39 protein-coding genes (1 of these 39 cut by a window edge) are annotated in these 49,515 nt (G+C 68.4%); 23 read left to right on the forward strand and 16 right to left on the reverse strand.

Annotation, left to right across the window (positions count from 1 at the left end; translation table 11 throughout):
• The 5 genes from C4B30_RS25060 to C4B30_RS25080 form a co-directional block, all read left to right on the forward strand.
• Positions 1–1,392, forward strand: the 3' portion of a protein-coding gene (locus C4B30_RS25060; RefSeq protein WP_089500531.1) for an ATP-binding protein. 375 nt of this gene lie to the left of the window's left edge; the window shows 1,392 of its 1,767 coding nt (coding positions 376–1,767); its start codon lies off the left edge, out of view; it ends in the stop codon at positions 1,390–1,392.
• Between the two features lie 160 nt (positions 1,393–1,552).
• On the forward strand, positions 1,553–2,032 hold the full coding sequence (locus C4B30_RS25065; RefSeq protein WP_089500532.1) for a YciI family protein: 480 nt from the start codon (positions 1,553–1,555) through the stop codon (positions 2,030–2,032).
• A gap of 55 nt (positions 2,033–2,087) precedes the next feature.
• On the forward strand, positions 2,088–2,894 hold the full coding sequence (locus C4B30_RS25070) for a DinB family protein (protein ID WP_089500533.1): 807 nt from the start codon (positions 2,088–2,090) through the stop codon (positions 2,892–2,894).
• The gene (locus C4B30_RS25075) at positions 2,891–3,631 is read left to right on the forward strand and encodes an alpha/beta fold hydrolase (protein WP_089500534.1); all 741 of its coding nucleotides are present in this window, start codon (positions 2,891–2,893) and stop codon (positions 3,629–3,631) included. Before C4B30_RS25070 ends, C4B30_RS25075 begins: the two co-directional genes overlap by 4 nt.
• Positions 3,632–3,739: 108 nt before the next feature.
• A complete protein-coding gene (locus C4B30_RS25080; protein WP_179235077.1) occupies positions 3,740–4,615 on the forward strand; it encodes an alpha/beta hydrolase in 876 nt (291 codons plus the stop codon).
• Between the two features lie 159 nt (positions 4,616–4,774).
• On the opposite strand, the gene C4B30_RS25085 is transcribed toward C4B30_RS25080, so the two are convergent.
• The gene (locus C4B30_RS25085; protein ID WP_027781357.1) at positions 4,775–5,005 is read right to left on the reverse strand and encodes a hypothetical protein; all 231 of its coding nucleotides are present in this window, start codon (positions 5,003–5,005) and stop codon (positions 4,775–4,777) included.
• A 208-nt stretch (positions 5,006–5,213) separates the two neighbouring features.
• Entirely contained in the window at positions 5,214–6,113 is a 900-nt protein-coding gene (locus tag C4B30_RS25090; protein WP_089500536.1) for a hypothetical protein, read from the reverse strand.
• Positions 6,114–6,190: 77 nt separating this feature from the next.
• Between C4B30_RS25090 and C4B30_RS25095 the strand changes: the two genes are divergently transcribed.
• Positions 6,191–6,529, forward strand: coding sequence for a helix-turn-helix domain-containing protein (locus C4B30_RS25095; protein ID WP_012339501.1), 339 nt, complete (start codon positions 6,191–6,193; stop codon positions 6,527–6,529).
• An 18-nt stretch (positions 6,530–6,547) separates the two neighbouring features.
• Here the strand turns inward: C4B30_RS25095 and C4B30_RS36105 are convergent, their stop codons facing one another.
• Entirely contained in the window at positions 6,548–7,054 is a 507-nt protein-coding gene (locus tag C4B30_RS36105; protein WP_227789705.1) for an energy transducer TonB, read from the reverse strand.
• Here C4B30_RS36105 and C4B30_RS35410 point away from each other — a divergent pair.
• Positions 6,996–7,145 carry a hypothetical protein gene (locus tag C4B30_RS35410; protein WP_158683528.1) on the forward strand — a complete coding sequence of 50 codons (150 nt, stop codon included), beginning with the start codon at positions 6,996–6,998 and terminating at the stop codon, positions 7,143–7,145. The two genes, C4B30_RS36105 and C4B30_RS35410, sit on opposite strands and share 59 nt — an antisense overlap.
• Positions 7,146–7,465: 320 nt before the next feature.
• On the opposite strand, the gene pqqE is transcribed toward C4B30_RS35410, so the two are convergent.
• The 6 genes from pqqE to C4B30_RS25135 form a co-directional block, all read right to left on the reverse strand.
• Positions 7,466–8,605, reverse strand: coding sequence for a pyrroloquinoline quinone biosynthesis protein PqqE (pqqE, locus tag C4B30_RS25105; RefSeq protein ID WP_089500538.1), 1,140 nt, complete (start codon positions 8,603–8,605; stop codon positions 7,466–7,468).
• A gap of 1 nt (position 8,606) precedes the next feature.
• Positions 8,607–8,888 (reverse strand): pyrroloquinoline quinone biosynthesis peptide chaperone PqqD, encoded by a 282-nt coding sequence (gene pqqD / locus C4B30_RS25110; protein WP_006480620.1) that lies wholly within the window; start codon positions 8,886–8,888, stop codon positions 8,607–8,609.
• Complete coding sequence (pqqC, locus tag C4B30_RS25115; RefSeq protein ID WP_089500539.1) at positions 8,885–9,604, reverse strand: pyrroloquinoline-quinone synthase PqqC; 720 nt, start codon at positions 9,602–9,604, stop codon at positions 8,885–8,887. The genes pqqD and pqqC overlap by 4 nt, the downstream gene beginning before the upstream one ends.
• Positions 9,605–9,606: 2 nt before the next feature.
• A complete protein-coding gene (gene pqqB / locus C4B30_RS25120; protein WP_089500540.1) occupies positions 9,607–10,530 on the reverse strand; it encodes a pyrroloquinoline quinone biosynthesis protein PqqB in 924 nt (307 codons plus the stop codon).
• A gap of 60 nt (positions 10,531–10,590) precedes the next feature.
• Positions 10,591–10,665, reverse strand: a complete 75-nt coding sequence (pqqA, locus tag C4B30_RS25125) for a pyrroloquinoline quinone precursor peptide PqqA (protein ID WP_006485436.1) — start codon at positions 10,663–10,665, stop codon at positions 10,591–10,593.
• 313 nt (positions 10,666–10,978) lie between these two features.
• Positions 10,979–13,009 (reverse strand): sigma-54-dependent Fis family transcriptional regulator, encoded by a 2,031-nt coding sequence (locus C4B30_RS25135; RefSeq protein ID WP_089500541.1) that lies wholly within the window; start codon positions 13,007–13,009, stop codon positions 10,979–10,981.
• Positions 13,010–13,315: 306 nt separating this feature from the next.
• On the opposite strand from C4B30_RS25135, the gene C4B30_RS25140 reads away from it, so the two are divergent.
• On the forward strand, positions 13,316–14,332 hold the full coding sequence (locus C4B30_RS25140; RefSeq protein WP_089500542.1) for an alpha/beta fold hydrolase: 1,017 nt from the start codon (positions 13,316–13,318) through the stop codon (positions 14,330–14,332).
• 69 nt (positions 14,333–14,401) lie between these two features.
• Here the strand turns inward: C4B30_RS25140 and C4B30_RS25145 are convergent, their stop codons facing one another.
• The gene (locus C4B30_RS25145; protein WP_105133125.1) at positions 14,402–16,732 is read right to left on the reverse strand and encodes a TonB-dependent receptor; all 2,331 of its coding nucleotides are present in this window, start codon (positions 16,730–16,732) and stop codon (positions 14,402–14,404) included.
• A 431-nt stretch (positions 16,733–17,163) separates the two neighbouring features.
• Between C4B30_RS25145 and C4B30_RS25150 the strand changes: the two genes are divergently transcribed.
• The 7 genes from C4B30_RS25150 to C4B30_RS25180 all read left to right on the forward strand — a co-directional run bounded on the left by C4B30_RS25150 (position 17,164) and on the right by C4B30_RS25180 (position 27,618).
• Positions 17,164–18,885 carry a methanol/ethanol family PQQ-dependent dehydrogenase gene (locus tag C4B30_RS25150; RefSeq protein ID WP_027781366.1) on the forward strand — a complete coding sequence of 574 codons (1,722 nt, stop codon included), beginning with the start codon at positions 17,164–17,166 and terminating at the stop codon, positions 18,883–18,885.
• Between the two features lie 80 nt (positions 18,886–18,965).
• Positions 18,966–20,171, forward strand: a complete 1,206-nt coding sequence (locus C4B30_RS25155; RefSeq protein WP_089500543.1) for a c-type cytochrome — start codon at positions 18,966–18,968, stop codon at positions 20,169–20,171.
• Positions 20,172–20,269: 98 nt separating this feature from the next.
• The gene (locus tag C4B30_RS25160; protein ID WP_105133121.1) at positions 20,270–20,584 is read left to right on the forward strand and encodes a high-potential iron-sulfur protein; all 315 of its coding nucleotides are present in this window, start codon (positions 20,270–20,272) and stop codon (positions 20,582–20,584) included.
• Positions 20,568–22,460: a sigma-70 family RNA polymerase sigma factor gene (locus tag C4B30_RS25165; protein ID WP_105133122.1), complete on the forward strand. Its 1,893-nt coding sequence runs from the start codon at positions 20,568–20,570 to the stop codon at positions 22,458–22,460. The genes C4B30_RS25160 and C4B30_RS25165 overlap by 17 nt, the downstream gene beginning before the upstream one ends.
• A gap of 249 nt (positions 22,461–22,709) precedes the next feature.
• On the forward strand, positions 22,710–24,692 hold the full coding sequence (gene acs / locus C4B30_RS25170) for an acetate--CoA ligase (protein WP_105133126.1): 1,983 nt from the start codon (positions 22,710–22,712) through the stop codon (positions 24,690–24,692).
• Positions 24,693–24,906: 214 nt separating this feature from the next.
• Positions 24,907–25,977, forward strand: coding sequence for a porin (locus tag C4B30_RS25175; RefSeq protein ID WP_089500545.1), 1,071 nt, complete (start codon positions 24,907–24,909; stop codon positions 25,975–25,977).
• Between the two features lie 234 nt (positions 25,978–26,211).
• On the forward strand, positions 26,212–27,618 hold the full coding sequence (locus C4B30_RS25180; protein ID WP_027781372.1) for a methyl-accepting chemotaxis protein: 1,407 nt from the start codon (positions 26,212–26,214) through the stop codon (positions 27,616–27,618).
• Between the two features lie 19 nt (positions 27,619–27,637).
• Here the strand turns inward: C4B30_RS25180 and pbpC are convergent, their stop codons facing one another.
• Positions 27,638–30,058 carry a penicillin-binding protein 1C gene (gene pbpC / locus C4B30_RS25185; RefSeq protein ID WP_089500546.1) on the reverse strand — a complete coding sequence of 807 codons (2,421 nt, stop codon included), beginning with the start codon at positions 30,056–30,058 and terminating at the stop codon, positions 27,638–27,640.
• A gap of 54 nt (positions 30,059–30,112) precedes the next feature.
• Entirely contained in the window at positions 30,113–36,112 is a 6,000-nt protein-coding gene (locus tag C4B30_RS25190) for an alpha-2-macroglobulin (RefSeq protein WP_089500547.1), read from the reverse strand.
• 294 nt (positions 36,113–36,406) lie between these two features.
• Here C4B30_RS25190 and C4B30_RS25195 point away from each other — a divergent pair, with 294 nt between their 5' ends.
• Positions 36,407–37,675, forward strand: coding sequence for a lipoprotein-releasing ABC transporter permease subunit (locus C4B30_RS25195; protein ID WP_089500548.1), 1,269 nt, complete (start codon positions 36,407–36,409; stop codon positions 37,673–37,675).
• Between the two features lie 17 nt (positions 37,676–37,692).
• Here the strand turns inward: C4B30_RS25195 and C4B30_RS25200 are convergent, their stop codons facing one another.
• Positions 37,693–38,505, reverse strand: a complete 813-nt coding sequence (locus C4B30_RS25200) for a hypothetical protein (protein ID WP_105133123.1) — start codon at positions 38,503–38,505, stop codon at positions 37,693–37,695.
• A 558-nt stretch (positions 38,506–39,063) separates the two neighbouring features.
• On the opposite strand from C4B30_RS25200, the gene C4B30_RS25210 reads away from it, so the two are divergent.
• A complete protein-coding gene (locus C4B30_RS25210) occupies positions 39,064–41,034 on the forward strand; it encodes a Xaa-Pro dipeptidyl-peptidase (RefSeq protein WP_089500551.1) in 1,971 nt (656 codons plus the stop codon).
• Between the two features lie 235 nt (positions 41,035–41,269).
• Here C4B30_RS25210 and C4B30_RS25220 read toward each other — a convergent pair whose 3' ends face one another.
• Positions 41,270–42,199 carry a 2-hydroxyacid dehydrogenase gene (locus tag C4B30_RS25220; RefSeq protein WP_089500552.1) on the reverse strand — a complete coding sequence of 310 codons (930 nt, stop codon included), beginning with the start codon at positions 42,197–42,199 and terminating at the stop codon, positions 41,270–41,272.
• A gap of 167 nt (positions 42,200–42,366) precedes the next feature.
• On the opposite strand from C4B30_RS25220, the gene osmF reads away from it, so the two are divergent.
• From osmF to C4B30_RS25250, 6 genes are all read left to right on the forward strand, one after another.
• On the forward strand, positions 42,367–43,290 hold the full coding sequence (osmF, locus tag C4B30_RS25225) for a glycine betaine ABC transporter substrate-binding protein OsmF (protein WP_089500553.1): 924 nt from the start codon (positions 42,367–42,369) through the stop codon (positions 43,288–43,290).
• A complete protein-coding gene (locus tag C4B30_RS25230; protein WP_089500554.1) occupies positions 43,287–44,465 on the forward strand; it encodes an ABC transporter permease in 1,179 nt (392 codons plus the stop codon). The genes osmF and C4B30_RS25230 overlap by 4 nt, the downstream gene beginning before the upstream one ends.
• Entirely contained in the window at positions 44,462–45,409 is a 948-nt protein-coding gene (locus tag C4B30_RS25235) for an ABC transporter ATP-binding protein (RefSeq protein ID WP_089500555.1), read from the forward strand. Before C4B30_RS25230 ends, C4B30_RS25235 begins: the two co-directional genes overlap by 4 nt.
• Entirely contained in the window at positions 45,406–46,173 is a 768-nt protein-coding gene (locus C4B30_RS25240) for an ABC transporter permease (protein WP_089500556.1), read from the forward strand. Before C4B30_RS25235 ends, C4B30_RS25240 begins: the two co-directional genes overlap by 4 nt.
• Positions 46,174–46,205: 32 nt before the next feature.
• A complete protein-coding gene (arr, locus tag C4B30_RS25245) occupies positions 46,206–46,601 on the forward strand; it encodes an NAD(+)--rifampin ADP-ribosyltransferase (protein WP_089500557.1) in 396 nt (131 codons plus the stop codon).
• Positions 46,602–46,873: 272 nt separating this feature from the next.
• Positions 46,874–47,551 carry a lytic transglycosylase domain-containing protein gene (locus C4B30_RS25250; RefSeq protein ID WP_089500558.1) on the forward strand — a complete coding sequence of 226 codons (678 nt, stop codon included), beginning with the start codon at positions 46,874–46,876 and terminating at the stop codon, positions 47,549–47,551.
• A 17-nt stretch (positions 47,552–47,568) separates the two neighbouring features.
• Here the strand turns inward: C4B30_RS25250 and C4B30_RS25255 are convergent, their stop codons facing one another.
• Positions 47,569–48,921 carry a HipA domain-containing protein gene (locus tag C4B30_RS25255; protein ID WP_089500559.1) on the reverse strand — a complete coding sequence of 451 codons (1,353 nt, stop codon included), beginning with the start codon at positions 48,919–48,921 and terminating at the stop codon, positions 47,569–47,571.
• Positions 48,921–49,256: a helix-turn-helix domain-containing protein gene (locus tag C4B30_RS25260; protein ID WP_089500560.1), complete on the reverse strand. Its 336-nt coding sequence runs from the start codon at positions 49,254–49,256 to the stop codon at positions 48,921–48,923. The genes C4B30_RS25255 and C4B30_RS25260 overlap by 1 nt, the downstream gene beginning before the upstream one ends.
• Positions 49,257–49,515 lie beyond the last annotated feature (259 nt).

Below are 49,515 nucleotides of genomic sequence, written 5' to 3' on the forward strand. Positions count from 1 at the left end.
GGCCGCCCCGAAGACGTCTGGATGGATCTGCACTACAGCCCGCTGCCCGACGACGACGGCGCGCCGGGCGGCGTGCTCGCCGTCGTGGTCGAGACCACCGAGCGCGTGCTCGCCACGCGCCACCGCGATCGTGCGGAAGCCGCGCTGCAGGCATCCAATGCCGAGTTGCGCGACCTGACCGAAACGCTCGAACAGCGCGTGACCGACGCGATCGCCGAGCGCGCGGCGATCGAGGAACAGTTGCGTCACGCGCAGAAGATGGAAGCGATCGGCAGCCTGACCGGCGGCATCGCGCACGACTTCAACAACGTGCTGCAGGTGATCAGCGGCAACCTGCAGATCCTCTCCGTCGAACTCGGCGCGCATGCCAGCGCGCAGCCGCGGATCGAGAACGCGAACAACGCCGTGCGGCGCGGCGCGCAACTGGCGTCGCACCTGCTCGCGTTCGCGCGACGCCAGCCGCTTGCTCCGACCACGCTGAACCCGTGCCGGCTGATCGACGGCATGAACGAGATGCTGCACCACGCGCTCGGCGAGACGGTGCGGATCGTCTCCGCGCTGTCGCCCGACGTCGGCAACGTGCTGGCCGACCGGCACCAGCTCGAAAACGCCCTGCTGAACCTCGCGATCAATGCGCGCGACGCGATGCGCGGCGGCGGCACGCTGACGATCGCCGCGTACAACGGCACGCAGCCCGGCCCCGCGGCCGGCACGCGCCGCGCCCCGATGCCGCCCGGCGAATACGTGACGTTCGAGATCGCCGACACGGGTATCGGCATGACCGCCGACGTGCTCGAACGCGTCTTCGAACCGTTCTTCACGACCAAGCCGGACGGCGAAGGCACCGGGCTCGGGCTCAGCATGGTGTTCGGCTTCGTCAAGCAGAGCGGCGGCCACGTGTCGATCGACAGCACGCCCGGCCAGGGCACCACCGTGCGCCTCACGTTTCCGCGCTGCCACGAGGCGGCCGACGAGCCTGCCCGCACGCAGCAGCAGGATGCGGTGCGCGGCCGCGAAACGATCCTCGTCGTCGAGGACGATGCGGATGTCCGGCTGACGGTGGTCGACATGCTGGCTCAGCTCGGCTACACGGTCATCACGGCGTCCGACGGCGAAGCCGCGCTGCGCGTGCTCGACAGCGAGACGCCGATCGATCTGCTGTTTACCGACGTGATCATGCCGGGCCGCGTAAAGGGCAGCGAACTCGGACGCCGCGCCGCACTGCGCAAGCCGCCGTTGCCGGTACTGTTCACGTCCGGCTACACGCGCGACGAGATCTTCCACGCGGGGCGGCTCGACCCCGGCGTGATGCTGCTCGGCAAGCCGTACCGGCGCGACGAACTCGCCGCCCGGATCCGCGGCGTGCTCGATGCGCAGGCCGACGCGGCATGACGCGTTGCCGTTACGGCGCCCTCCGTCGTTTCGAGCGCCGCTGAATTTTTTTGCCCGCGATGTCGATTAGCGTCGCCGTCGCGCGTCGTATTGTCGTAACCGATCGTTTTGCCGTCGCACCGCCGGCAAGCGCCCTGTTCCCGTTCAAGGAGATACGACAATGCGCGTCATGGTCATCGTCAAAGCCACCGCCGATTCCGAATCCGGCCGCCTGCCCGACACCGACATGCTGGCCGCGATGGGCCAGTTCAACGAGGAACTGACGAAAGCCGGCATCCTGCTCGCCGCCGACGGGCTGCACCCGAGCAGCCGCGGCAAGCGCGTGCACTTTTCCGGCAAGCACCGCGCGGTCATCGACGGCCCGTTCGCCGAAACGAACGAACTCGTCGCCGGCTACTGGCTGTGGCAAGTGAAATCGATGGAGGAAGCCGTCGAATGGGTGAAGCGCTGCCCGAACCCGATGCCTGGCGACTCCGACATCGAGATCCGTCCGTTGTACGAGATCGAGGATTTCGGCGACGCATTCACGCCCGAGCTGCAGGAACAGGAAGCACGGATGCGTGCGGAGCCGACGCGCGGCAGAAGCCCTGAACGACCGGCGCGCGGCCGCGAACCGCAGGTGCCCGAACGCGCCGGTTGACGGAGCCCCACCGAGTAACGTATCGTTTTGTCACGTTAGTCGGTAGGGCTCCGCCATGCATTCCCGTTTCGACCGTTTCCGCTTGACCGCGCTCGGCGCCCAGCTCGAAGCGCTGATCGACCAGCCCGAGCGCTATCTCGAGTTCGCGGCGCTGTCGCGCGTCGGCGTCGCCGCGGTCGGCGCGATCCAGGACGAGATCGCGCGCACGTTCCCCGAAGTCGAAGCCGACACGACGGCCCGCCAGTTCTGCGGCGCGATGGTCGCCGACGTCATGCGCCGCCACGGCCACGAGGTCGTGCAGGCGCGCGGGCGGCTCGGCGGTGCGCTGTTCAGCTATGGCGCGGTATTCAGCGCGCACCCGCACCGGCTGCCGTTCGCCGACGTCGTCGCCGCGCTGGCTCGCATGCCCGAGCGGCTCGCCGCCTGTGCGGCGCATGTACCGGCGGTGCTGGCCACGCGCCGGCCGGCCGGCACCGGCTTCTCGCTCGTCGAACATGCGTGCCACCTGCGCGATCTCGATGCGGTGTTCGCCGCGCGCATCGACGCCGTGCGCACGGCCGAGCTGCCCATGATCGAGTCCGTCGACGGCACCGCGCTCGCCGCGCAACGCAACTATCTCGCGCAGCCGCTCGATCTCGCCGTCGCGGCGTTCGGCCGCGGTCGCGCCGCGCTGTGCGCGACCGCGGCCGCGCTGGAGCCGTCGCAACTCGCACGCTGCGGGCTGCGCGACGGCATCCGCCGCATGTCGCTCGACGAACTCGTGCGCGAGCTGCTCGATCACGACCGCACGCACATGCTCGAACTCGACGAACTGCTCGCCGAACTCGAATTGCCGCCGCTTCCTTCCGTGCACGCCGCATGATCCCGCCCGCACCCGTCGTCTTCATTCACGGTTTCATCGGCACGTTCGACGTGCGCGGATGGAACGGCCCGCATCTGCGCCCCGACCTGCTCGGCTACGGCGCGCATCGCGCCACGCCGCCCGACGCGATCTCGCTTGCCGCGCAGGTCGAGCACGTGCGGCAAACCGTCGATACGCACCTCGGCATGCAGCCGGTCGATGTCGTCGGCCATTCGGTCGGCGGCGCGATCGCGATGCTGTTCGCGCACGCGCACCCCGAACGCGTGCGGCGCATCGTCAACGTCGAAGGCAATTTCACGTTCGACGATGCGTTCTGGTCGGCATCGGTCGGCCGCATGACGCCGGGCGAAGCCGAGGCGATGCTCGACGGCCTGCGCGCGGCCCCGCTCGACTGGCTGCGCGGCGCGATCGACGCCCCGTCGCCGGGCCAGCTCGACGACGCACGCCGCTGGCTCGCGCATCAGCCGGCATCGACGCTGCGCGCGATGGGCCGCTCGGTGATCGAAACGACCGGCGCCGCGGGCTACCTGCCGGCGCTCGCGCAGGTGTTCGAGCGTCACCCCGTCTGGTTGATCGCCGGCGAACGCTCGCGCGCGGGCTGGCACGTGCCCGAGCATGCGCTCGCGCACTGCGCCGGCTTCGACACGATCGCCGGCTGCGGGCACCTGATCGCGGCCGAGCAGCCCGATGCGCTGCGCGCCGCCATCGCGCGCATCGTATGCAAGCCGTCCACCTGACAACCCGTAGGATTCGCCGAAATATGGTTGAAAGGCGCGGTTGCTAGAGTCGCCGGAACAGGGTTTTCCCGGCCTCGGGCCGGACTGGGTCGACACATGCAAGGATCGATGCGCCTGGCACGTACCTTCTGGCTGCTTCTGCTGCTCGCCGTCACGAGCCCTGCTTTCGCATTCCATGCGCGGGTCGTCGCGATCCCGAGCGCCGCGATGAGCGAGACGCTGAAGGCCACCATCGTGCTGCCCGACGATTACGCGCGCGACAACCACGGCGAACGCTACCCTGTCGTCTATCTGCTGCACGGCTCGGGCGGCGACCATACCGACTGGACGTCGAACACGCGCATCGCCGCGCTGGCCGACCGCTATCGCGTGATCCTCGTGATGCCCGACGGCGGGCATGAAAGCTGGTACATCGACAGCCCGTTCGATTCGGGCAGCCGCTACGAGACCTTCATCGGCGATGAAGTCGTGTCCTATGTCGACCTGCATTTCCGTACGATAGCGGCCCAGCACGCGCGCGCGATCACCGGGCTCAGCATGGGCGGCTTCGGCGCACTGCGCATCGCGCTCGACCGGCCCGACACGTTCGGCGCGGTCGGCAGCATCAGCGGCGCGGTCGATCCGCGCTGCTGCACGGACGAGCCGGGCATCGACCACGTGTTCGGCGATCCCGGCCGCCATCCGTCGTTCTGGAACCGCAACGTGATCGTCGAAAACGCGCGGGCGTTCGTGCGCGCACGTCTCGACCTGACGATCGATTGCGGCCGCGACGATGCGTTCGTCGGCTCGAACCGCACGCTGCATGAACGGCTCGTCGCGCTCGGCGTGCCGCACGACTATGCGGAGCGGCCGGGCGGCCATACGTGGGATTACTGGGCGAATGCGATCCGCTATCAGATGCGGTTTTTCGCGACCTCGTTCCAGCATCGCGGCTACGCGTCTCGTGCCGCGCCGTCCGCGCCGGGCATGACGCGCGCGGGCTGACGCACGGCTGCCCGTTACAGCGGCTGTCCTGCCGAAGGCCGCCAGGGCCTGACGTCGGAGATCGAAACGGGATGACGAACCGGCATGCCTGGCATGCGCGCCCGGCAAGAAGATGAATGCGCGTCGCTCGACGCGCGAAAAAGAGAAACGACGAAACCGTCAGTTGTCGTGCGTGGTGCTCGCGCCGACGATGCGATCGAAGAACTCCTGTGCACGCGCCAGCTCGTCGAGTGCGCGATCGAGACGCGACATCGCGCGTGCGTATTCGGCCGACGAGCCGTCGTCGTCGCCTTCGCCGCGCACCGCGCGAAATGCCTGATCCACGTTGCGCGTCGCTTCGACGAAGCGTTGTGCGGCCCGTGCTTCCTGCGAACAGATGTGGGTCGACATCGACACTCCTCCCTCGGGATTACAGTGTGAAGCACGCCGACGCTCAGTGTGCGTGGTACGCATGTCGGCGGCGTGAACCACGACCCGTCGCATTGTCGACGCATCGGCCGCCGCACCGCGCGCTTCGTGCCGATTGTCCCTCCGCGCTCGCCGATCCGCTACGGCGAGATTGCAACAAATTCTTGCGCGAACGACTTCGCGCGCGCCGTCACGCGCGCCCGACGCGCGGATGGGCCAGCCCGGCGAACGCGGCTGCCTCGCCCGGCGACAGGTCGAACAGATCGCCGGTGAGCTCGCGCGGATGCTCGACCGCCGGCCGGTGGCGCATGCGCGCGACATGCGCGGGCGCCACATACGCGGCCGCCGTTTCGATCGGCGGCACATCGAACAGATCGCGCGTGACGCCGCGCACGGCGTCCGTCGGCGCGCGGCCGCGCAAGCGCGCGACCAGCTCGACGAAACGATCGAAATCCCCCGCGCGCGTGGCCTTGTTCACTTCCGCGAGATCGCGTGCCTTCAGCACGCACGGCTGCGCAAGCCGCACGAAATACGGTGCTTCGAGCTCCACGGACAGCGCGAGCGGATAGCTCTTGCCCGTCTGCTCCTTCGCACGCCCGATGCAGTCGACCACGGCCGCTCCCTGCGCGACGCCCAGCGGCCTGCCGGTGCTCACGCTGCGCAGGTGGTCGGGAAACACGCGCAACTGCGTGCCGACCGTCAGCGCGGTGGACGACGCGCACACGAGCGCGTAGTGCTGCTCGCGACGCCGGCCCGACGGCAACGTCGAACGGCTGGCGATGAACGTATGCGGCGGCAAGGGCCGCACCTGCCCGCTTGCGTCGACCCAGGCGTTCCACAGCAGCGCGTCCTTGCGCTCGCCCGCGCGCGGGCGCGACGCGACCGGCGAAAACAGCGCGAGCAGCGAGCCCGTGCGATGCGCGGCGACTTGCGCGCTGCTGCCGAGCGGCTGGTTGATGCCCCACAGAAAACGCCCGCCCCCAAGCCGGCGCTCCCATTCCTTGCGGAGCACGACGGTCGGCAGTTCCTCGCCGGACTCGGTACCGATCTTGGTCCAGCAGAACGTGGGTGGGAGGTGTTTCAGTGTCATCACTTTCTCGGGATACAGCCTCGCTGCTGACAGCAAGCCCATTCAACAGCCGTAACTGTATAGGTATAATGCATCACATGGAAGCCCCGGACCAAGATTTTCCCGTTCAAGACCTGTTGCGCCGCCTGATGGCAGATACACGCTCGTCCAGCGAAATCGCGCGACTTTCCGGGGTCAGCCAGCCAACCGTGTCGCGCCTGCGGCTGTCGAACGGGCGCCGGCTGCGCCGCAGCGCGCCATTCAACAAGCTATGCAGTTTCTATGGTGTCGATACGGAGCCGTCGCGCCGCCGGTACAACGACCTGCTGCGCGACGCGATCGTCGACGCGTGGGACGGCTCGGACGAGCACGGCCGGGCGCTGCTGGTCGTGATTCAGGGGCTGAAGGATTTGCAGGCGAAGGCCGACGACGGGTGACGTCGTCGGCGTGCCCGGTCATTCATCGAGATTGAACGTGATCGGCACGCGCGCCCGTATCGGCGACGGCGCGCCGTTCTCCGCATGCGTGGCGCAGCGGCTCGCGAGCACCGCGTCGCGCGCCGCTGCATCGAGACGCGGATAGCCGCTGCCGGCTACGACACGCGCGGCGACCACCCGGCCTGACGCATCGGTTTCCAGCTCGACGAGCGCGGTGCCGTGCTCGCCGGTGCGCAACGACTGCGGCGGGTAGTCGGGTGGGGGCAGCGCACATTCGGGACGCGCGACGAAACGCGGCGTTGCGGGCGCCGGAGATGCCGGTAATTGGGCTTGTGTATGCGTGGCATCGGGTGTCGCATCGTCGCGTGGTGTGTCACGCCGCTCGTCGGCCGTCGCGGATGGCGCGGGCCGGGATGGTGCGGACGCATCGTGCGAGGGCGGCCTGGTTCGGTCGGATGCGGCCGGTTTGATCGCCGATGATTTGGCGCTCGCCGGCGAGCGGGATACGGACGCCGCGCGCTGCATCGCGCGCGACGCAGCCTTCGATTGCGTCGCGGAAGCCGCCATCGGCGACACCGCCGGTGGCGGCGCAATCAGCATCGCCACCATCACCTGACGTTGCACGGGCACGCTGCGCACGGCCGGTTCGCGTGCGAGCAGCATCAATACGCCCGCGTGCAGCACACAGGCCGCAGCGGCAGCCAATGCGATGCGCGGGCCGCGCGGGCCGGCGCGATCGTCGACGATCCTGCGCGCCCCGCTCGTCTGTCGCATGCTGAAAGCAGCGGTCCGCATCATGCTCTCCGTCCAGCGTTCGGCCGTCCTTGCACGCGCCAATCGCGCCGAGGATATTAAGAGGACTGCGTATCGACCCTTCCGATATCCATCGCGTCGCGCCGCCTCAGTCGCCGCTGCCGCCGTCCCGGCCGTGCCCCGTCAGCCGTCGCACGCCGCGCCGCATTGCGCGAGCGAATTCTCCTTGCTGCGAAAAACCAGCGGCTGTTCGTCGCGCGGCGCCCGACGTCGCGCGAACTGCACGGCCTGTTCGATCTGATCGTGATGCGCGGACTTCGCGCACACCGGATCGGCCTCCTTCGGATCGCCGGCCAGCAGGTAGGCCTGGCATCGGCAACCGCCGTGATCCGCATGACGCTCGTCGCACGTGCGACACGGCTCTCTCATCCAGTCTTCGCCGCGAAACGCGTTGAACGCATCGCTGTCGTACCAGATTTCCCGCAGCGACCGGTCGCGCACGTTCGGCAGCGCGAGCCCCGGCAGCGACCGAGCGGCATGACACGGCAGCGCGGTGCCGTCCGGTGCGACGCCGAGGAACACCGAGCCCCAGCCGTTCATGCAGGCCTTCGGGCGGCGCTCGAAATAGTCGGGCACGACGAACAGGATCTTGCAGCGCTCGCCGATCAGCTTGCGATAGCGATTGACCGTTTCCTCGGCCTCGCGCACCTGCTCGACGGTCGGCATCAGCTGGTCGCGATTGAGCATCGCCCAGCCGTAGTACTGCGTGTTCGCGAGCTCCAGGTAATCGGCGCCGAGATCGAGCGCCATCTCGATGATCTGCCCCACGTGCGGCAGGTTGTAGCGATGCAGCACGCAGTTGAGCACCATCGGGTAGCCATGCGCCTTGATCAGCCGCGCCACGTCGCGCTTCAGTTCGAACGTGCGCGTGCTGGTCAGGAAATCGTTCAGCTCGCGCGTCGAATCCTGCAGCGACAACTGGATGTGGTCGAGCCCGGCGGCCTTGAGCCGCTCGATGCGCGCGACGTTCAGCCCGATGCCCGACGTGATCAGGTTCGTATAGAAGCCGAGCCCGCGCGCATGCGCGACGAGCATCTCGAGGTCGCCGCGCTGCAGCGGCTCGCCGCCCGAGAAGCCGATTTGCGCGGCGCCGAGCGCGCGCGCATCGCTGATGACCGTGCGCCATGCGTCGGTGTCGAGTTCCGCGCCGTGCGTCGCGAAGTCGATCGGGTTGTAGCAGAACGCGCAGTGCAGCGGGCAGCGGTACGTGAGTTCCGCGAGCAGCCACAGCGGCGCGGAAGGACGGGAAGTGTCGGGCGTCATGTCAGTCCAGCCAGCCGCGCAGCCGCGCGTGATCGAGAAAACGGTAGACGTCGGTCGCGAGATCCGATTGCATGAACAGGCGCTCGAGTTCGCCGATGATGTCGTCCAGTTCGCGCGTGCCGTCGCAGCGCGCGAGAATCTCGCCCGCACTCGGGTTGAGCTTGACCATGCCCTCCGGATAGAGAAGCACGTACGCATCCTGGGCCGCCTCCCATTGCAGGCGGTACATGCCCCTGAGGCAGGGGCGCAGCGGCACGCCGCTGGCGGCTTCGATCGCGTTCATAGCGGGTAGGCCTTTTCGACGGCGTCGAGCATCGACCACAGGATGTCGAGCTTGAATTGCAGAATGCCGAGCGCGCGCTGCTGCGCCTCCGGTGTCGTGAAATGCGCGAGCGTGACCGCGAGCCCATGCTCGACGTCGCGCTGCGCGAGCGGCACGCGGCTGCGGAAATAATGCAGCCCGGCCGGCTCGATCCACGGGTAATGCGACGGCCAGCCCGCGAGCCGGTCGAGATGAATCTGCGGCGCGAACATCTCGGTCAGCGACGAGCACACGGCTTCCTGCCATGGCGCGCGTCGCGCGAAATTCACGTACGCGTCCACCGCGAAACGCACGCCGGGCAGCACGTGCTCGAGCGACCACAGTTCGGCACGCGTGAGGCCGCATGCCTCGCCGAGCCGCACCCACGCCTCGATGCCGCCTTCGTTGTCGCCCTGCCCGTCGTGGTCGATCAGCCGCTGAATCCAGCGGCGCCGCGTATCGCGGTCGGGGCAGTTCGACAGGATCGCCGCATCCTTGAGCGGGATGCAGATCTGGTAGTAGAAGCGGTTCGCGACCCAGCCGCGGATCTGCGCGGGCGAACAGGCACCGCTGTTGAGCCGCCGGTTGAACGGATGATGGATGTGATAGCGCGATTCGAGCGCACGCAGGCGCGCCTCGAATTCGGTCGCGGTCCAGGGCGTCGCGTGCAACGCCGTAGCGGGGATCGGTGCGTTCATCGTCAGACCTGGAATTGCATGCCGTCGTGTGCGACGTCGATGCCATGCGCGCGCAGGTGCGCGTGCTCGACGGAATGCGGATCGAGAATCGGGTTCGTGTTGTTGATGTGCGTGAGCACCTTGCGCGTTCGCGCGGGCAGCATGTCGAGCCAGTCGATCATGCCGGGCCGCCCGGCTTCCGCGCACTGCGCGAGATGCCCCATGTCGGCCGCGTGCTTGCCCGACAGGCCGAGATCGATCATCTCGGTCCCGGTCCAGAACGTGCCGTCCACCAGCACGAGATCGGCGCCGTCCATTGCCGCGCGCACGTCGTCGGTGACCGACGCGAGCCCCGGCGCATAGAATGCGCGCCGCCCGCTCGCGACATCTTCGATCGACAGCGCGATGTTGTCGCCGGGCGCGGCCGCCGCGCGTCGCGGCGAATAAGGCGGCGGCTTGCTGTCGACGGCGATCGCGGTAAAGCGGATCCCGCTCGCCGCCGGCACCGCGAACGGCTCGCCGGGCACGATCGTGTGCGCGGCGACGCCGCAGTAATGGCCGAGCAGCGGCACGAGCGGCAAGCCGGTCGACAGGTCGTCGAGCACCGGCACGCTCGCGTAGAGTGGCAGCGGCGTCGAGCGCTCGCGCAGCATCAGCAGGCCCGTCACATGATCGATCTGCGCGTCGCACAGCACGACGGCGGCGATGCCGCTGTCGCGGATCGCGCGCGCCGGTTGCAGGTCCGGATCCGCGCGCAACTGGGAAAGAATGTCGGGCGACGCGTTGACGAGGACCCAGTCGACGCCGTCGTCGCTGACCGCGATCGACGACTGCGTGCGCGGCAGCACGTGGCCGCTGCCGCTGCGCGCACGGCGGCAGTTCGCGCAATTGCAGTTCCATTGCGGCAGGCCGCCGCCGGCTCCCGAACCGAGTATCTTGACCTTCATGGCGTCAGCTCCCGAGGCCGCCCGCGCCGACCACGGCGAAACGGGCGGCACGCACGGCAATCAGCGGTTGGCGATGTACATCGTGATTTCGAAGCCGAAGCGCAGGTCGGTATAAGACGGTGTCGTCCACTGCATGGTGTGTCTCCTGTCGAGTTGATGATTGATGCGTTGCTGGTGAGTCGAACAACCGCGGCAATCGAGCGGTCGGTTTCTCTTCAGCAAGGAGCGTGCCGAAGCCGTATTTCGGCGGCGCGGCGGCGATGGACGGCCGTCCTCCGGGCATCGGGACGCAATCCTTACGAATCGCCGACACGATTCGCGCGAATGCGTGCCGCCACCCCGGCGGCGCGATGCCAGCGAGTGGTCACAAGTGTTGAATCGTTGAACACCGGTGTTGCAACTTGACACACCGGCTGTGACAGGTCGCGCAGCTCGCGACGGCTGCGCGTCAGCTTTCGTCGGGCGGAAGACGGCCCGCGTCGGCAGCCGGCATCTTCCGGTAGATCGTGTTGCGCGAGACGCCGAGCGCGCGCGCCGCGGCGGACACGTTGCCGCCATGGCGGGCTAGCGCGGCGGCGATCGCGGATGCGGCGACATCCTGGAGACGCGCGTCGGCGGGCGGCAACGCGTCGGCAATACAAGGCCCGGCGCCCGCCGCGGCGGGGGCATCGGGCGTGGCCTGCATAACCTGCGCATCGCCGCGCCGCAGGTCGTCGAAGAAGTCGTCCGGCAGGTGCTCGCGCCGGATTTCGCCGTCGTCGTCGACCATGGCCGCCGCCGTGCGCAGCAGATTGCCGAGCTGGCGGAAATTGCCCGGCCACGTGCAGCGCACGAACAGCGCCATCACGTCCGGCGCGACCGACAAGGGCGGCCGGCCCGGGCCCGCGAACGCCTCGCGTTGCAGCATCTTCTGCACGACGACCGCGAGATCCGTGCGGTCGCGCAACGGCGGCAGGCGCACCACGAGGCCGTTCAGCCGGTAGTAGAGATCCTCGCGAAAACGGTTCTGCGCGATCATCTCGCGCAGATCGCGGTGCGTCGCGCAGATGATCGCGATGTCCACGGCGATCGTCTTCGTCGATCCGAGCGGGTTCACGAGACGCTCCTGCAACACGCGCAGCAGCCGCACCTGCAGCGGATACGGCATGTCGCCGATCTCGTCGAGGAACAGCGTGCCGCCGTTCGCCTGCAGCAGCTTGCCGATCGCCCCCTTGCGGCGCGCGCCGGTAAACGCGCCCTCCTCGTAGCCGAACAGCTCGGACTCGATCAGCGTCTCCGGAATCGACGCGCAGTTGACCGCGACGAACGGCGCGTCGCGCCGCGGCGAGTCGTTGTGGATCGCCTGCGCGAGCAGTTCCTTGCCGGTGCCGGTCTCGCCGGTGATCAGGATCGGGATGTCCTTGCCGATCACCTTGCGCACCTTCGCGATCACGCACGCGACCTGCGCATCGCCGGTGTCGAGATAGTTGAGCCGCGACAGGCCGGCCGACGAGCCCGCCGCCGGTGCGGGCACCGCGTTCGCGCGTGCGCCCGGCGCCCCCGCGTCGTGGACGTCCGTCGGCCGGCTGCCTTCGGCGAGCGTCGCGCGGCGGAAGTGCACGCGTGCGCAGACCACCGCGCCGTTGCCGAGATTCAGCATCAGATGCCGGTCGGTACTCGCGCGCATGCGGTCGATCAGCTGCGCACTGGTGACGTCGAACAGCGACGACAGCGTGTGCGCGCGCAGCGCGGCGAGCGGCATGCCGAGCTGGAACTGCGCGCTGCGATTGGCCGACAGGAAGCGGCCGTCGGCGGTGAACGCGACGATTCCTTCCATCAGCGTGCCGAGGAACTCGGGGCGGCCATGGAACGACACCTGCAGCGTTTCCTGGAACGTCGTCGTAAACAGGTGATTCTCGATCATCTGCACCGACATCTTCGCGAGCGCCATCGTGTGCTGGTGATAGCTGCGGTGGTCGCCCGTCACGTCGAGCACGCCGATCGCATCGCCGTACGGATCGAGGATCGGCACGCTCGAACAGGTCAGGAAGCGGTTCGCGGCCAGGAAGTGCTGGTCGCCGTGGACGACCATCGGGCACAGCTCGGCCAGCGCCGTGCCGATCGCGTTGGTGCCCTGCCGGTTCTCCGCCCAGTTCGCGCCCGGGCGCAGCGCGACCTTCTCCGCGCGGCGCAGGAAATCGTCGTCGCCGATCGAATGCAGGATCAGCCCTTCCGCATCGGTCAGCACGATCATGCTCTGCGTGTTGACGATCTGCTCGTGAAGCGTCTCCATCACCGGCATCGCGTGCACGCACAGCACCCGGCTCTGCTCGCGCTTGAGCACCAGCGCCGCGTTCGACAGCACGTCGTAGTCGGGACGTGCCGATACCTGCAGGCCGAACGTCTCCGAACGCTCGTGAGCCTTCTGGATCGACGGTGCGGGCCAGCCGGCGGGATGCGCGGCCCATGATCCGGCCGCCTGCTCTACGTCATCGCGCATTGTCTCCTCCGGGGGATCCTTCCGGTCAACTGCCGGACTCTTTGCCGTCATTGCAAGCAAGCATCGGGCCACGCTGACGCCCCGACAAGAATTGAAAGCACGATGTAATCGATCGACCGGGCGGCGACGGCGGCGTGTCGCGCGACGGCCAGACGTTCGTGATACCGCGATTTGCCGACGCCTGGCTACCCGTGCGAATCCGTATCTTCGGGGCTGGCGCGTTTCTAGCTTGATCGCAGAACGCATCCGGCCGCTGCCCGGCCGAGTGACGGTTGCCTCCCTCGATTCCGCCCGAACCCTATCGACATGACGCGTCGCCCGATTCGATCCACGCTGTCACCCGCACCGCGGGTCTTGCCCGACACGCCGGCGTCGCCGGCCACGCCCGTTCGCCGACGCCTGCACCGCGACGCGCAATCGATCGCATTCGCCGTGGCCGGCGCCGCGCAAGGCCATCCGGTCGTCGTGCTGCACGGCGGCCCCGGCAGCGGCAGCCAGGCCGGCATCCTGCGGCTGTTCGACCTCACCCGCGTGCGCGTCGTGCTCGTCGACCAGCGCGGCGCGGGCGCATCGGCTCCGCGCGGCGGCACCCGCCACAACAACACCACGCAGTTGATCGCGGATCTGGAGGCCGTGCGCGAGCAGCTCGGCATCGCACGCTGGGGCGTCGTCGGCGGATCATGGGGCGCCGCGCTCGCACTCGCGTATGCGGGCACGCATCCGGAGCGGGTGACGGGCGTCGTGCTGCGCGGCCTGTTCCTGACGTCGCCACGCGAAGTCCGCGGGCTCTTCATGACGTCCCGCTCGCGTGCGCCGCGCGAATGGCGACGCCTGCATGCGGCGGCCGGCGGCGGCCGGCCGGATCGCCTGCTGTCGCGCTGCGCGCAGCGGCTGCGCCACGGCGCGAGCCCCGCCCGGCAGCGCGCCGTGGCGCTCGCGTGGCGCGCGTACGAAAACGCCGTCCTCGCATCGGCACACACGCGCCGCTCGCCCGTGCGCGCGATCCGCTCGGCGAAGACCGTCGGCCGGCTGATCGACAAATACCGGATCCAGGCGCACTACCTGCAACACGATTGCTGGCTCGGCGAGCGCCGCGTGCTCGCGCTCGCGCGACGGGCCGCACAGGCCCGCGTGCCTCTATTCGCCGCGCACGGGATGCACGATCCCGTTTGCCCGGTCGGCAATGTCGAGCGCCTCGCGCGAGCCGCTCCCGAGGCGGGAATCGAATGCGTGAAGGCCGGGCATCTGGCCAGCGAACCCGCGTTGGCCCGCAGCGTCGCACGCGCCGTGAATGCGATGTTCGCGGCGGTGCCGTTCACGTGACGGCCCCGCGCCCATTCGGGTCATGACGCGACCACGCACGCGGCCGCCGCCCACGCGATCGCGCGCCGCTCAATCCCACGCATAGCGCACGCCGACCCACGCGCCGCGCGGCGCGCCCGGCCCGACGAACTGCTCGTTCGCCGGATGGGCGCCGTCGAACGTGTGGTTCGGCCCGTTGAAGAAATTCTGGCCGAGTGCGCCGAAGCTTGCGTAGCGCTTGTCGAACAGGTTCGTCACGCTCGCGAACACCTCGAACCGCTTCGTGACCCGGTAACGCATGTCGAGATCGACCAGCACGTAGCCCGCGATCCGGCCGTTCGCGTCGCCGTTGTTCTCGTCGCCGCGCGCGTACACGTCGCTGCGCCAGGTGACGTTCGCGCCGATGTCCCACGCGCGCGTCGCCGCGTAGTCGAGCCGCAGCTTCACCGTATGCGCGGGAATGCCGGGCATGCGCTCGCCCGGCTTGACCGTCACGTTGCCGTGCGCGTCGGCCGCCGAATTCGCGGGGCTGTGTTCGGTCCACGACGAACGGTAGGTCGCATCGACATAGCTGTACGACAGCCCGACACCGAGCGGGCCGAACCGCGTGCGGCCGGCGAGCTCGACACCCTGCCGCCGCGTGTCGCCGACGTTGCGGAAATAGCCCTGCGCGCTGGCCGGGCTGCTGATGAACTGGATGTCGTCGGTCAGCGTCGTGCGGTAGGCGGCGGCGCTCCAGCTCGTCGCCGCGCCGATGCGACCGCGCACGCCGGCCTCGAACGTCTTCGAGATCACGGGTTTGAGCGCCGGGTCGGCGACGAAGTCGTTCGGCAGCGAACACGGCGCGGCCGGGTCCGCGCACGCCAGCTCGATCGCGGTCGGCGAACGCATGCCTTCGTTGTAGGCCGCATAGGCGGTAAAGCCCGCGACCGGATTCCAGTTGAGCCCGACGGCCGGGTTGAAGCGCGAGAACACATGGTTGCCGTCGAGCAGCGGTTGCACGCCGCTCTCGTCGCCGATCTGCGCTTTCGACCAGTCGTAGCGGCCCGACAGCGTCAACGTCCAGTGCGGCGTCAGCGACAGCGCATCGCTCAGGTATGCGCCGACGTTCGCGTTGCGCGTCTTCGCGCTGGTCTGCCGAACGAAATCGCCGATGCCGATCGCTGCGCGCGCGTCGGTGAAAGACGCATCCTGCGACGACGCGACGTAGCTCGAGTTCGCGATATCGGCCGAAACGCCGGCAACCAGCCGGTTCGCCATCCCGCCGAGCTTGCCGAGCAGCGTGAGCTGCACGCTGCCGCCGTAGCTGTCGGTGACGACCGTCGATTGCGCGTTGCTGCCCTGCACCGTGTCGACCGCACCGTCGTCGCCCACCGATCCGTAGTCGGTATTGTTGTTGCTGCTCGTGTTGGCGTTGCGCAGGTGCCGGTAGTACGCATTGCCGCTCAGCTCGACGTGCTCGCCGAAAAAACGGTCGCCCGACAGCGTCAGGTACCCGGCGCTGTTGCGGTTGCGGTCCGGATACGTATATGCCTGCTTCGGGTTGCCGAGGAACGAGCGCGGGATCGTCTGGGTGCCGGACAGCGTGTTGTCCGCGCCACCCGCGGCGATCGACAGCGTCGTGTCCGCATCGGTGTAGCGCAGCTTGCCGAACGCCTGCCTCACGCGGCTCGCGTTATGGTCGGCCCAGCCGCCGTCGTTCGCGACGTTCGCGGTCGCGTAGTAGTCGAGGTTCGGGCCGATCGTCCCGCCCTGCTCGATGGCCGCGGTCTTGCGGCCCCAAGCGCCGCCCGACACTTCCGCTTCGCCGCCCGGGTTCGAGCGGCCGTTCTTCGTCGTGATCGCGAGCGCACCGCCGAGCGTATTGCGTCCGTACACCGGGTTGGAGCCCGCAATCAACTGCACGCGGTCGATCGCCTGCGCGGGCAGGATATCCCAGTTCACGACGTCGCCGAACGGCTCGTTCACGCGCACGCCGTCGACGAATACCGACAACCCCTGCGGCGTGCCGAGCAGCGGCGACGCGGTGAAACCGCGATAGTTGACGTCCGTCTGATACGGGTTGCCCTGCGCGTCCGAGATCGTCACGCTCTGCAGGTTCGCGGCGAAGAAATCGGTGAGCGTCGCGCGGTGCTGCACGTCGAGCTCGGCCGCACGCACCGTCTGCACGTTCGCGGGCACCTTCGACAGCGGCGTGCCGATCCCGAGCAGCGGCGTCGTGCCGACGACGACTACCGCGGGCAGCACGACGGTCGAGGCGGGCAGCGCGAGCGCGGCGCCATCCGCCTGCTGCTGCGCGCGCGCGCTGCCGGGCGGCAGGCCGAACAGCGCCAGCGCGCCGAGGGCCGTGCCGACGCCTCGCACACGCCGGCCACGCCGCGTCGCGCCGTCGCGCGCGGCTGCCTTTGGTCTCCTGATCATTTCCGTTGTCTCCGCACTCGTATTGCGTCGGCCCGTGCGATGCACCGCGCGGCGACGGGTTGTCGCGAAGCCGGCGCGCGAGAACCGTGCCAGCGCCCCCAGCACGAGGGGTGCGTGCTGCGCCGCCCACCGCCTCGAACCGACATGCGTGCGACCGACGGCCCGCTGTTCCGCGGACTGCGCCACCTGTCATGTTTGGCAACACTTCGCGCGCGACGGTGTACCTGAATGCAACACCTTCGTTGAGCCGATGGCGCGATGCGTCGAGCGACGCATCACCTGCGATGCGCCGGTATGCCGCACCACGCCGGCTTCCGGCCGCGATGGCATGCGACTTGCGTAACGGGCAGTGCACTCGGCCCGGAATCCCAACCGTGCCGGCGCGACGACTCGTTCGCGGCGGTGCGACCACAATGACCCAGGAGACAACCATGAAGAAATTCTCGGCTTCAGCGAGCCGGCTGGCGACGATCGGAATCGCGGTGGCGGCCGCCGTCGCGCTGAACCCCGGCCTCGTCGAAGCGGCCGCGGACTACCCGGCCGTGACCTACCAGCGCCTGACCGATGCACACGGCGATCCGGGCTGGCTGACCTACTACCGCACCTACGACGGCCGCTCGCATTCTCCGCTCAAGCAGATCGACACGTCGAACGCGAAGGATCTCAAGCAGGTGTGGGCGTACAAATTCCCCGCCGACCTGAAGCAGGGCTTCGAGGCCACGCCGATCGTCAACGGCAACTACCTGTTCGTGACGACGCCGAAGGACAACGTCTACGCGTTCGATGCAAAGACCGGCAAGCAGCTGTGGAAATACGAACCGAAGCTCGGCGCCGCATCGTTCAAGACCGCGTGCTGCGACGTCGTCAACCGCGGCGTCGCGCTGTACGGCAAGAACGTCTACATCGCGATGCTGAACGGCGAAATCGCGGCGCTCGACGCGCAGACCGGCAATCTCGTATGGAAGAAGCAGATGTTCGAGCCGGGCCTCGGCTACGCATTCTCGCTCGCGCCGCTCGCGATCGACGGCGCGATCGTCGTCGGCACGTCCGGCGGCGAATACGGCATTCGCGGCTACATCGCCGCGCTGAATCCGGAGGACGGATCGCAGGTCTGGAAACGCTACACGATCCCCGGCGCCGGCGAAAAGGGCGCGGAAACCTGGCCCGACGGCATGCAGAGCCATGGCGGCGGCGCCGCGTGGCTCACCGGCACGTACGACGCCGCGTCGCGCACGCTGTACTGGGGCGTCGGCAACCCGGGCCCGTGGCTCGCCGCGCTGCGTCCCGGCGACAACCTGTATTCCGACTCGCTGCTCGCGCTCGATGCGAAGAGCGGCAACCTGAAGTGGCACTACCAGTACACGAACAACGACACGTGGGACTACGACGGCGTGAACGCGGCCGTCCTCGCGGACATCAAGTACAAGGGCAAGGACTACGACGCGATCATCCACGCCGACCGCAACGGCTTCTTCCACGCGATCGACCGCACGACCGGCAAGCTGATCTACGCGACGCCGTTCGTGAAGACGTTGTCGGTCACCGGCTACACGGCCGACGGCAAGCCGGTCCAGGACGCATCGAAGTTCCCGAAGGCCGGCACGACGATCGAAACGTGCCCGAGCTTCCTCGGCGGCAAGAACTGGTGGTCGATCTCGTACGACCAGGAACGCAACATCGCGGTCGTGCCCGCGCTGCATGCGTGCATGAGCCTGACCGGCAAGTCGGTCAGCTACATGGAAGGCCTGCCGTATCTCGGCGAAGGCTTCGAGATCAAGCCCGAGCCGGGCAGCGAAGGCTACGGCGAACTGACGGCCATCGACGTGAACACCGGCAAGAAGCTGTGGAGCCACTGGTCGAAGAAGCCGTGGAACGGCGGCGTCGCGACCACGGCGAGCGGCCTCGCGTTCAGCGGCTCGCTCGACGGCCACCTGTACGCGTTCGATACGGCGACCGGCAAGGTGCTCTGGGAAAGCCCGCAACTGGCGAGCGGCATCATTTCGCAGCCGTCGGTGTACGAGGTCGACGGCAAGGAGTACGTCGCCGTGCTCGCCGGCTACGGCGGCGCGAACCCGATCTGGGGCGGCCCGATGGCCGACATCGCGAAGGACGTCCCGCGCGGCGGCACGCTCTACGTGTTCGCGCTCAACTGAACAGGCGCCACGCCTGAGTCGCGCCCGCATGCGCCCGATGCGGGCGCGACGCCCCACCCGCTTCAACCGGACACACGACCATGAATACTCGCCTCACTTCCGTTACCGTCGCCAGTCTGCTCGCCGTGGGCGTGGCGCTGACACCGGCAGCCGCGTCGGCCGGCGTGCGCGTCTGCACGCTGCCCGGCAGCCCGACCACGGCGCTCGACCGCTCCGTTGCGCGCGAAGTGTTCCGCACCGCGGGCATCGCCGCGACCTTCAACAAACGCGGCGTCGACGACAACGGCGACGACGACGGCATCTCCGCCGGCGAGCTGACGAAATCGCTCGAACGCGACTGCGACGTGATCGCGGGCTTCCCGCGTTCGGCGATCGCCGATGCGTCGGGATCGAAAATGACGTTCTCGCAAGGCTATCTGCGCTCCGGCTACGTCAGCGTTTCCCTGCGCGATGCGCAAGCGCCGACCGGCGCGAAGGAAACGATCGCGGCCACGTACGGCAGCCCGTCGCAACTGATCGCCGCGCAGCAGACCAACGCCCGCTTCGACCTCGAAAACACCAGCGAGAAAACGATCGGCGCGCTCGCCGCCGGCCGCGCCCAGCGCGCGATCGTCTGGTATCCGAGCGTCGTCGCCTACGCGCATGCGCACCCGCAACAACGGTTCAAGGTGGCGGCGACGTCGTCACCGTACTCCGACTGGCAACTGTCGTTCGCGTTCGGGCCGGGCAAGGACGCGCTGCAACAGCGCATCGACGCCACGCTGTCGCAAATGAGCGGCAACGGCCGTCTCGCATCGCTCACGCGCGGCTGGACGCTTCCCGACGACATCGCGCAAGCCGCCGCGACGCCCGTGCGCGGCCGGTTCCTCGACGGCGCGATCGCGGCCGCTCGGCAGCCGGCAAGAAGCGGCTTCATCAAGGTTTCGACGAGCGAAGGCAGCGGCGTCCCGTCGTTCGACCAGGCGCAGGTGCAACACGGCAAGAAGCTCTATACCGATTCGTGCGCGAAATGCCACGGCGACCAGCTCGAGGGCAACACCGCACCCGCGCTGAGCGGGGAATCGTTCGCGCCCGAGGGCAAGTCGCACATCACGGTCGGCGGCATCTTCCTGTACATGTCGAGCAACATGCCGGCCGACCGCCCCGGCAAGATGACCGCACAGGAATACGAGGACCTGATGGCGTTCCTGCTTTACTCGAACGGCTACGACGCGTCGAAGAGCAAGCTGACCGCCGATATCGCCAACGCGTCGAAGGCGCCGCTCGTCGCCGGGCCGCGCAAGTAACTTTCCCGCCCGCTTTCGTTTCGGTCGACCGCCGCGCCAGTCAGCATGACCGGCGCGCGGGCCCGACTTTTTCTTGTCATTTCATTCAGGACGACACCATGATCTCCCGCCCTCGCAGAACCTTCTTCGGGCAGGCCGCCGGCCTGTGCGCCGCACTCGCGGCCGGCACGCGCGCATTCGCCGCCGCAGCGCCCGTCGACGAAAACGACGCCGCGGCGAAGACGCTCGGCTACCGCGCAAAGGCGACGGCCGTCGACGCCGGCAAGTTCCCGAAGTATCAGGCCGGCCAGACCTGTTCGAACTGCCGCTTCTACAAGGCCGCCGCGGGCGAATCCTCCGGTACGTGCCCGATGTTCGCGGGCAAGACGGTTGCCGCCGAAGGCTGGTGCAACGTCTATGCCAAGCGCGCTTGATGCAGGGCCCGCTCGCGAGCGCGACGGCGCGCCGCGGCGCGGCGCGGACGCCGAACGCGCGGTCCATCTGCATGCGCTGATCGCGCTGGGCGTCGAGCGCGGATACGTGACGCACGGTGAAATCGCCGATGCATTGCCCGACGCGTCGTCCGACGACGCGGCCGAACGCGCGGATTTCGACGCGGCCGCGTCGATGCTGCGCGAGCTCGGCATCGACGTGCGCGAGCATGCCGGCGCGCGTACCGCGTGGACACTCGACCGCCATTTTGCGCAGATGTCGGACGTCGCGTCGCCGCTCGTCGACGCATCGACGCCGCTCGCGGCCGACGATCTGCTCGCGGGCCGGACCAACGACCCCGTCCGACTCTATCTGCGGGAAATGAGCGCGACGCCGCTGCTCGAACGCGACGAGGAGATCGCGCTCGCGCTTCGGCTGGAAAGCGGCCGCGCCGCATGCATCGACGCTTTGAGCCGCGACCCGGCGGCGCTCGCCGTCATCGCGGAGATCGCGAGCGACATCCGCGCCGGCAAGGTGGCGGCGTCGGTTTACGTGACGGGATTCGCCGGCGATATCGAGCCGTCCGCGAGCGCGCCGGCGATGTTGCCCGACGATTCGACCGCGGAGTCGCCGGCGCCGGACGATGCCGTCGGTCCTTCGCTCGACAGCCCGGCATGGCGCGATACGGTCGTCGAAGCGCTCGAGCGCGCGGGCGCGCTGGCCTCGGCGATGCAGCACGCATTGCACGCGGACGGTTTCGCGTCGGCCGCTTACCGGGCGCTACTGCGCGAGGCTGCCGCGTCGACCGACAGAATCCGCTTCACCTCGCGCGCGATCGAGCGTATCGGGCAGGCGAACCGCGAGCGCGCGACTCGGGCACGCACGTTCGAAAAACGGCTCCTCGACACGCTGGCCGCCTCGGGCATACATCTGGAACCCGCGCGCCACGACCTTTTCACACGGTGCGACGACGTACGCGCATGGCTGTACGCATGCGGCGCCGCGCATCCCGACTGCGCCGCCGCGCTCGCCCGCCATGCGCCGGCGCTGATCGACACGCGCGGCATGCTCGCTCGCCTCGCCGGCCAGTCTCTCCTGCCGCTCGACATCGCGATCGCGCTCGATGCGCGACTCTCGCGCATCGAGCGGGCGACGCAACCCGCGAGAACGAAGCTGTTTCAGAGCAATCTGCGGCTCGTCGTCTCGGTCGCCAAACGCTATGCCGATCGCGGCCTGCCGTTCTCCGATCTGATCCAGGAAGGCAATATCGGCCTGATGAAGGCCGTCGATCGCTACGATCACCGGCGCGGCTTCAAATTCTCGACGTATGCGACCTGGTGGATCCGGCAGGCGATCACGCATGCGCTCGCCGATCTCGGGCGCACGATACGTGTGCCAGCGCATACGGTCGATACGCTCAACAAGCTGTCGCGGCTCGCGCGAATACATCGGCAACGAACCGGCGACGTCGCCGACGCGCGGGCGCTCTCCACGCAGATGCGGCTGCCCGTCGACAAGGTGCGCGAGCTGATGAGCATCGTGCGCGAACCGATCTCCGCCGACCTGCCGGTTTCGCCCGATCACGACCTCACGTTGTGCGACGTCACGATCGACCCCGACGCACCGACGCCGGAAGAAGCGGCAAGCGCCGGCCAGTTGCGCGCGGCGGTCGCCGCGCTGATCGACCGCCTCCCGACACGCGAAGCGTGGATTCTTCGCCTGCGATACGGCATCGATGTCGAAAGCGAGTATTCGCTGCGCGAGATCGGCCGGCAATTGAACCTGTCGGCTGAACGCGTCCGTCAGCTCGAGGTGGCGGCGCTCGAACGCATCCGTCAATTCAGGCACGCGCCGGCACTACGCTCGCTGCTCGCCTGACGCGGCCGCGACGGCCGGCCACCATCCGGCACGCACGTCGACTGCTCAGGACTGCAACACGATCTGCTGCATTTCTGAACGCCACGCCGCATCGCGCTCCCGTGCGCGACACCGCCGATCCGACCGGGTCGGCGCCACGCGCCCGGCAGTCAAGGCTTTCGGCGCAGTCGCGCAGCGGTCGCCCGGCTGGCATGCATGTTGCGTTTCCCCGAGCGCCGTCAGGAATCACATGAACGCATGGAGACACGCTTGTCCAAGATCGAATCGGTTCTTCACGAAACCCGTCAGTTCGCGCCGCCCGCGGCGCTCGAGAAGACGGCGACCATTTCCGGCATGCCGGCCTATCGCGCGCTCGTCGCCGAGGCCGAGCAGGATTACGAAGGCTTCTGGGCGCGCCTCGCGCGCGAGGGCCTGGCGTGGCACAAGCCGTTCACCAAGGTGCTCGACGAGAGCCAGGCGCCGTTCTACAAATGGTTCGACGACGGCGAGCTGAACGCGTCGTACAACTGCCTCGACCGCCACGTCGACGCCGGCAACGGCGAGCGCGTCGCGGTGATCTTCGAGGCCGATGACGGCTCCGTCACCCGCGTCACCTATGCCGACCTGCTCGCACGCGTGTCGCGCTTCGCGAATGCGCTGAAGAAACGCGGCATCGCCAAGGGCGATCGCGTCGTCATCTACATGCCGATGTCGATCGAAGGCATCGTCGCGATGCAGGCCTGCGCGCGCATCGGCGCGACGCACTCGGTCGTGTTCGGCGGCTTCTCCGCGAAATCGCTGAACGAGCGGCTCGTCGACGTCGGCGCGGTCGCGCTCGTCACCGCCGACGAACAGGCCCGCGGCGGCAAGACGCTGCCGCTCAAGAGCATCGCCGACGAGGCGATCGCGATGGGCGGCTGCGAAGCGGTCAAGAGCGTGATCGTCTATCGCCGCACCGGCGGCAAGATCGACTGGCATGCGCCGCGCGATCTGTGGATGCACGAACTCGCCGACGGCGAATCCGAGCGCTGCGAGCCGACCTGGGTCGGCGCCGAGCATCCGCTGTTCATCCTGTATACGTCGGGCTCGACCGGCAAGCCGAAAGGCGTGCAGCACAGCACGGGCGGCTACCTGCTGTGGGCCGCGCAGACGATGAAGTGGACCTTCGACTGGAAACCCACGGACGTGTTCTGGTGCACCGCCGACATCGGCTGGGTCACGGGCCATACGTACATCACGTACGGCCCGCTCGCGTGCGGCGGCACGCAGGTCGTGTTCGAGGGCGTGCCGACTTATCCGGACGCCGGCCGTTTCTGGAAGATGATCGACGATCACAAGGTCACCGTGTTCTACACCGCGCCGACGGCGATCCGCTCGCTGATCAAGGCGGCCGAAGCCGACGACAAGGTCCACCCGAAGAGCTATGACCTGTCGAGCCTGCGCATCATCGGCACGGTCGGCGAGCCGATCAATCCGGAAGCGTGGATGTGGTACCACAAGCACGTCGGCCACGAGCGCTGCCCGATCGTCGACACGTGGTGGCAGACCGAAACCGGCGGCCACATGATCACGCCGCTGCCGGGCGCCACGCCGACCGTGCCGGGCTCGTGCACGCTGCCTCTGCCGGGCATCACGGCCGCGGTGGTCGACGAGACGGGCCACGACGTGCCGAACGGGCAAGGCGGGATTCTCGTCGTCAAGCGGCCGTGGCCAGCGATGATCCGCACGATCTGGGGCGACCCGGAGCGCTTCAAGAAGAGCTACTACCCGGAGGAACTCGGCGGGCGACTGTATCTCGCCGGCGACGGCACGGTGCGCGACAAGGAGAGCGGCTACTTCACGATCATGGGCCGGATCGACGACGTGCTGAACGTGTCGGGCCACCGGCTGGGCACGATGGAGATCGAGTCGGCGCTGGTGTCGCACGAACTGGTAGCCGAGGCGGCGGTGGTGGGCCGTCCGGACGACACGACGGGCGAGGCGGTGGTGGCGTTCGTCGTGCTGAAGCGTTCGCGCCCGGAAGGCGACGAAGCCGCGGCGCTCGCGAAGACGTTGCGCGACTGGGTCGGCAAGCAGATCGGGCCGATCGCGAAGCCGAAGGACATCCGCTTCGGCGACAACCTGCCGAAGACACGCTCGGGCAAGATCATGCGGCGCCTGTTGCGCTCGCTCGCGAAGGGCGAGGCGATCACGCAGGATACGTCCACGCTCGAGAATCCGGCCATCCTCGAGCAGTTGAACCGCTCGATGTGACACCGCCCGCCACGGCGGGCGTATCGCTTCACCGCGGCGCCTCGGCACGACCGCAAGCCCGCTCCCGAGCCGGGCTCGCGGCCGCCTTCGCGCCGGCGAGAAGCATCGCCGTGCGTTCCCCGACGGCACGGCATGCAGGCGGCTCGCATCGCTTCCGCCATGGAAATTTTAATTAGTCGTACGTATTACAACACTCACAAAACGGAGACAGACGATGAAGAGCAAGACATGGACGATTTGCGCGGCGCTGCTCGGCGCGGCGGCAAGCACGAACGGTTTCGCGCAGAGCAGCGTCACGCTGTACGGCGACCTCGACGCGGCGTTGCTCTATACGAGCCGATCGCTCGATTCGGCAACCGGCGGCAACGCCGGTCGCCAGTTCGCGCTGACCGACACGGGCATGACGCCGACCAACTTCGGCATCACGGGCACCGAGGATCTCGGCGGCGGGCTGCACGCCATATTCAAGCTGGAAAGCGGCTTCAACATCACGGACGGCGCGTTCGGTCATTCGAACGGCAACTTCTTCGGCCGCCAGGCGTGGGTCGGGATCGACGGCGGCTTCGGCGAAACGAAGGTCGGCCTGCAGTTCTCGCCGTTCGTGCTCGCGATACTCGGATCGGATCCGCGCAACGTCTCGCACTTCGGCGCCGCGCTGGTTCCGTATGTCGACAACGTGCTCGTCACGGGCCTCTTCAACCCGAACGCGATTTCGTACACGAGCCCCACGATCGCCGGGCTGACGGCCAGCGCGATGTTCGGTCTCGGCGGAAAGGCCGGCGACTTCCAGGCAGGGCGCCAGTATTCCGGCAGCCTCACCTATACGAACGGCGGCTTCATGCTCAACGCGGCGCTCTACGACGGCAACGGCGGCACGTCGCCGACGCCGGTGCCGAGCACGGTCGCGTTCGTCGGCCGCACGATCGGCACCGCCTATACGTTCGGGCCGGTGACCGGCAAGGCATCGTTCACGAGCTACAAGGTCGCCGGCTCGTTCAGCAACAACGTGTATAGCGCCGGCCTCGACTATCGCGTCACGCCGGCCCTCGACCTGAACACCGGTGCGTGGTACACGACCGACCGCAACGATTCGCACAATCATTCGCTGCTTGCCGCGATCGGCGCCGACTACAGCCTGTCGAAGCGAACGGGCCTGTATGCACAGGTTGGCGTGGTCAACAACCACGGTGCGATGAACACGGGCCTCGGCATCACGGGCGGCGCGCTGTACGGGTTGCCGGGCACGACGGTCGGCGTCAACGCCGGCATCCACCACGTGTTCTGACGCAGCACCCGCGGACGGGCGCCGCCGCGCGCCGCCCGTCCGGCTCCACGCCGCGGCGGCGCCACGGAAACGTGGCGCGCAAGCATCCCACCCGGCATCCGTCCGGCCGTCCGGCCTGCCGATCTCGATGTTTACCCGACCTCAAGTCCGCGGCCGTGCGGCCGTCAAGTCAGGAACGCACGCACAACATCCGCCGGGAACCCGGCGCGCGTGCCCTCAAGGAGACCCACCAACGTGAACTTCTTCGGAATCGGCCGCGGCCGCCGTTCGTCGCGCGCGCTCGTCGGCGACATCGCCGAACAGGCCGGCAGGCTCGGCATCGAGATCTGCGACGTGTCGGGCCACGTCGAGGAAGTCGCGGCCCGCGTCGCCCGGCAGGCGCAGGTGTGCCACACGCTGCGCGAATCGGCGGCGCTCACGCTGCGCGGCAACCACCGGATCGCCGAGACCGCGCAGCAGGTGCGCGATGTCAGCGCGAATGCGTCGAATGCGGTCCGGCAGTCGCAGCAGACGATCGAGGCATCTCTCGCCGACATTCACGGGCTCGTCGAGGGCGTCACCACGATCAGCGACCAGATGGGCGCGCTGCGCGACGCGCTCGATCACGTACGGGCCGTGTCCGAGGAAATCTCCGTTATCGCGCGACAGACCCACCTGCTCGCGCTGAACGCCGCGATCGAGGCCGCGCGCGCCGGCGAATCGGGACGCAGCTTCGCGGTCGTCGCGGCCGAGGTCAAGAACCTGTCCGCGAAGACCGGGCAGGCGACGGCCCAGATCGAGACGACCCTCGCGCGGCTCGCCGAGCAAACCGAACACCTGATCGCGGAAGGCACCGACAACGCCGCCCGCGCGCATCGCGTGCGCGAGGGCACGCGCACGATCGGCGAGGTCGTGCACGCGACCGGCCACGCGATCACCGAGCTCGCCGGCGAGGCCGAACAGATCGCGTCGCTGACGGACGAGATCGAGGCGCAGTGCCACCGTCTCGACGAGCAGGTGGGCGAGATGGCGTCCGGCGTCGAGCACTCGGCCGACAACTTCTCGCAGGCCAAGGACCGGCTCGGCAATCTGCTCTCCGTTTCCGAGACGCTGATCGAGCTCACGGCCGCGACCGGCATCGAATCGCCCGACACGCGCCTGATCGACACCGCGCAGCGCACGGCCGCCGCGATCAGCAAACTCTTCGAGGAGGCGGTCGGCCGCGGCGATATCGCGCTCGACGCGCTCTTCGACGCGCACTACGAACCGATTCCAGGCACCGACCCGCAGCAGTTCACGACGCGCTTCACGGCGTTTACCGATCGCGTGCTGCCCGCCATCCAGGAGCCGGTGCTCGACATGGACGAGCGCGTCGTCTATTGCGCGAGCTTCGACCGGCAGTGCTACCTGCCGACCCACAATCGGAAGTTTTCGCTGCCCCAGCGCGCGGACGCCGCCTGGAACGCGGCGAATTGCCGGAACCGCCGGATCTACACGGACCGGACGGCGCGCATGTCCGTCTCGCACAGCAAGCCGTTCCTGTTGCAGACCTATCGGCGCGACATGGGCAACGGCCAGTTCGTGCTGATGAAGGACGTGTCCGCGCCGATCGTCGTCGGCGGGCGGCCATGGGGCGTCCTGCGGATCGGCTACAGCGTCTGAGCCGGCGCGGGGGCCGCGCCTACTGCTCCAGCCCCACCCCCAGCGGCCGCTGGTCGCTGCGCCCGTGATCGTCTACCACGCGCACCGTATAGCTGCCGGCCGTGCGCGGCTGCCAGAACAGCGCGTCGCCCGGCGCGCTGCGGCCGACATACGCGTCGTTGACGAACCAGTAAAGCGCATGCGCGCTCGCATCGGCGCTCGCGTTGAACGCGATGCGGGTTTCGTCGGCGCTTTTCACGCGCATCGCATACGTACTGCCGCGCAGCGGCGACGTGATGCGCGGCGGATCGCCTTCCACCTGCCCGGCATCGCGGCAATCCGCATTCTGCGGCGGCCGCCGGCGCGGAATGCCGGCCTGCGCGAACACCTGCTGCAAGTCCGACGGCCAGAACTCGAAGACCTCCGTATGGGTGCGCTTGCCGTCGTACGGCGGACAGGCGGCCTTCCCCGTCGCGTCGTCGATCACGACGGGCCGGTGCACGGTGCTCACGCGGATCGGCGACGTGCCCGGGATGAACCACGTCCAGCCCTGCTGCGGACACCATTCGTTCGGCAGATCGCCGCTCGCGAGACAGACCCGCACGCGCTTCAGGTTCGGCGGCACCGCGCGCGGCGGCTCGACGAGCGGACGCTCGGCGTTCATCGCATCGACGACCTGAAAGAACAGCGGCGCGGCCGCATCGACACCGACGAACGCGGTATTGGTCGAATTGTCGAAATTGCCGACCCACACGACCAGCACGTACGGGCCGAACACGCCGGCCGTCCACGCGTCGCGGAACGACCATGACGTGCCGGTCTTCCAGTACACGGGCACGCTCGACGGCTGCGCGCCGCTCGTCTCGTCGGGGCGCAGATGCTGGCGCAGCATGTCCATCGTCATGTAGCTCGCTTCTGCGCTCAGCAGGCGCCGGCCGGGCAGCGCCGGTTCGTCCGCGCGCAGCCGCAGCGGCCTGAACTCGCCGCGATTCGCGAGCATTGCATACAGCGCCGCGAGATCCTGCATCGTCACTTCGCCGCCGCCGAGCACGAGCGCGAGCCCGTAGTGCTGCGCGCTCGCGAGCCGGCGCACGCCCGCGTCCTGCAGGAACCGGTACAGGTCGGGCGACTTGAGCTGGGACGCGACCCACACGGCCGGCACGTTGCGGCTGCGATTCAGCGCATCGGTCGCCGTGATCGGCCCGAGGAAATGACCGTCGAAATTCTCCGGCGCATACGGGCCGAACGACGTCGGCACGTCGCGCAGCACGGTCTGCGGATGCAGCACGCCCTGGTCGAAGCCGAGCGCGTAGATGAACGGCTTGAGCGTCGAGCCCGGCGAGCGCCGCGCAAGCGTGCCGTTCACCTGCCCGTCGATCGTCCGGTCGAAGAAGTTCGCCGAGCCGACCAGCGCCTTCACGCCCATGTCGCGCGTATCGACGAGGATGGCCGCCGCGTTGCGCACGCCGCGCGTATCGTTGCGCGCGACGTAGCGCGAAATCTGCCGTTCGAGCGTGCGTTGCAGGTCGAGATCGATGGTCGTCGCGAGCCGCGCGCCGCCGTCGCCGTCGCTGTCGGCAGCCGCCGTGCCCCCCGACGTCGTGCGCCACGCGCCGCGCGCGGCGAGCGCCTGGTCGACCGCATGCGGCGCATCGAACGGCAGCGCGGACAGCGGCCGCATCGCGAGCGGCAACGCGAACAACGGCTGAAGCGACGCATCGCCCGGGTGCTTCGTCAGCCAGCGCGCATACAGCCGGTTGCGCGACGCGGCCAGTGCACGGTTGATCTCTTCCTGCCCGCCGCGCACGCGCCGCGCCGGGTCCTGCGGAATCACCGCGAGCGCGAGCGCCTCGGGCAGCGTCAGCGCGTCGGGCATCCGGTCGAAATAGACGACGCTCGCGGTGCCCGCGCCTTCGACGTTGCGGCCGTACGGCGCATCGTTCAGATACGCTTCGAGGATCTGCCGCTTCGAGTAGAAGAGTTCGAGCTGCACCGCGCGTGCGACCTGCTCGAGCTTGCCGGCCGGCGTGCGCGTGTTCAGCTTCCACAGCGAGCGCGCGAGCTGCATCGTCAGCGTCGAGCCGCCCTGCGGATTGCCGCCGCGCACATACGTGATCCATGCGCCGCGCGCGAGCCCGTACGGATTGAAACCCGGATGCCACCGGAACCAGCGATCCTCGTGCAGCATCACGGCTTCGACGAACTGCGGCGACATCCGGTCGAGCGGCACCCACAGCCGGTAGCGCTCATCCTTCGCCAGCGTCAGGCGCAGCAAGCGGCCGTGCGCGTCCGTCACCGCGACCGACGACGGTTTCCAGTCGCGCAGCGGCGGATGCGGCCACAGCCGGCACGCGGCCAGCGCGCCGAACACGAGCAATGCGCCCGCGAGCCAGTTCTGCCAGCGATGCAGCCAGCGGCCGGCGCCGTGGCGCGCGCGCCGAAGCATGGATGCATCAATCACGCGCGGTCGCTCCTTGCTTTCGACGTGGCCGGCAACGCCGGCGCCCGCGCATCGTCATCGCACGCGCTCCACCGTCAGCGCCGTACCGCCCGGCGCCTGCGCCTGCACGCGGCGGTCGTACATCGATTCGCCGTAGGCCGGCGGCGCGATGAAGCGGCCTGCGTTGCTCGCCTTGATCCGGTAGACGAACTCGCGCACGTCGGTCGTCGCGGTGCCGTAGATCACCACGCGATCCTCGCGGATATCCGCGAACTGCGGCTGCCACGTCGAGCCCTTCACGCCGATCGGCGAATGCCACGGCGCATCGGCCGCCGGCGCCGACGCACCGCCGTCTCCATTGCCGTCACCGTCCGGCGTATCGGTCACGGGCGGCGGCGCGATCACCGGATCGAAGCCGCCCGGCAGCAGGTCGACGATCGCGACGTTGCCGACGTTCGCCGAACCGGTCGCGCGAATCTTCAGATGCACGTCGATCTCCTGGCCGAGCGCGATCTTCGCAAGCGGCTTGCCGTCCGTATCCGTGTAGTCGCGCACGATCTCCAGCCCGTTCTTGATCGCCTTCGTCGACGTGCCGCGGTCGTAGCCCGACTGGCTCGCGACCCACCACGCCGGCAGCGCGCTGGCGTTCACGAAATCGACGCGCGACGCGCCGGCCGCCCACGTGCCCGAGCGCACGAGGTTCGCCTGGATCGACGACACGTCCTTCGGCGCGGCGCCCGCCCGCACTTCGTTGATCGCGAGCTGGTCGAGCTGGCCCGCGTTCGATGCCGCATACGCGTCGAGCGCGAGAATCGTCATCGCCGACGACAGCGTGTTGTAACGGTTGTCGACGAGCGGCGCGGCGAGGTTGTCCATCGCGCGCGGCGACAGCTTGCGCACGCGCTCCGGGAAGTGTTTCGCGAGCAGGTACAGCACGCTCGCATCGCGCGTCAGCGGATCGATGTAGTAGCCCGTCGAATCATCGCCGTCGGACGCGCGCTTGCGTTCGAGCAACGCCTGCGGGCCCGCGATCAGCGCGGCGGCCTCCTTGTCCTGCTTGAGCAACTGATACGACGCGGCGAGCCACGCCGCCGCGAGATCCTTGTTCCAGTCGTTCGGATAGGCCGCCTGCAGCCGCTTCTGCACGGCCGCGAGGCTGTTGGTCGTCACGTTGCCCTGGCGCGTCAGCAGGTACACCGCGTACGCGCGCTGCCGCAGCAGGTCGAGCGAGCCGAGCGAATCGTTCGCGGCGAGCCGCTGCAGATACGCGTTGCCTGCATCGAGCATGTCCTTCGGCACCGCGACGCCACGGTCGCGCGCATCAAGCAGCACGTGCATCGCATACGCGGACACGAACGGATCGGCATCGGGCGTCGCGCTCCACAGGCCGAAGCCGCCCTGCGCGTTCTGCCGGCCGCGCAACACGCCGAGGAACTGCGCGATCGCGCTCGCGTTGGCCGCATCGGCGCCGGCTTCGGGCGCGTGCATCGCGCTCGTCAGCGCGCGTACCGACAGCCATTTCGCCGCGAACAAGCGTGGCACGGCCGCGCTTACGATCTGCTCGCTGCAGAAGTGATCGAAGTTGACGAGATACGACGACAACCCTTCGGACAGCACCAGCGGCGCGGTTGAAATGCTCGCGTCGCGCGACGCGTACGCGTCGTACATCGACCGCAGGTTCGGCACGCCCGCCTTCTTGCCCGGATCGAGCCGCGCGATGTCGAGCTGCGTGCGGAACGCGGCGGCCGGCCGCACCGACACGTCGACGCGCTGCTGCGCACCCTTCGCGCCGTAGCGCGCGCCGAACGACAGCGCCCCCGAGCCCAGCGTGTCGGTCGCCTTCACGCGGAACAGCGCGACGCCTTCGTGCTGCGGCGCGAGCGCGACGTTCTGCGTCGCCGCACCGATCACCTGCAATTGCGGGCCCGTCTTCAGCGTGACCGCGACCGGCACCGGCTGGTTGCCGAGGCCCGTCAGGTTGTTCGCGACGCCGACGCTGACGTCGGCCTCGTCGCCCGGCGCGAGCGTCGTCGGCACGTTCGGCGACAGCACGAAATCGCCGCGCACCGTCGTCGCGCTCTCGAACGTGCCGACCAGGTCCGGCGACACCGACACGGCCATCACGCGCAGCTTCCCGTTGAAGTAGTCGGGCACCGTGTAGCTCAGGCGCGTCTCGCCGTTCACGTCGACGATCCCCGACCAGTAGACGACCGGCTTGTCGCGCTTGCGCTTGAACGGGTTCAGCTGGCGGCCGATCGCGTCGTCGGCGTCGCCGCCGGGCGCGGCCATCGCCATCAGCTTCTCGAAGTCCGGCAGGATCAGGTCGAGGATCTGCGACGTGCCGACTTCGAGCATCCGCTTGCGGAAGAAGAACTTCAGCGGATCGCCGAGCTTGTAGCGCGCGACCTGCAGGATGCCTTCGTCGACCGCGAACACGACGACCTTCGCGGGCTTCGCCGAATGCACGGTGAAGTTGACGGTGTCGCCCGGCTTCACGAGCGCCGGCGCATCGACGCTCACCGCGTTGCGGCGTGCGTCGAGGTTCACCGAGAACGGCACGACGCCGTAGCTCAGCGGGCTCATGAAGATTTCGTCCGACGACGGATCGCGGATGTATTGCACGTTGATGTAGCCGTTGCCTTCGAAACCGGCCGGCACCGTGATGTGCTGGATCGAGCTCGTCGTGTCCGCGTGGAACCACGCGTGCGCATACACCTTGTCGCGCTCGATCGTGATCAGGCCACTGCCCGCGTAAGGCGCGCGGATCGCGATCTCCACCTGCTCGCCCGGCTTGAAGTCGTGCTTCGCGAGGCTCACTTGCAGCTCGGCGTTGCGGTCGAGCGAACGCGTGACGTTCGCGGCGCCCGTGACCGAATACTCGATCCGGTTCACCGCGGCGCCATCGGCGCGGCGGATCACGAGCGCATAGCTGCCCGGCTTGTCGGTGCGCAGCGCGTAGTCGAGCCCGGCCGCCGAAATCGACAGCGGCTTCTCGTCGACCGGCACTTCCTTCAGCCGCGAATCGTATTTGTATGCGCCGGAATCCTGTTTGGTCAGCACCGACACGTAACGCTGCTCGACGAGCTGCGCGCGCAGGTCCTTCACGTCGATCGCCTTCGCGCCGGGGTCGATCGCGACGAGCCGCACCGTGCGCGGACTGCCGCGCTTCACGTAGCCGAGATCGTCGACCGACTTGTAGCCGACGAGCCAGTCGTTGTTCGACACGAGCGCCTGCGCGTTCGCGGCGACGTTACGGCCGCCTTCCGCTTCGTACGCCTTCGCCTGGAAGTAGAGCTGGTAGGTCGCGTCCGCGTACTTGTCGAGATCGAGATCGAACTCAGCATGGCCCTTGTCGTCGGTCGTGCCGTCCTGCAGCGTGGTCGTGTAGCCCTCCTTCGCGCGGCGTGCGTCGAAGAAGTGATAACCCTGCCAACTGCGGAACGACGGCCACACGGGGCGCAGCGTCAGCGTCGCCGCCACGCGGCGCTTCTCGGCCGGCGTGCCGAACAGGTTCTGCGCATCGACGATGCCCTTCAGCCCCTTCGGCTTCACCCACCCTTCAACGACCTGCTGCGACAGCTTCGCGCCGACCTTCATCCGGTCGGGCAGGAATTCCTTCACCTGCACCGTCGTGCTGCCGATCGGCTCGGCGCCCGGCTGGCCGTCCTTGACGATGTACAGGTTGACGGTCCACGCACCGGTCGGCGCCGTTTCGGCGGTCGTGTAGCCGAGCTCGGTGAAACCCGTCGCGTCGACGGTCACCGGTTTGCGCTCGACGGTCATCCCGCGCGGGTCGACGATCTCCGCCTGCAGCGGCACGCCGGCCGGGCTGCGCGCCCAACTGGCCGCGCGCACGATCAGGCCGATGTGGAACGGGTCGCCGGGCCGGTACAGGCCGCGATCCGAGAACAGGTACGCGGACAGTTGCCCCTGGCCCGTCGCGTTGCGTTCGCCGTCGACGTCGAAGCGCGAGAAGTCGAGCTGGCGGTCGCGGCCGGCCACCGGCAGGAACGACAGGTCGGTGTCCTTCTTCACGACGTACAGCTGCGGACGCTTCTCGCGGTCGAGCCCCTTGAACGCGGGGAAATGCACGATGCCCTCGGCGCCGGTCGTCTGCGAGAACAGCGCCTGGCCGTTCACCGCCAGCACCGACACGGTTGCGCCCGCAACCGGCTTGCCCGACCGGATCGACTGGATGAACACGTCCTGGCTGCCATCCAGCGCCTTCTTGACCAGCATCCCGAGATCGGTCACGACGATCAGGCGCGTGTCGCCGAGCGCGTTGTCGCCGTCGTCGCCATTGCCGCTGCTGTCGCCGGAATCGGCGTTGTCGGACTGATCCTGACTGCCGCCGTCGGACGATGCATCGCCGTCCTTCGCATCGTCGGCCTTCTTCTCGGCGGCAGGATCGTACTTCGACAGGTGCAGCAGGAACACGCCGCGCTTGCCGCCCTTCAGGTACTGGCCGAGATCGATGCCTTCGTAATGGGCTTTGCCGGGATCGCCGGCCGGGAATGCGCGCGTCTGCACGAAGCGCTCGACGATGTGATCCTCGCTGAACGAATACGACAGCTCGGGCCGCGCGTACGTGCCGTTGTTGAAGCTCACGAGATGCTGGATCTGGTCGGGCAGCACGCGGCCGATCTCGACCTTCATGCCCGGCAGGTTGCGCGACACGACCGACAGCCGCTTGCTGCCGCTCATCGACAGCAGCGAGCCGTCGGCCATGAAGCGCAGCAGCTTCGGATAGTCGGGCACCGTGAATACGTTCGTCACCGCCTCGCCGAGCCGATAGCCACCCGCCGATTTCAAATCGCCCTCGAACCGCACGACGACGCGCTCGCCCGGCGTCGCGTGGTACTTGAAGCTTTGCAGCGTCGCGAAGTCGTCCTCGGTCGGTACGACTTCGAGCGGCAGCGGCTTCGACTGCTTCAGCACCGCGTCGCTGACGTCGGCCAAATTCCATTCGTACGGCGGATCGTCGTCCGGCTGATCAACGCCCGGCTTGCGCTTCGGCAGCACCCACGCCTTCGCGCGCGCGGCCAGCTCGGCGCCGCGCACCCCGTCGGAGGTTTCGGCGACGAGCACCTGCTCGGGCTCGTAGCGCTCGTTGTCGACCAGGGTCGGCGCGATATTGTCGATCGACAGGCTGTACAGCCCCGGCACGCCCACCGACGCGTGCAGCACGTCCGGCGTGCCGTTGCCGCCGCGCGCGCTCTTCACGCCCTTGTCGACGTCGAGCCGCACCGACAGCGGATCCTTCGGAATCTCGAGCGGCTGCGAGTGGACCCATGCGCTCGTCTTCATCTTGTCGTAGTTGACCGTGTAGCGCAGCGGCGACACGGTCTTGCCGTCGCGGCCGACCAGCACGAGGCCGATGCGCTTCTCGAACTCGGCCGGATCGACCGGGTAGTTGAAATGCAACTGCAGCAGCGCCTGCTTCTCCGCCGGATTGTCGGGGTTCTGATAGAACTCGTTGTTGCCGAACGTCGCGGCGAATGCCGGTACGTCGAACGCGAAACGGTCGTCGTGCATCGTCACCTGCGGCGCGAACACCCGATGCACGGCGAAGCGCACCTCGACGTGCGCGCCGACCGGCCAGTCGGCCGCCGGCGTGAAGCGCAGCGTCTTGTCGTCGGCCCACTCCCACGCGCCCTTCAGCGCGGGCGTCATCTCGATGCCGTCGCCGGCCGGCTTGCCGACCCGTTCGATCGGCGCGGCCGATTGCGAGAACGCCACCTCCAGCGGATGCACGGTGATCTTCGGCTTGTCGGTGTCGTCGACCTCGTAGGTCGTGATCGCCGGCGCCTTCACGGTGAAGCCGACGGTTTCGGGCTCCGGCGGCTTGGGGCGATGCTTGAACCAGTAGCCGCCGTAACCGAGCGCGGCCGCGAGCAGCACGATGCCGCCGGCATGCCACGGGCGGCGGCGCACGGCCGCGGCGGTGACGCCCATCCACGCGGGCGCCGTCCACGACACGTTGCCGACCAGCGGCCGCAGCGCACAGCCGAGCAGCCACCAGACGAAACCCGCCACGCGAATCGGCAGGAGCAGCAGGAAGCGCAGCAAATCCATTTTGTTATTTCCTTGTCAAGGACATGCTGCCCAAGCGGCAACCTTCCCCGAATTGTTATGGGTCTGTGACGGCGCGGCCCGGTTGCGCCGTGAATACTTGATATGTTCGACCGGATGCTGGGCGCCATTATCGACCAGACCCGAAACGATGGAAATATCGGCGTGCCGGCGCGCAACGCCTGCCGACCACCAGCCGGGCGGGCGGATTTCCGCGGGCGACGCGCCGCCGTCCGACCTCCGCACGCGGTCGCGCAGCGTTCGCTAGAATGCGCGGCTCGGCAGGATCGAATCGAAATGAAAGGAAACCGCTTGAAACTCCCGTTCGAATGGCAGATCGGGCTGCGCTACGCGCGCGGCGGCCGGCGCTCGGCCGGCGACGGCTTCGTATCGTTCATCGCCGGCGCCGCGATGGCCGGCATCGCACTCGGCGTGGCCGCGCTGATCGTCGTGCTGTCGGTGATGAACGGCTTTCGCACCGAGGTGCGCGACCGGATGCTGTCGGTGCTCTCGCACGTGGAAATCTTCTCGCCGTCCGGCTCGATGCCCGACTGGCGGCTGACCGCGCACGAATCGTTGCAGAATGCTGCGGTGCGTGCCGTCGCGCCCTATGTCGACGCGCAGGCGCTGCTGACGAACGCGGGCAACGTGACGGGCGTCGCACTGCGCGGCATCGATCCCGTGCTCGAGCCGCGCGTGTCCGAGATCGCGCGCAAGCTGAAGACGGGCCGTCTCGACGCGCTCGTGCCGGGCGAGATGGGCATCGTGCTCGGCGCCGCGCTCGCCGACGCGCTGCACGTGACGATCGGAGACCGCGTCACGTTCTTCGCGCCCGGCAATACCGCGCGCCTGGGCGATGCGCTGCCGCGGTTCCGCCAGTTCAACGTGGTCGGCACGTTCGAATCGGGCCACTACCAGTACGACAGCTCGCTCGCGTACATCCACCTCCGCGACGCGCAGCAACTGTTCAACGTGCCCGCGCCGACCGGCATCCGGCTGCGCGTCGACGATCTGCAGCGCGCGCCCGACATCGCATTCGCACTGTCGCGCACGCTGTCGGGCAACCTCTATATCCGCGACTGGACACGGCAGAATCGCACGTGGTTCGAAGCCGAGCGGCTGCAGAAACGGATGCTGTCGCTGATCCTGATGCTGATCGTCGCGGTCGCCGCGTTCAACCTCGTGTCGTCGCTCGTGATGACGGTCACGCAGAAGCAGGGCGACATCGCGATCCTGCGCACGCTCGGCGCACCGCCCCGCGCGATCATGAAGATCTTCGCGATCCAGGGGATGACGATCGGCCTCGCCGGCACGCTGGCGGGCGTCGCGCTCGGCTGCGCGATCGCGGTGAGCATCCCGGTCGTGCTGCCGGCGATCGAGCAGGTGCTCGGCATCCGGTTCCTGACGCCGTCCGTATATTTCCTCAGCTCGCTGCCGTCGAGGCTCTCGGCGATCGACGTGATCGAGATCGCGGCGGCCGCGTTCCTGATGTCGTGCGTCGCGACGCTGTACCCGAGCTGGCGCGCCGCGCGGGTGCGGCCGGCCGAGGCGCTGCGCGACGAGTAGGCGCGACCGGCGCGGCGTTACGCGATCTCGTGGAAGCCGACGCTGTTGCCGCCGTCCGGCGCGTACGCGGCGAGCACGTCGAAGCCGACGTTGACGAGTTCCACCCGCATGCCGTAGGACTTCTTGCCGGATGAGTCGACGAAAATCGCCGCGCCCGACGACAACTGGCGTGCCGTGTCCAGCAGCGCAAGCGTGCCGCGCGCACTGCCGACGGAGGGCGCGATCGTCAGCGTCGTGCCGTCCTGCGTGGTGAAGTGCCCGCCGGGCGGCACGGGCGGCGGGTTGTCCGCGACCGACCGGTTGAGCAGGCTCATGAAATGAAAGCGTGCATCGGCGCCCTGGCTCGCCGCCGCGCGATCGCCGTCCGTGAACGTGTCGCCGCGCACGGCCGCGCCTTGTGCGGCGATATCGACGGCCTGCTCGTGAAAAGCGCGCGTCGCGAGCACGAGGCCGGCGTTCGCGTTCAGCATCGACTCGATCCATGCGCGATCGCCGTCCGTCAGCGTCTTCGACACGACCTTGATCCGGCCGTCGTCGGTCATGAAGTCGAACGGTGCATCGGCCAGATCCGGGCGCTTCGCCACGATGTCCTGAAGGCTCGTCGCGAGCGCGTCGGTGACGCCGCGCAGCTTCATCGACAGGTCGCCCACCATCGATAACTGTTTCGTCATCGCCGCCTGCATCGCTTCCGGATCGAGTGCCCGGACGCTGAGCGGCTGGTCTTGCAGCGCTCCGGACGCGGCCGTGTCCGTCTTCCGGCGCCCGTCGAGCGCCGCCTGCGCCATGTGTGCGAGCGAAAGGCCGCCCGCCGCCGTGACCGGAATCGTCATTGCCCTCTCTCTCGTTTTGAGCCTGTTTTTCGCTGTTTACGGATGGATTTCAGGGAAGTTGAGATCGCCCGCCGCCCGCACAGAGAAACTTTGTTTGACCCAAACTAAAAAAGTTTGACACGAGCATTTCACTGAGATAACTTTTGCGCAAGCTTCCGGAAAGCAATCCGGCCAGCGTGCCGACTCGTGTCGCGCTTTCCTGCCGTTGCAGCACCGTCGTTCGCAACATTCCCGCCTCATCGCATCGTGCCGTTCCGTTTCATCCGAAACCTGAAGGAAGCTCGGGCATGCCCGCATTTGATTCGCACTCCTGTATTCATGGCGTTCGCAGCGAACCGCTGCACTGACGATTGCCGTTCGGGGCGATGCACTCGCCTCGGTACCCGCCGGATGCGCGCCGCCTGACGCGCGCCGGTCCCATGCGAGCGTCCCATACGTCTCGCCCGCCGTTTTTGATGGTGCAGTTCCGCTTCATCCGACGCAGCACCCGGCCAGGCCGCAGGGGGCGTATCGCGAGCCGGCCGGTTCCAGACAAACACAAGAGACGAGGTCGATTCAATGAACATTCATCGAACCGGAGTGCGGCGCGCGTGGCTGCCCGCGCTCGTGGCGGCCGCGACGCTCGCCGCGTGCGGCGGCGACGACGGCGGCAGCGTGGCGGGCGTGTCAGCGCTCGCGCAGGGCCAACAGGCAGGGGCCGCCGCCGCGGCCGATACACCCGATACGCAATCGTTCGCGTCGCACTTTTCGCCGTCCGGCGTCCCGTACGCGAACCCCGCGAGCAACGGGCGCTACAAGCCGGTGATCAGCAACGGCCAGGTGCAGCCGTCGCTGTCGGGCGGCACGATCGAGGAGAACGCGTGGGTCGACACGCCGGTCGATTCCGACGGCGACGGCACGCGCGACCGCATCCACGTGCGCATCGTGCGGCCGTCCGAAACCGCGAACGGCGCGCGCACGCCGGTCATCGTGCTCGCGAGCCCGTATTACGCGGGGCTCGCCGACAGCCCCGACCACGACGTCGACGTCGAACTCGACGGCACGCCGCATCCGGCCGCGGCGGCCGGCGCCGCGGCATCGGCGTCCACCCGCATCCTGGCCGCCGCGCCGCAGTCGCGGATGCTGCAGCAGGTCGAGGCCGCCGCGGCCGGCCGCTCGTGGATCGAAAGCTACTTCGTGCCGCGCGGCTTCACGATCGTCTACGCGGATTCGCTCGGCACCGCCGGCTCGGACGGCTGCCCGACGATCCTGACGCGCGACGAATCGGTCGCGATGGCATCGGTGATCCGCTGGCTCGGCCGCGATGCGACCGCGAAGGACGCGAACGGCAAGACGGTCGTCGCGAACTGGTCGACCGGCCACGTCGGCATGTACGGCGTGTCGTACGACGGCACGCTGCCGAAGATGGTCGCGAGCCTGCGCACGCGCGGGCTCGACGCGATCGTGCCGATCGCCGGGCTGTCGAACATGTACGGCTACTACCGCTCGGGCGGCCTCGTGCGCGCGCCGGAAGGCTATCAGGGCGAGGATGTCGACGTGTACATCAAGGCGCTGCTGACGAACGCGCATCCGGAGCGCTGCACGCACCTGATCGACGAAGCGCTGCAGCAGGAAGACCGCAAGACCGGCGACTATTCGCCGTTCTGGGCCGCGCGCGACATTCCGACCGCGTTCGCGGTCGCGCCGGCGCTCGTCGCGCAGGGGCTCACCGACGACAACGTGCGCGTCGACCAGTCGACGTCGTGGTATCTGGCGATGCGACGCCAGGGTGTGCCGACCCAGCTGTGGCTGCATCGCCTGAAACACACCGATCCAACCCGTGTGCCGGCGATGGCCGACGCATGGACCGCGGAGGTGAACCGGTGGTTCACGCGCTACCTGATCGGCTATGACAACGGCGTCGAGCACGATCCGCGCGCGGTGATCGCGCAGGCGGACGGCACGCTGCTGAAGGAAGCCGACTGGGCCGCGCGGCACGCCACGCCAGTCACGTACTTCGCGGGCGGCGACGGCGCCGGCACCGGCACGCTGCTGCGGCTGCCGAGCGGCGGCCCGCTCGCACGCTTCACCGACGATGCGCGCATTCCCGCACTCACGCTGGCGAACACGCCGACGGGCGAAAACCGCAGCCGCTTCGAGACGGCCCCGCTGACGGCCGCGACGCGCCTGTCCGGCGCCGCGACCGCGCGCGTCCGGCTGACCTTCACGGGCGTCGCGAACGTGACGGCACTGCTGGTCGACCGCGCGCCGGACGGCACGGCAACGATCGTCACGCGCGCGTGGACCGACCCGCGCAACCGGTTGTCCGAGTGGGTGTCGCAACCCGTGCTGCCCGGCATGCCGTACGACCTGAAGCTGACGTTCATGCCGCGCGACTACAAGCTGGAAGCCGGCCACCGGCTGGGGCTCGTCGTCCTCTCCAGCGACTACGAGGCGACGCTGCGGCCGACGCCCGGCACGGGCCTGACGCTCGATCCGGCCGGCACGTCGGTGACGGTGCCGCTGGCGTCGTCGGCGGCGGGCGCCTAGTCGTGCGCCGGCTGCCGGCGTAACGACACCACTGCCCCGCCTGCATGCGTGTCGATGCGGGCGGGGGAATCGCTGCACGAAGATAGTGCAAGGTCGATCGTCTGAAATCGTGCCGAGCGACGAGCGCAATCCGTTCGGCCGGGTCGATCTCGACGCCGACAAGCCCGCGAACCTGCCGGATTTCTACCGGGTATTCAGCAAACAGGCGGACTGACTCGACGCCGCCGCCCGACGCTCACACCGGCGTCAACACCGGCTGCCCGGCGAAATGCCGCGCCGCGTTGTCGAGAAACTGCCGCACCGAACGATCGAGCGCCTCGGGTGACCAGCCGCCCATGTGCGGCGTCAGCACGACGCTGTCGAGCTCCGTCAGCGCACGCGGCGGCTCCGGTTCGCCTTCGTACACGTCGAGCCCCGCGCCCGCGATGCGGCGTTCGCGCAGCGCATCTGCCAAAGCAGCGGTATCAACAACACTGCCGCGCGACACGTTGACGATAAAGCCGCCGGGGCCGAGCGCGTCGAGCACGGTGCGATCGATCAGGTGCCGCGTGCCCGCGCCGCCCGGCGTCGCGACGATCAGGAAATCGGCCCACCGCGCGAGTGCGTCGATCCGGTCGAAATAGCGGTACGGCCCCGGCTTCTCCGACCGGTTGTGATAGCCGATCTCGATGTCGAAGCCGGCCGCGCGACGCGCGCACTTCTCGCCGATCTTGCCGAGCCCGACGATGCCGAGCTTCTTGCCCGACACGTTCGGCGGCATCGACAGCCCGTCGCGCCACACGCCCGCGCGGGTTGTCGCATCGAGTTGCACGACGTTGCGCACCGCCGCGAGCAGCAGCGCGAACGCGTGATCGGCGACGCAGTCGTCGTTGGTGCCGGCGCCCGTGACCACGGCAATGCCGCGTGCCTTCGCGTGCGCGACATCGATGTGCTCGTAGCCCGCGCCGAGCGCGCTGACGAACGTGAGCCGCGGCAGCCGGTCGATCTCGGCGGCGGTCAACCCCGTGCTGCCGTTGGTCAGCACCGCTCGAATCGTGCTGCCATGTTCGGCGATCGCGCGTTCGCGCTCGTCGGGCGTCGGGGCGTAACGCACGTCGAACGACGCGGCGATCTCGCGATGCGCGTCGCCGCGCAGCGCGATGAGGACCAGCAGCTCGGGCTTCATGTCAGCAAATGTCCGCAGGCGGAGAACGAATTTCAGTGTAACAAGCCCGCATGACGGGTGCGGGTTATCCCCACACCGGCTGTGGACACGCCGCCGCACGCGGTTTGCCAAAGCCGGCTCAGTCAAGTAACTTTCGGCGTACGCCCCCGTCCTGGAGATTGGCCCCGATGAAGCTCGCCCTGCCCGCCCGGATCCTGGGCCTCGCGTTCGCCGCCGCCTTCGCGGCGCCCGGCGCGCACGCCGACACGCCCGTCGTGGTGTCGTCGAAGATCGACACCGAAGGCAACCTGCTCGGCAACCTCATTTCGCAGGTGCTGAAGGCCCACGGCATTCCCGTCACCGAAAAGATCGCGCTCGGCACGACGCCGATCGTGCGCAAGGCGCTCACGAGCGGCGAGATCGACATCTACCCCGAATACACGGGCAACGCCGCGTTCTTCTTCAACAAGGCCGACGATCCGGTGTGGAAGAACGCGAGCCAGGGCTACGACACCGCGAAGAAGCTCGACTACGCGGCGAACCATCTCGTGTGGCTCGCACCGGCGCCCGCGAACAACACGTGGGGCGTCGCGCTGCTCGCGCCCGTCGCGCAGTCGCAGCACCTGAAGACCTTCTCCGACTTCGGCAAGTGGGTGGCCGGCGGCGGCAAGGTGAAGCTCGCGGCGTCGGCCGAATTCGTGAACAGCGCGTCCGCGCTGCCGTCGTTCGAGAAAGCGTACGGCTTCAAGCTGAAGCCCGAGCAGCTCGTCGTGCTGTCCGGCGGCGACACGGCCGCGACGATCAAGGCCGCCGCGAACCAGACCGACGGCGTGAACGCCGCGATGGTCTACGGCACCGACGGCGGCATCGCCTCGAGCGGCCTCGCGGTGCTCGACGACGACAAGCACGTGCAGCCCGTCTACGCGCCGGCGCCGGTGATCCGCGAAGCCGTGCTGAAAGCGCATCCGCAAATCGCCGAGTATTTGAAGCCCGTGTTCGCGAGCCTCGACCTGAAGACGCTGCAATCGCTGAACGCCCGCATCCAGCTCAACGGCGAGCCGGCTGGCGGCGTCGCGAAAAGCTACCTGAAATCGAAGGGTTTCGTGAAATGACGGAGGGCGCGGCAGCGTCCGCGCGGCGCGTCACGCTCGACAAGGTCGGCATCCTGATCGGCGTACTGACGATCGTCGCCGTGTTCGGTCTGTCGTTCGCGGTGCTGCGGCCGAACCGGATCGCGGCCGGCACCGGGCTATCGGTGTTCGCCGCGCTGCCGGCGATGCAGGGCGCGGCGCTCGCCGCGCTATGGACCGTCGGCGCGCTGTGGGCGATGACGGCGAGCCGTCCCGCGTGGCGGCTCGCGGCCGGGTGCGTGGGGCTCGCGACGCTCGCGTATGCGGTCGGCGCGGCCGCGACGCATGTCGTCGCGCCCGACGACATGCTGGCCCGCGTGTCGCCCGACGCCGGCGTCTGGCTGCTGCTGTTCGCGTGGGCGGTGCTCATCGCCGACGCGCTCGCGCGCCTCGCGTTCGGCCCGTGGCGGCGCCTCCTCGCGCTCGCCGTCGCGATCGCGGCGGTTTCCGTGCCGCTCGCGAGCGGCTGGTGGGACGGCCTCTCCGTGATGCGCGAATACGCGGTGCGCAGCGACGATTTCTGGCGCGAAGCGATCCGTCACGTGTCGCTCGCGGGCGGCTCGGTCGCCGCCGCGCTCGTCGCGGGCGTGCCGCTCGGCATCGCATGCGCGCGCGTCGCGACGGTGCGCACCGTCGCGATGCCCGTGCTCAATATCGTGCAGACGATCCCCAGCATCGCGATGTACGGGCTGATGATGGCGCCGCTCGGCCTGCTCGCCGCGCACGTGCCGCTCGCGGCCGAACTCGGCATCCGCGGCATCGGCGTCGCGCCGGCCGTGCTCGCGCTGTTCCTTTACTCGCTGCTGCCGATCGCATCGAGCGTCGTGGTCGGGCTCGGACAGGTGCCGCCGCACGTAACCGAAGCGGCGCGCGCGATGGGCATGACACGCACCCAGCGGCTGCTGCGCGTCGATCTCGTGCTCGCGCTGCCGGTGATCCTGAGCGGCGTGCGCATCGTGCTCGTACAGAACATCGGCCTGACCGCGGTTGCCGCGCTGATCGGCGGCGGCGGATTCGGCACGTTCATCTTCCAGGGGATCGGGCAATCGGCCGCCGATCTCGTGCTGCTCGGCGCGATCCCGACGATCGCGCTCGCACTGGCGGCCGCCGTCGTGTTCGAAGCCGCGACGTCGCTCGCGAAGGGGCGTGCAGGATGATCGAGATCGAACGGGTCGGCAAACGCTTCGGCGACGTGGTCGCCGTCGACGACGTATCGCTGACGATGCAGCGCGGCACGATCACCGCGCTCGTCGGCGCATCGGGCAGCGGCAAGTCGACGCTCCTGCGCATGATCAACCGGCTGATCGCGCCGACCAGCGGCACGATCCGCATCGACGGCGTCGATACGGCGACCGTTGCGCCCGAGCAGCTGCGCCGTGGCATCGGCTACGCGATCCAGGGGCACGGGCTGTTTCCGCACTGGAGCGTCGCGCGCAACATCGCGACCGTGCCGCGCCTGCTCGACTGGCCGGCCGCCCGTATCGACGCGCGCGTGAACGAACTGCTCGACCTGTTCCATCTCGCGCCGGCCGAATTCGCGGGCAAGCTGCCGCACGAACTGTCGGGCGGCCAGCAGCAGCGCGTCGGCGTGGCGCGCGCGCTTGCGGCCGAGCCCGCGATGCTGCTGATGGACGAACCGTTCGGCGCGCTCGATCCGATCATCCGCAACAAGGCGCAGGACGACCTGTTCGCGCTGCAGCGCCGCCTCGGCATCACGGTCGTGATCGTCACGCACGACATCGAGGAAGCGCTGAAGCTCGGCGACACGATCGCTGTGATGGACGACGGCCGGCTGCTGCAGGTCGCGCCGCCTGCCGAGATTCTCGGCAGGCCGGCAGCGGGTGTCGTCGAGCAGCTCGTCGCGGGCGTCGACCGTCCGCTGCGCCTGCTCGCGCTGACGCCGATCGACGCAGTGGCCGAAGCCGGCCACGCCGACGGCGAGCCGATCGCGGCGACGCGCACGCTGCGCGATGCGGTGTCCGAATTGTTGTGGCGCGGTGTCGATGCGCTGCCCGTCGACGATGCAGCCAACGGCAACGCACACGGCCCCCGCCGCATCACGCTCGACGCGATTCGCTCGCACGCGAGGCAGCCCGCATGACGACGCTCGGCAGCATGCGGCCCAAGCGGTCTTCGCTTCCCGCGTACGTCGCCCGCGCGGCCGCGCTCGCGCTGCTGCTCGTGTTGCTGTTGCGCCCCGCGTGGCTGCAGGGTCTGTTCGCGCCGTTCGCGGACAACGGCGCGCCGGTGATCTACGATCGCGCGAGCCTGCTCGATCTCACGCTCGCGCATCTCGGCACGGTCGCGCTGTCGAGCCTGATCGGCACGATCGTCGCGGTCGCGGCCGGCATCGCGGTCACGCGGCGGTTCGGCGCGGATTTCCTGCCGCTCGCGCGCAGCGTCGTCGATATCGGCCAGACCTTCCCGCCGGTCGCCGTGCTCGCGCTCGCCGTGCCGGCAGTCGGCTTCGGCTTGAAACCCGTGCTGATCGCGCTCGTGCTGTACGGGCTCCTGCCGATTTTCGAAAGCACGATCGCGGGGCTCGAGGACGTCCCGCGCGACGTCGTCGACGCCGCGCGCGGGATGGGAATGAGCGGCTGGCAGCAACTGGTGTCCGTCGAGCTGCCGCTCGCGTTCCCGGTGATCGTCAACGGCATCCGCCTCGCGGTCGTGATCAATCTCGGCACCGCGACGATCGGCTCGACGGTCGCCGCGCGCGGGCTCGGCGACGTGATCATCGCGGGCCTGCAGACATCGAACACCGCGTTCGTGCTGCAAGGCGGCGTGATCGTCGGCTTGCTCGCGGTGCTCGTCAGCGACGCCATCGGCGCGATTGCGCGGGTGGCGAGCGCGCGGCGCGCCTAGCATCCGTCACGGAATTTTTCGAAGGAGCCACCATGTCTGTCCTGGACGCCGGCCCGTTTTTTCATGGCACGAAAGCGAATTTGCGGATCGGTGATTTGCTGACAGCGGGCTTCAGATCGAATTATCGGAACGACGTGGTGATGAACCACGTTTATTTCACGGCCCTACCGAAAGGCGCCGGTCTGGCTGCGGAAATGGCCAAAGGCGACGGCCGGCCGCGCGTTTACATCGTCGAGCCCACCGGGGAATTCGAAAACGACCCGAACGTCACGGACAAGAAATTCCCCGGCAATCCGACGCGATCGTATCGAAGCACACTGCCTTTGAAGATCGTCGGCGAACTCGATAGCTGGGAATCCTACGATCCGGCGTTCATCCAGCAACTCAGAAGCCGAATCGAAACCGGCATCGGCGAGATCATCAACTAGCGATCCGTTCGGCCGATTCGCGAACAAAGCCGGGATGGCGGCCAACGGAACACGCGAGGCAACGACACGCCCGCGTACCGTGGGAGGAGTCGCACGACAGGACGAAAGCGCCGCATCTATCCGGACTCCGATGCGTGTGCGTGCAACGATCAGCTGGTCGGCCCCGCCCGAATCGACACAAGCCTACATCGCGCTTTCATTCGAGCCGGCGCTCGACCATCGGCGACGATTGGCCGATATACTATGCGCCTCCCATTTCCCCGCATTCCACCATGCGACGACGGTTTCTCTGGCTGATCGTGCTCTCGTTCGGCATCGCGCAACAGGCATGGGCGCAGCAAGCACCCGCGGTGCCTGCATCCGCGTCCGACGCGCTGGCATCGGCGCCGACTGCCGCCTCCGCGCCGCTCGCGAGCGACAACGTTCAGCCGAACGAAGCAAACCGCCGCATCACGTCCTACCTGACGAAGAAATTCGGCGTCGCGAAGGAACGGGCGGCGAAGCTCGCCGATATCGTGAGCGTGACCGCGACGAAATATTCGCTGCCTCCGGCCCTCGTTTACGCGATCATTTCGATCGAATCGCGCTTCCAGGAAAAGGCGCGCGGCCAGCACGGCGCGACCGGGTTGATGCAGGTCGTGCCCGCCGCGCACCGCGGCATGCTGCGCAACGTGAAGGATCTCACCGAGCCGAATGCGAACGTCGAAGCCGGCTCGCGCATTCTGTCGGGCTACGTGAAAGCGGCCGGCGGCAACGTGCAGGCCGGGCTGAAGAGCTACAGCGGCGGATCCAGTGCGTATGCGGCGAAGGTCATGCAGCGGGTCGAATCGTTCCGGTTCGTGCTCGAACCCGAGGACGGCGCGAAAGCCACCACCGATACGAACGCGCACATGATGCCGGTCAGCGATCCGTCCGGCTCTGCGCCCGCCGCGAACCGCAACGCGAAGTAAGCAATGGGCACTCGCGCTCAGAGCAGCGCGACGTCGACCTTGGGCACCATGGGCGCAATACGCATGACGCGTTCGGCCTGCGCTCGCACGTACTCGGCGATGCGATGTACCCACGCACGCTCGTCGCCCACATAGACGCCCGACTCCGCCAGCCTGGGAGCCAGTTCCGCAGCCAGCGTCGCCATCCGCGCCATCTCACGCGCAACGAGCGCCGGCCGAATCCGCACGCGATGCGCGAAATCGGCGAGCGCGAAAGCGGTCAGCTCCTCGGTGCGGAACACGTCTCCGTACGCCATCGCCATGTCCTGCACATAAGCGTCGCCGTACACGTTCACGCACACCAGATCGTAAAACGGCGCCGGCTCGAGCCCGCCGCTGCTGACGAAAAACGAAATGTTCTTGCCATGCGCGTCGCTGTTGCCGATCAACAATTGCAGCAACGCCCAGCGCAGCATGGCCGAGCGCGCGGCAGCGGGTGTCTCCAGAGACGACGTCAGCGAAAACAGCTTCTCGAAGCTCACGCCTTCACGGATATTGCGCACGTCCGCGTTGTTGCCGAGATTGCGTTCGTATTTGAGCGTCGCCGGCAAGTCGAGGGCCTGGCATCCATCGATGACATGAAGCCGCCGCACAGCGCTCACGCGCCGCGGATCGTCCGGGTCGGTCGTCACGAGCCGGTCGAATCGTTCGATCAGCAGAATGGGCTCCGGGATACGTCGAATCTCGACAGGCGCGACCGGCAAACCCATGCGGGCCGCCAGCGTCATGCAGAAATGCTCGTTGGCGACCATGAACGGCGCGTTCGGACTGCGCGACTCGGGCTTCAGAATATGCGAGCTGCTCAGCGCCCCGTCCACGAGCGCGAACTGCTCACCTTCGACGAGCACCTGCAGCTTGTCCTGATGACCGGCGATCGACAGGCGCACCCGATCGTCCCAGACGGAAAACGGGATCGCATCGCGCTTGCGGATACGGTCGACCAGTTCCTCCGCGGAGACCGGTCGGCGCACGGGTTCGAGAGATTCCGCCGCCCGCCCGGCCTCGTCGTCGTCCGGAACGAAGCTCAACGCACCGACGGGCTCCTTGCCGAGCATCCGGATCAGGCCGAAGACGTTGTCCTTCGATATCTGATACATCGATGCGGCCACATCGAGTGCGCGGCCCTCGGGGAGCAGATTGCCCACGAAGCGCTGGAGCGCGCCCGCCGGCGGCGTGCCGCCATCGAGCGGAATGCACGGCGACAACGCAAACGCGTCTGTCCGCGCGAGCCACGCCGGATCGCAGGAAAAACCGTAGTCGTCGCGGCGGGCATCGTAAGTCAGTTCCCCGACCGGCGAGCCGTCAGCCGAAATCCGCAGGCGATGGATCATCACGCGCCCTCGGGCGAACCGGACGAGCCTGGCGAAGCGGCACGTACCGTCGCGTGATCGCGCACGGCATTGCGCGCCACCTGAACGTCGCGTTTCGGCACGACGAGCAAATTCAGGCCGAAGCCGTCCAGCACCTTGAACAGCTTGTCGAGACTCACCGCGCGCCCGTTTTCGAGGCGCGACAGTACGTCCTTGGAGACGCCGAGCATGTCGGCCGCATCGTCGATCCGCATCTGGTTCTGCGCGCGCCGGTTGCGCACGAGCGCCCCCAAGGCGGCGAGAGTCGGTGCGAGTGGGTCGGGTGTCGCGACGGGTTGCGGTAAGGTGCGGGCCATAATTCCGGAATTTCAGGAACAAAGCGCCGTCGAAGGTCGATCGACGACATAGTTACGAGAATATCGGAATTATAGGAGCTCGCCAGCCAGATCGCCAATTGTTCTTATATTTCAGGAATAAAAACACCAAAGACCGGCAGCACCTCATTATTCTCATATTTCAGGAACTATAAACGCGTGCGACGGCACATCCGTGCCGCCGCGCCCGCCGGGTTTGCCGGATCACCTCCCTCGTGCCTTGATCCGGCCCCCTCTGATC

The organism is Burkholderia sp. BE12 (assembly GCF_002959955.1).
Classification (GTDB): domain Bacteria; phylum Pseudomonadota; class Gammaproteobacteria; order Burkholderiales; family Burkholderiaceae; genus Burkholderia.

Coding starts and splice junctions, on each gene's coding strand:
- C4B30_RS25065 (WP_089500532.1), top strand. CDS start 1,553: ATGCGCGTCATGGTCATCGTCAAAGCCACCGCCGATTCCGAATCCGGC.
- C4B30_RS25070 (WP_089500533.1), top strand. CDS start 2,088: ATGCATTCCCGTTTCGACCGTTTCCGCTTGACCGCGCTCGGCGCCCAG.
- C4B30_RS25075 (WP_089500534.1), top strand. CDS start 2,891: ATGATCCCGCCCGCACCCGTCGTCTTCATTCACGGTTTCATCGGCACG.
- C4B30_RS25080 (WP_179235077.1), top strand. CDS start 3,740: ATGCGCCTGGCACGTACCTTCTGGCTGCTTCTGCTGCTCGCCGTCACG.
- C4B30_RS25085 (WP_027781357.1), bottom strand. CDS start 5,005: ATGTCGACCCACATCTGTTCGCAGGAAGCACGGGCCGCACAACGCTTC.
- C4B30_RS25090 (WP_089500536.1), bottom strand. CDS start 6,113: ATGACACTGAAACACCTCCCACCCACGTTCTGCTGGACCAAGATCGGT.
- C4B30_RS25095 (WP_012339501.1), top strand. CDS start 6,191: ATGGAAGCCCCGGACCAAGATTTTCCCGTTCAAGACCTGTTGCGCCGC.
- C4B30_RS36105 (WP_227789705.1), bottom strand. CDS start 7,054: ATGCAGCGCGCGGCGTCCGTATCCCGCTCGCCGGCGAGCGCCAAATCA.
- pqqE (WP_089500538.1), bottom strand. CDS start 8,605: ATGACGCCCGACACTTCCCGTCCTTCCGCGCCGCTGTGGCTGCTCGCG.
- pqqD (WP_006480620.1), bottom strand. CDS start 8,888: ATGAACGCGATCGAAGCCGCCAGCGGCGTGCCGCTGCGCCCCTGCCTC.
- pqqC (WP_089500539.1), bottom strand. CDS start 9,604: ATGAACGCACCGATCCCCGCTACGGCGTTGCACGCGACGCCCTGGACC.
- pqqB (WP_089500540.1), bottom strand. CDS start 10,530: ATGAAGGTCAAGATACTCGGTTCGGGAGCCGGCGGCGGCCTGCCGCAA.
- C4B30_RS25135 (WP_089500541.1), bottom strand. CDS start 13,009: ATGCGCGATGACGTAGAGCAGGCGGCCGGATCATGGGCCGCGCATCCC.
- C4B30_RS25140 (WP_089500542.1), top strand. CDS start 13,316: ATGACGCGTCGCCCGATTCGATCCACGCTGTCACCCGCACCGCGGGTC.
- C4B30_RS25145 (WP_105133125.1), bottom strand. CDS start 16,732: ATGATCAGGAGACCAAAGGCAGCCGCGCGCGACGGCGCGACGCGGCGT.
- C4B30_RS25150 (WP_027781366.1), top strand. CDS start 17,164: ATGAAGAAATTCTCGGCTTCAGCGAGCCGGCTGGCGACGATCGGAATC.
- C4B30_RS25155 (WP_089500543.1), top strand. CDS start 18,966: ATGAATACTCGCCTCACTTCCGTTACCGTCGCCAGTCTGCTCGCCGTG.
- C4B30_RS25160 (WP_105133121.1), top strand. CDS start 20,270: ATGATCTCCCGCCCTCGCAGAACCTTCTTCGGGCAGGCCGCCGGCCTG.
- C4B30_RS25165 (WP_105133122.1), top strand. CDS start 20,568: ATGCCAAGCGCGCTTGATGCAGGGCCCGCTCGCGAGCGCGACGGCGCG.
- C4B30_RS25175 (WP_089500545.1), top strand. CDS start 24,907: ATGAAGAGCAAGACATGGACGATTTGCGCGGCGCTGCTCGGCGCGGCG.
- C4B30_RS25190 (WP_089500547.1), bottom strand. CDS start 36,112: ATGGATTTGCTGCGCTTCCTGCTGCTCCTGCCGATTCGCGTGGCGGGT.
- C4B30_RS25195 (WP_089500548.1), top strand. CDS start 36,407: ATGAAAGGAAACCGCTTGAAACTCCCGTTCGAATGGCAGATCGGGCTG.
- C4B30_RS25200 (WP_105133123.1), bottom strand. CDS start 38,505: ATGACGATTCCGGTCACGGCGGCGGGCGGCCTTTCGCTCGCACACATG.
- C4B30_RS25210 (WP_089500551.1), top strand. CDS start 39,064: ATGAACATTCATCGAACCGGAGTGCGGCGCGCGTGGCTGCCCGCGCTC.
- C4B30_RS25220 (WP_089500552.1), bottom strand. CDS start 42,199: ATGAAGCCCGAGCTGCTGGTCCTCATCGCGCTGCGCGGCGACGCGCAT.
- osmF (WP_089500553.1), top strand. CDS start 42,367: ATGAAGCTCGCCCTGCCCGCCCGGATCCTGGGCCTCGCGTTCGCCGCC.
- C4B30_RS25230 (WP_089500554.1), top strand. CDS start 43,287: ATGACGGAGGGCGCGGCAGCGTCCGCGCGGCGCGTCACGCTCGACAAG.
- C4B30_RS25235 (WP_089500555.1), top strand. CDS start 44,462: ATGATCGAGATCGAACGGGTCGGCAAACGCTTCGGCGACGTGGTCGCC.
- C4B30_RS25240 (WP_089500556.1), top strand. CDS start 45,406: ATGACGACGCTCGGCAGCATGCGGCCCAAGCGGTCTTCGCTTCCCGCG.
- arr (WP_089500557.1), top strand. CDS start 46,206: ATGTCTGTCCTGGACGCCGGCCCGTTTTTTCATGGCACGAAAGCGAAT.
- C4B30_RS25250 (WP_089500558.1), top strand. CDS start 46,874: ATGCGACGACGGTTTCTCTGGCTGATCGTGCTCTCGTTCGGCATCGCG.
- C4B30_RS25255 (WP_089500559.1), bottom strand. CDS start 48,921: ATGATCCATCGCCTGCGGATTTCGGCTGACGGCTCGCCGGTCGGGGAA.
- C4B30_RS25260 (WP_089500560.1), bottom strand. CDS start 49,256: ATGGCCCGCACCTTACCGCAACCCGTCGCGACACCCGACCCACTCGCA.